Genomic DNA, 57,671 nt, shown 5'->3' on the forward strand with positions numbered 1-57,671 from the left:
GAGCGCAAGAAGATAGCGGAGCGCACGCGGGACGGCGGCGAAGATCAAAGCCACCACGGGGAAGCATATGAGCCACCGTAGCTCGTTACCATCCGCCACCGTTGAGCGTGTGCTTAGTGAAAGGGCAGCGGCGTCGTCTATGGCGCGTACTGCCGACGATTTGAATGCTGATGGTGTTGCGACGAGAGCCGATGGGAAGTGGTACGCGTCCACCATCCGTCGGGTTCTAGGCAGCACACAGGCCCGCGAACTGGCAGGCGAATCACGCACAGAGCGCCACCGCACGGGCCGGGGAGACCTGACGCCGTTCATCTTGGGCGCCGGAACCGGGTCATTGCCAAGAGAGCGACGAGGCCACCGCTGGAGCCGCCGATAACCCACCATAGGAGTGTCTGGTCCGTCCCGGGATTCGCGACCTGCGTGCTCCGGAGAGGGGAAAGCGTCGCTGGCGGTACCGTTCCGGACAGGGATGACGGCGAAGGCCCGGAGGTGCGATCGGCGGGCTCTGTCGTCGTTGCCGACGGTTCCGGTTGCGGCACGGTCGTCGCATCGGCCGGCGATGGCGGGTCATCGGCAGAGGGCGGAGCCGTTACTGGCGCGGAACGGGCGGGCCGAGGCCCGGGGACAGGCGCAAGAGGCCGCGCCGGGACAAGAGGCTGCACCGGGACCGGAACCGCAGGGGGCTGGGTGGACGAGGTCGGGGTCGGTTGTACAGGGCCAGGGCCAGGGTCGGTTGGAACAATCGTGGGGACGATAGCGGGTGGAGTGGACGGCGCAGGACGGTTCGGCTGCGTGTTGTCTGCGGCCGTCGCGGGGGAATTCGCGAATTGACACTGCTGCGGATCACCGGTCTCTTCACGGCAGGCGGGTGCAGCCTGAGCCGCGCCGATATCGGATACAACAAAGACCATCAAGGCAAATGTGAGGGAGGCGCCGCGGGTTCTCGCCCCGAAACCCCTTGAGCAACACGTTTGCCTCGGAGGCCCAGCACTGATTTCTAGGACAGACTTCATATGCAATATTCCCCACCGGGTGATCAACCTGACCGCCTGGTGCCAGCCTATTGAGAATCACACATAAGGGACAGCATGAAGGCGGCGCGTCGCTGGGACGAACGAAGCATCCCTACATATCTCGTTGGGTAGCGGTGGCCAACGGGAACAAGTGGTATCCACTCGTGACCATGGGCCTCGTCCGATCTACTGTTGCCGACAGCGCCCATGCCCGAGGAAACGGCGGGATCGCCGCCGAGGCCGCGGCCGCTGACGGGCCAGCCCGCTGCAGTATCAAGCGACCATCAAAAACTGGAGCAAACCATGAAAAAGAAAATGCCGATTTTCGGTTCCTGTTTGCTTCTGGCGGGTCTGCTGGTAGGTTCCCCCGCGGCGCGCGCCAGTACACTGCCCCCTACCTTGGCCGGGGAAATCTTCAGTGGGGAACAAGGGGGGTTCGATACTGTCCGCATCAATTGTCCCAAGTCCGTCGGACCGGGCGTATTCACTCTGCATGCAAGCGGAACCGCCGCCGGTCCCTATCCGGGCACTTTTACCGAAGACATCTCGGTCGCCTCTACCCCAAACTCTGGCTCCGAGGCGCTAGTGACCTTCCATGCAACGTTCACCATCACCAGCCCCGAGGGGACCGTTACCGGCACAAAAGACTTGGATCCGGGGTCGGCAGGTTTCGCTCGGTGCTTCATCCATTCCTCACCCCATGGCGGCCCCAGCTTTGGGGCATTCGACGCACCGTCATTGACCTATTCGACTGAAATATCTACCGGCGGGTTCACCTATCAGGACCGCGGTTCCGCGTCCGCATCGCTGCTCTATGCCCATCTCTTCACGGAAACCTTCCTCACATCGCAGGGCCTCTCGCCCACAGCTAAGGATCAATGTAAAAAAGATGGCTGGACGGACTATCCACAGTTCAAGAACCAAGGACGGTGCGTCTCTTACGTGAACCACCAAGATCAGAGCTGACGCCACACGGATCCATCCAGTAACGGGTTGGGTAAGCTCGGAGCAACAGTCCGCAGCCTCTGGAGAATTGCATCGTCGGCGCGAATTATGGTGCGCATTTCTACACCAAACAACCTCGATAAGTCAAGCTTTGTCAACAGTCAGTGGCCAAGTAGGCCCCCTGACCTGGGAAAACATTGTGCCCGAGGTGGGACTCGAACCGCATTCCGGGCCTTGGAAACACAGGGAACTCCCGAAAACATAAGCAGCAATACGAGCCAGTCCGGCCCGGCGGCGGCCGTGCCGCTGCAGGACCAGCTCAGCCCCCTGGAGCAGGAGCGCAGACTTGGAAATATGCTCCTCGGCGGCAAGCAACGCTTTTCATCGTTTCCGTGGGGGTAAACGCGTGGCGGACATAGACCTGGATCGAACGTCAAAGGAGTCTGCTGCACAGCGGCATCATGGACGTATCGAATTACAGCCTCGCCTGCACCCTCTTTGGTTCTTTCGGACCGTCGTGCCTCCGGCGCCTCGCCGCTCGCAGCGGACCTCGAGTATCCTACTTCCTTTCAACAGTTGGTCCCCGCGTTGTTCTCGGCGCCCGACAGTCAATGACGGATCACCGGCAGCGTCTCTTGACCCATCCATTGTCATCATCCCCGATCGGCAACTACGCGGTCGCACAGCCACCGTGGGCCCTCTCCTACCGGGCGGTTGTTTCGCGGCTATGGACGCAGCTAAGAGAGAAGTACATGATGAAATCAGGCGTGAGGATCCACCTGGCAACGCAAATTTAGGCGGTCCCGCGCGTTGGAGGCTTTAGAGAATGCCCGGTAATTCTGTGCCAGCGGAACACCCCGCAAAAAGTAGTCCGGCCAAGGCGGACGATCATTTCCTCGCGGATTACTACGAGCACGTGGACCCCGAAGCGCTCGTCCCCTACACCAGAGAGACGTTGAAGCGTCGAGCACAGCACCATCTTTCACTCGGCTCGATGCTGCCTCCCGGGACATCAAGGGTGGATGTCCTCAACGAACCGCATGCCAGTGTGGTGTTTGTGGTGGCCGAAGGCGGGCTGCAGGTGGTTCATGCGATCACTTCGGAGCTGGCCCGCGGAGGAGCCGCGGTCCGGCTCCTCGTCCATCCCTCGTTCCAGGTCCTTCGGGATCCGGCAACCCATGAGCTGCTTGAGATTCGGTACGCACCGCAGCTGGCGGGACAGGATTCTGGCATGCCCGAATCCGGGGCTGGCACGGAAACATGGGTTGCGGTCGAAATCGGCAGGCTGCCGGGATCGTCGGTCTCCGCGGACGTAATCGCGAATGTCCAGAGGGTTCTTGCCGATGTGCGTGCGGTTACAGAGGACTCCGCTGCCCTGAAGGAACAAGTGGCTGCCGCCGTCGAGTCCCTGGTCGCCTTTCCGCGCGGTTGCGTGCCGTCAACCGAGCATCTCGGGGAACTCCTGGCATGGCTCAATGGGGGGAACTTTGTTTTCCAGGGATACTGCGAATACAGCTTGACCGCGGGGACCGAGGGTCCGTACCTTAAACTCCGCCCGGGTACGGCATTGGGTCTTTTGCACAGGCAGAATCCACCACCCAGTTCAGGCGAGTCTGCTTTGAGGGGCTCACAGGTACTCGCGCTGTACACGTCCGCCCTTCGCTCCTCGGTACCGGAACCCTCTTACCTGGAGGAAATCCGTCTCCCGACGTTCAGTACTGCGGGAGTCGTTAAAGGAGAACGAAGGTTTGTGGGCGTTTTCGCCCCGGGAACGGCGGATCAACCAGTGAGTCTCATTCCGGTGATCCGGGACAAAGCCGCCAAGGTGCGTGACAGGCTCGGTTTCGCCCCTTCCTCAACCCAAGAGAAGAAACTCCTGGCCGCGCTGGGGTCATTCCCTCTTGAGGAGCTGTTCGACATCGAGCAAGACGAACTGATTCGGCTCGCGGCCGAGATCCTGCGGCTTCAGAAACGCGAGGAGACAAGGCTGCTCCTACGCTTCGACAACCACGGCCCCTTTATGACCGCCCTGATGTTCCTTCCGCGCCGCAGCTACAACCCCGCTGTGCGGCTCAGGATCGAGCAGGAGCTCAAGGAAGCCTCGAAGGCTTCATCGCTTGAGTCCGAGGTCCGACTCACCAACCCGCACATGGCGCACATCTTCTTCCGTGTCCTTCTGCCCTCCGCCGTAAAACCGGGATCGATCGATCCGACCGTGCTGGAGCGGACACTGATCAATGCCACCCGGACCTGGGCCGAAGGAGTTGACGAAGCCCTGCGGGAACGCATGCCTTCCGAACAGGCCACAAGGCTGTCCGCGCTCTGGGCCGATGCCTTTCCTGCCAGCTATCGGGCGGACTTCGACGTCGCAGACGCCATTGAAGACATCGAGAGGTTCGAGCAATACGATCTAGATGGCACCGGCGGCCGCCCCCTGAACGACCCCGTACTCGCTGTCCATCCCGGCGCTACGCAGACCCAAGGCGGGGACACACGGATTCGCCTATACCTCACCACGGCCCGAAGCCTCAGCCAGATCCTGCCACTCCTCCACAATCTGGGTCTCCACGTACTCAACCAGCGCCCGTTCGAGATCCTGCGGGGCAACACTCTGCCGCTGTTTCTCTATGACCTCGGTGTGAAGTTTCCGAGTGGAGTAGAACCCGACCGAACCAGCTCCCTGCTCGCGGACGCGTTCGGAGCAGCCATGCGCGGTGACACGGAGTCAGACCGCTTCGACGCACTCGTCCTGCAGGAGGGCATTGATTGGCGGCACATCGTGATCCTCCGCGGCTATGCCAAGTATCTCCAGCAACTGGGAACCACGAACTCGTACGACTTCATCGCGGATACTTTCCTGGCCAACCCCGGGGCGACACACGCGCTGCTGGGCCTGTTCCGAGCCAGGTTCCGCCCAGGGCTCGGCATCGCCGAGCGTCTTCGGGATACCAAGGCCGCCCGGGAGGAGGTGGCCGAGGCGATCGACGCCGTTACCTCCTTGGACGCGGACCGCCTGCTGCGCACGTTCCTGAACCTCATCGAGGCCACGACGAGGACCAACTTCTACCGCAACCGGCCATACCTGAGCTTCAAGCTCCAGCCCTCCCACCTTCCCGGCGCCCCGTACCCACGTCCGCAGTTCGAGATCTGGGTCTATTCGCCCCGGGTCGAGGGCGTGCACCTTCGCTTCGGGCCGGTGGCGCGCGGGGGCCTGCGATGGTCGGACCGGCGCGAGGATTTCCGCACCGAAGTCCTCGGGCTCGCCAAGGTCCAGGTCGTGAAGAATTCCGTGATCGTCCCCACCGGCGCGAAGGGCGGCTTCTTCGCGAAGGCGCTTCCAGATCCGGAGGCTGACCGCGCGGCATGGCTCGCGGAAGGCATTGAGAGCTACAAGGACTTCCTCCGTGGGCTCCTCGATGTCACGGACAACCTTGCCCCTCCCGACGTCGCTTTGTCCCACGACTACCGCGGCACCCGGAGCGCGGTAGGCCAGGTCATCCCGCCGCCGAACGTGGTGCGACATGATGACGACGACTACTACCTCGTGGTCGCGGCCGACAAAGGGACGGCAGCGTTCTCCGACATCGCCAACGAGGTCGCTCAGGAATACGGCTTCTGGCTGGGCGACGCGTTCGCGTCGGGCGGCTCCGTAGGCTACGACCACAAGCAGATGGGCATCACCGCCCGGGGCGCCTGGGAGTCCGCGAAACAGCACCTCAGCGAACTCGGGACCGATTCCCAAAACGAAGACTTCACCGTGGTCGGCATCGGCGACATGAGCGGCGACGTCTTCGGCAACGGCATGCTGGCCTCGAACCACATCCGGCTCGTAGCCGCGTTCGACCACCGGCACATCTTCCTGGACCCCACACCGGACGCGGCATCCTCCCTCGAGGAACGCCGCCGCCTGTTCAATCTGCCCCGCTCGTCCTGGGCCGACTACAACCCCGCACTGATCAGCCCCGGCGGCGGCGCGCACCCGCGCGCCGCCAAATCGATCGGCATCAGCCCGCAGGCGCGTTCGGCCTTGGGGCTGCCACCGACGACGACGGCGATGACCCCGCCCGAGCTCATCCAGGCCATCCTGCGCGCCCCGGTTGACCTCATCTACAACGGCGGGATCGGAACCTACGTCAAGGCCTCCGCCGAAACCAACACCAAGGTGGGCGACAAAGCCAACGATGCGATCCGGATCAACGGAAACGAACTCCGGGCACGGATCGTGGTCGAGGGCGGCAACCTCGGGATGACCCAACCGGGACGGGTGGAGGCAGCGCTGAACGGAGTCCTGCTGAACACCGACGCCATCGACAACTCCGCCGGTGTGGACTGCTCCGACCACGAGGTCAACATCAAGATCTTCATCGACCGCATGATCGCTGCAGGCAAGATGGCCGCCGGCGAACGCGCCGAATTCCTCCACTCGCTCACCGACGACGTGGCACGCCTGGTGCTGAAGAACAGCCGGGACCAGAACGTCCTGCTCGTCAACGACCGTGCCCTCGTCCTCAACTGGAGCCCAGGTTTCGACGTCAACTGGGGCCCGGGGTTCGAACGGACCATGGACTGGCTGGAAAGAGCCACCGACCTGGACCGGGGTCGTGAGGCATTGCCCACCACGGACGAGCTCCATGCACGGCTGCAGGCCGGCAAGGGGCTTACCTCCCCCGAGCTGTCGGTGCTTGCCGCCTATGCCAAGATCGCACTCGCCAAGGAACTGAACGACAGCGACATCGCCGACGACCCGTGGTTCGACCGGGTCCTTCGCGGCTACTTCCCGCCCGAGATCGCGGAGCGCTTCGGCAGCGAGCTCCAAACGCATCCCCTGCGCCGGCAGATCATCTGCACTGTGCTAGCGGACGACATCATCAACCTAGGAGGAATTACCTTCGCTTTCCGGGCCATTGAGGAAACCACCGGAAGCGCGGCCGCTCTCGCAAGGGCCTTCGTCGCAGTAGGCGAGGCCTTCGACCTTCACTGGATCGCGGACTGGATGGCCGGGCTTCCACCCGGTGTGCCAGCCGACCACGCGGCGGAACTCGCCCTATATGTGCGGAGGATGTTGGACCGAGCGACGCGCTGGTACATGACCCATGATCATCGTGACCAGCCAGTTGAACAGGCCCTCAGCAGGATCATCCCTGCCATGGACCTCCGGCGGAACCGCACCGTGGTTTACCTCCGCGGCGAAGACATAGACCTGGGGCAGGACCTTCTGACTCGCTGGGAGGCCATAGGGATCCCGCCGGACATTTCGCGACGCGCGTTTGAGGTAGTCCTGAGCTTTACCCTGTTGGATATCTCACTCATTGCGGAGCAGATCCATGAGCCCATCGAGCACATTGCTAAGCTCTACTCCACTGCATTCCAGCGCATCGGGGCTCTGAAGTTGCTTCTGAGAATCACTGACCTTCCTGTGCAGAACCGATGGGAGACACTTGCCAGGGCGGCCCTGCGCGACGATGTCTATTCCGCCGTGGCCGACATGACCATCTCAGTTCTCCGGACAACGCGCAGCGGCGGTCACGAGCGAGCCGACCCCACGGAACGGATCGTGGAGTGGGAACGCGGACACCAAGAGCAGCTCGCAAGGATCAAGGACACCTTCGCCGAAGTCACCCAGCCCGGTCCAGTGGACATCCATTCGATCTCCGTCGCACTCAAGCTGCTGAGGACCCTCGTCCGCAACTGACCGCCGCTAGTGGAACTGCCAAGTCCGATAACGAGGACCCGCTCGTTCCTCTGGACTCGGAGGGCGGCACACCAGCAGCTCTCCGTGACCGCTGACCGCGATCGGTCCCATGGAGTGGGGGGCTATCGCTGTACGCCCGGCAGGCATCGCCTCCCCAGCAGCGGCGAGATCCCCCTGCACTGCAACCAAGACCGCGAATCCCGGGGCGATCTCTTGCCACCCGTCTACGAGGATGCGCTCGATGCGGAAGTAAGGATCCGCCGCTCGGGGCAGCATTGATCCTGCCTTCGGGGCACGGATAAACAGTTTGTCGAGCTCCTCCTGGTCGAGATGCCGGTGGGACACTGCATTGAGTGCCAAATCGAAGCCGAGCCCCAGATGACACTTTGCCGGATCGTCGAGATCGAAGTCTCTCCATTCGAGGAGGATCGACAAGTCTTCCGGTTCCTGCACTTCGAGGAGGAATACGCCTTGCCCGATGGCGTGCAATTGGCATGGTGGGACGAATACGACGTCTCCTGGTGCGACGTCGACGGGGTTCAGAAGGCTCAGCAGGCTCTCGGAGTCTTGCCGCTCGACGAGGTTGCGCAATCCCGGGCCTTCCACGTCTCGATTGAGGCCAAGGTGGACTGTGCCTCCTCGGAGGATATACCACGCCTCGGCCTTGCCGTGGGCGTGGCCTAAGTGCGTGGCGGCGAAGCTTCCGTCGGGATGGGCGTGGACGGGCAGGCGTTGGCCGGCGTCGAGCAGCTTGACGAGCAATCGCGTATCCGGTCCGAAGGCAGCCAGATGCTCGACCCCCAGCAATCCCTGCGGATCCCTTTCAATCGCTGTGGGCATCGGGACGCCGTTCGGAAGCGTGGTGATCCCCACACCTGGCTCTCCGAACACGGATGTCGTGGAGGCAATCCAATCCTCGGGTTCATGGCTTTCTGCCGGCGGCTCACCGCGGAACTCGGTGATCTGGCGGCCACCTCGGTAGAAGCGGTTGGCCGGGCGATTGGATGGCAGGACGATCAAGTCCACACTGATGCTCCTTCCGTAGCAAGGGCGCCAAGGAATCCACCGACGAACGAGTCCCCGAGTCCGACGGTGGTAGGTGTACGGACCGAGATGGCCCGAGCCGCGACGGCACGAAGGCCTGGACCGGAGATCGCGGCAGCCAGAACCGCCCCCACTTCGTTGAGCGGCAAGTCCGTGGTTCCTGCATATTGCTCCACGGTGAAGTCGTCGCCGTAGCGGTAGCGCGTACTCGCCATGGCTATCCCTCCGGCGAGCGCAGGGGCGCATTGCTCGGCGTGTTTTCCGGCGGCCAGCGCCCAGTATTTCGTGTGGACTACGAGCGTCCGGGCCGGAATGATGACCGCGAGGTCACCCAATGATTTCCGCACCGCGACAGGGTCCAGTAGGTCGACCCCGCGGCCGAGGTGCGCTTGCATCTCGTCCTCGTTCATTCCGTAGACGTCGATTCGGTCGAGCAATGCGGTACGCACGAGGGCGCTCAAGGCAGGCCTATGGAACCCCGCATCCTCGTAGTACACGAAGGCGCCCCCGGGCAACGCATCCAGCACTGATCGCAGTTCCGTGAGCCGGGCAGCCAGCAACCCCTCGTCCTGCATGGCGTTCAGACCGGACAACAGGACGATGTGCGCCTCGGCGAGCACCTCTGGCAGGTCTGTGCTGAGGCGCATTTCGGAGTTCGGCGGGTCGTTGACATAGATGAGGCGGTTGGGGAAGGGTGCGACGAGCTCGGTGTCACCAACCCGGACTCGCGCCCCCTCCTCCCACTGCACGATCACGTGCGGCTCGATAGAGTCGTGCTCGGCGCTAGTGATCCACGAACACTCCGCAGGAAGCAGTCGCCTGAAGTGCTCGTTCACGCTTACCAGATGGAGGGTCGACGGCATGCCGAGACGCGCAAGGGCGAGTCCGGCCCTGACGCCAGTTCCTCCCAGCGTCACCTTGTGTGGAAACCGCGAGGCGAACGTCTCCAAGGCGTTGGCGGAGGCAACGTGCCGTTCCCCCGGCGCCCCGCCGGAAGTACCCGAGCACGGATAGCACCAGACTCCGTTCGTCGACGATCGGAGTAGCGTTCCCGAGTTCCTCGGTGCGGACGTCGTAGCTCGCGATGAGGTCCTCGATCAGTTGGGACGACCAGGCGATTTCGTAGTCAACACTGCCGCCGAGCCCGAGTACTAGGCGCGGTGTCATGTCAGTACAGCACAGCCTTGCCAGCCGCGTTGAAGAGATCGATCTTCTGGGCAGCAGTGGCCTTCATCGCGTCGATGCAAGGGGGCTGGATGCTGTTCGGTTCCCGCAGGCTCGTGTCCGCCAGCACCTCCCGCATCTTTGCGTGGTAGGCGACCTTGATGTCGCTTGAGATGTTGATCTTGTTGATGCCGAGCTTGACCGCCTGGGCGATTTCGTCGTCGGGGTTGTTCGATCCGCCGTGCAGCACGAGCGGGATCCCGATCTTGGCCTTGATCTCCCGCAGGAGATCAAGCTTCAGTTCGGGCTTCAGGGTTGCCGGGTAGAGGCCATGGTAGGTGCCAATCGCGATTGCAAGGCTGTCCACGCCTGTCCTCTGGACAAATGAGACAGCATCCTCCGGGACGGTGTAGATGATCGAGTCGGTGCCGTACTCCGCCTCACTGTCGGTCTTGCCGATAGTGCCGAGTTCGCCTTCAACCGAAATCCCGACTGCGTGCGCGGACTCGACAACCTTCTTTGAGATCGCAACGTTGTCCTCGAACGGAAGCATCGAGCCGTCGATCATCACCGAGGTGAAGCCCGCCTGGATAGCGGTCAGGACCTGCTCATAGGTTCCGCCGTGGTCCCAGTGGATGGCCATCGGGACGGACGAGCGGTGCGCGCGGGCGACAATCGCTCGTATGAGGTCCGTCGTGAGGTGCCGGACCTCATCAGGGTGGATTGCGACGATGAGGGGCGACTCCTTCTCCTCGCTGATCTCGGCGATGCCCTTGAACATCGCCCAGTCGCTGATGTTGAACGCGGGAACCGCGAAGTTGTGTGTGTTGGCGACGTCCAGAATGGTTTTTCCGTCGACGAGCATGGTACATATCTCCTTGTTTAGGGTTAAGGCTTTTCGAGGCGTCAGTCTTTGACCGCACCAGAGGTGAGTCCGCCGATGAAGCTCCGCTGGAACAGAAGGAAGAGCAGGAGCACCGGGATCGACCCCAGGATGCTCATCGCCATCATCTGGTTCCACTCGAAGGAATGCTGTCCCATCAGCAGTTGAATGCCGATCGGCACGGTCCGCATGGCGTCGGTGCGGGTCAAGGTCAGAGCGAAGAGGAACTCATTCCACGAGATCATGAATGTGTACACCCCGACTGCCACGATTCCCGGTATCGAGATGGGGACGAGCACCCGCCACAGGGCGCTCCAGGCGTTCGCGCCGTCCACCTTAGCTGCTTCATCGAGTTCGCGAGGCAGAGTGTTGAAGTACGCGGTCATCATGATGATCGCGTAAGGGAGCGTGAACACCATGTGGGTAAGAATCAGGCCCGGATAGGTGTTGTAGAGGCCGAGTGCGACCATCAGGCCGAAGTACGGGATCACTAGTGTGATCGGCGGAACGGCTTGCACTGAGACGATCACGACGTTGATCAGCCGCTTGCCGGGGAACTCGTAGCGGCTGAAACCGTACGCCGCAAGGATCGCGACCAGAAGGGTGAGCACAGTCACCGCAATGGCCACAATGTAGCTGTTCAGGAAGAACCGCAATCGCGCAGGGTCGGTGAGGATCGCTGTGTAGGCATCCAGCGAGAAGCCCGACGTGATCAGTTTCGGTGGGAGCGCGAAGACCTCCCCATTCGCTTTGAACGAGGTGGAAAGCATCCACAACACTGGCAGTCCCGCATACAGTGCCCCGATCACCAGGGCCGCGAAGGCTCCCACCTTGAGCAGCGGCTTCTTTCCGGCCCGCCGCTCGCGAGGGACGTCGATCTTTTGGTCCCTGCGTCCCCGAAGAGTCAAGTTGCTCATATCAATCACGCACCGTCTGATGCCGCACGTAGAAGAAGGCAAGGACCATCGTGAGCAGCAGCACGATGACCGCGGCCGCGGAGGCTGTCGAGAATTCGAAGTTGCTGAAGGCCTGCTTGTAGGTGTACGTGCTCATCACCTCCGTGGCGTTGAGTGGGCCCCCGCCCGTGGTCATCCAGATCAAAGCGAACTGCTGTGACGTCCAGATGAGGTCGAGCACTGCCATGCTGACAATCACCGGACGGATATGGGGCAGTGTCACGTACCGGAACCGTTGCCACCATCCCGCCCCGTCGACGCGTGCTGCCTCGTGCAGCACGGCCGGCACGCCCTGGAGGGCGGCCAGGAGGCTGATCATGAAGAACGGATAACCGGACCAGATGTTGATGAACGTCACGGAGCCCAGTGCCGTTTCGGGTGTAGACAGCCAGTTCGCGCCCTGGATGCCAAACGTTCCGAGAACGTAGTTCACCACACCAGAGGGGTCGAGCATGAGACGCCAGACGACGGCGATCACCGCGATGGTGAACAACCACGGAAGGATGTAGACCACCCGGAAGATTGCCTTGGTGACGTTGCCGAGCAGCGAGGTGTTGAGCAGCAAGGCAAAGACGAGACCCAGCACCAAGTGCACGACGGTGCTCACCGCGATGAAGAGGAAGGTGTTACCGAGCGCCGCAAGGAAAGCAGGATCAGTGAGCACCTTCACATAGTTGGCGAACCCAACGAACGCGGGGTTCGGTTCGACGATCACGTTGTCCATGAATGAGTAGCCGGCAACCATCAGGATCGGCACCACGGTGAGCAAGGTGATCAAGGCCAGCGTCGGCGAGACGAAGGCGAACGGGACGAGCTTGCGGCCGCGCACCCCAGAGACGCCCCGCTTCGTGGATCGCGGGCGGACGGCGTGCCGTACCCATCCGGGTCCCTCGACGTTGGTAGAGGACAGATTCATGTCTCAAACTCCCTTGTGGGGTCGTGCCGCAAGCTGGGCGGCACGACCCCGTCGAATCTTCGACGTCAGAAGATGGATTTCCATGCGGATTGAACAGTGCTGAGTGTCTGATCGACACTCTGGCTTCCGGTGAGGGTCCGCTGAAGCTGCTCGTCGAACGTGCGCTGCAGCTGGTCGGCCTTTGGCAGGCCGGTGAACTCATTCGCCGGGTAACCGGCCTGGTAGATGTCGAAGGCCGTCTTGAACAGCGGATCGCTCTTGCTAAAGTCGGGCGTCGCCGTCTTGTTGCCCGGGAAGCCGTTCGCAAGGTTGCTCAGCTGAGCGTTCGTGTCCTTGCTCATGAGGAACTCGACGAGCTTGGCCGCTTCCGCTTTGTGCTGAGACTTGTTCGAGATGCCAACACCCCACGATGCGTACGGGATGCCTCGCTTGCCGGTGTAGCCATCCTCGGAAGGCAGTGCTGCCACCGTGAAATTGAGGCTGGGGTTGTTCTTCTTGATCAGGTTGATGTGGGCGAGCGAGTCGATCACCATGCCGACCTGGCCGTTGGTGAACTTCTCCACCTTGTCCTGTTCCTTCATGGTCAGGGCGCCGGGGACTAGCACGTTCGCGTCGTAGAGGCTCTTGACGTAGTCGACTCCGCTCTTGACTTGGGCGTTGGTGACGTCAGGTTCCCCGTCCTTCAGCATGCTGCCACCAGATGCCCAGACCCAGGACATGACGTCGTTCTGGATGCCGTTGGGAACTGCGGTGTCGAGTGGCAGGGCCCAACCCTTGACGTTGCCGCCGAGGGCGCTGATCTTTTTGGCTGCGTCGAGGAACTCACTGCGAGTGGTCGGCGCCTTGTTTACCCCGGCCTGCTTGAGCAGGTCGTTGTTGACGAACAAGGGGTAGACGAAGTTGACCGCAGGGATCATGTAGGCCTTGCCATTGACCTTGACCTCGCTTGCCAGCTGGTCTTCGGAGAAGTTGTCAGCTTTCAGAAGCGGAGAGAGATCGGCGATCGCGCCCTGCTTGGCGAAATCGCTCACCCAGGCACCGTCAAGGCCGAGGACGTCGGGCAGCTGGCCCGAGGCTGCGTCGGCAACCATCTGCTGTTGGTCTGAGGAAAAGGGTGAGCTGAGGAGCTTCACCTTGACGTGTGGGTTCGCCTTCTGGAATTGGTCAATCAGGTTGGCCAGGGATCCCTGCGGGAGCTCTGGCTCCCACCACTGGGCGAACTCGAGGGTGACATCTCCGGTGGCACTGGCACCACCGGACGGCGAGCCACTGCAACCTGACATTGTGAGCGCAGCAACGGCGGTTACGCCTAACGCTGCGAGCAGCCGCGGGCGGCGGCCTCTCCTCGTGCTCATGTCCACTCCTTCGTGTAATTGCTTGATCATGCGCATTCACTGCGTGATATAGGACACACTAGTCCTGCGTATGACGCAAACGCAAGCATTAAAATGCAGATAACCTGACTAACTGGGATAAGAACAGCAACAATCTCTGTTGTATCGACATTTGCAATCCAACAAACCGGCTGCCCTCCCCGTTATGCAACACTTCTGCAGTACTTTGCAGTAATCGCTTCGAATAGCGCCGGTCCGGTGCTAGCATCGCAGCGTGAGCGAGTTAATCAGCGTGGCCGTAGACGAAGGGCGTTCGCGCCGACACCCAGCGGGCAGGAAGGCGCAGCTTGTCGCCTACGTCACTGAAGTCGGCCAGGTGACAGTGGGATCGCTGGCCGATCGTTTCGGTGTCTCGATCGACACTGTCCGCCGCGACCTCGACCAGCTGGACGGTGAGGGCCTTCTTGTGCGCACTTACGGCGGCGCGGTCAGTGTGGCCATGAGTTCTCGAGTTGAGAAGGCCGTGGATCTGCGCCTTGGCTTACAAGCCACGGAAAAGGATAAGATCGGCACCCTTGCCGCTCAACTTGTGCGCGATGACACGGGGATCATCATGAATGGTGGGACCACGATGCTTTCGGTGGCTCGTGCACTCCGCAACCACCGGGACCTAACCATCGCCACGAACAATCTACTCGTGCCGGCGGAACTGGACCCGGCCGTCTGGCGCGAACTGTACATCTTCGGCGGCTCCGTCCGCTCGACAACCCTCGCGACGACGGGACCCACGAGTCTGCGGATCGCAACAGGCGGGGCCGATCTGGATATACGCTGCGACTTGGCGCTCATTGCCATCGGTGCGGTGTCAGTACAGGGTGGCTACACCACAAGCAATGTCGGGGAAGCCGCGATGATGAGCGAGATGATGACCCGCGCCACCCGGGTTGCCGTGCTGGCAGACTCCTCGAAGTTCGACAAGCAGCTCTTCGCCCAAGTCGGCTTGCTCGACAGCGCAGACTATTTCGTCACCGACAGCCACCCTCCCAAGGAGCTTGAAGCGGCATTCCGGGACAACGGCGTGCGCATCATCACCCCGGAATCGGGTCTGGATCCTGTCTCCTGAGCCAAAGAGCCTGGACTTCGACAATGCGGTTCACCGTAAGGCTCTCCCCGGTGGCAGCTGTCCTCGCTCCGGGCGAAGGAGACGGGCGGGTTCGCGTTGGCAATGATGTCCATGGTGTTGAGGCCCGGAATCCGTCGGTCGAAAAGTGGTTCTGTGGTGATGAAACCGTTGAGCCAGCGGCCGGAGATCCCCTCCACCAAGCTGGTGAGAATCTCCACGTGACTGCGGCCTCCTCCTCGCTGCTGCTCTCCATGGCGGCCACGTTGGCCTGGGCGATCTCGCGGTTCCATACCGCCGTTGTCCGGGACAGTGGTTCTGCGAGTTCGGGTCCGAAGATGGAACAGGCGCGGAGTTCGTTCCAGGCGACCGAATTCCGCCGGACTTCTTCGTCGTCCTTGACCGGAGCCGCCGCCCTTCTGCCCGGCTGGGCTTCCGCCCTCCCGTCCTGAAACCAAACCCCGACGGTTCCATTCATCATGCACGTCACGAGCACCACAACGGCCGGGCCTTACTGGTACCTACGTCGAGGACGTCACCGTAACGGCCGTCGAAATTGCCAATCTTGTCGGCTCGAAATACACGGACAAAGGAACCGCTTAACTTCGCTCGATCCTCGGACAGCGAGATAGCGGCGCTGCGTCTGCTGAGATCTTCAGCAAGTAAGGCAAACCGACATCCTCATCGGAGCCACTATCGGAATGTCTTCATCGCCGGGTGCAACATAAAGCGACAACAGAGATTTCCCTCCGGATCTTGCCCGCTAGGGGAAGACCACAGACACCCGGGTGATCATGTAGCGGAGCAGGGACCACACCATGAACAGCCGAGAAAATAGACACAGGCAACGGTCCGGCGCAAACCACGCCCCCCAGTCCACTCTGGTTCTGTCCCCGACCCTGCCCTGAAAGAGCGACAAGCTCAGAATCGCCGCCCGCTGCCGCCGAGCGGTTTGACGTCCGGCCCCGGCCTTGCGCTATTCATCCGAAGCCTCCGTTCCCCGCCCGCGCTGTCCTTTCGGCAGGTACTCAACAAACCAATCCATGGCGAGAATCGCCGCCGCCTCCAATGTTCCCGGTTCTTCGAACAGGTGGGTGGCCCCCGGGACAAGCTCCATCCGGTTGAGGCAGCCCATCAGGTCTTGCGCCCGGCGGTTGAGTTCGAGCACCCGGTGATCCGCGCTGCCGACAATCAAGAGCGTCGGGGCGCGGACAAAGGCAAGCCTCGCGCCAGCTAGATCCGGCCGGCCTCCTCTTGAGACGACTGCGCCGATTTTCTCTCCCAGTTCGGCCGCCGCCCACAACGCCGCACCGGCGCCGGTACTTGCACCGAAGTATCCCACACTGCATGTGGCCGTGTCCGGCCTGCTGCCAAGCCAGCCCGTTGCCGCGGTCAGCCTGCGCGCAAGCAGTTCGATGTTGAACACGTTGGCGCGATCGAGTTCCTCCCGGTGGCTGAGCAGGTCAAGCAGCAAAGTGCCCAGGCCCGCCCGCTGAAGCATCGTGGCGACGAATCTATTTCGCGGACTGTGGCGGCTGCTACCGCTTCCGTGAGCGAACACCACCACTCCGGCAGTCGATCCGGGAAGGTGAAGCTGCCCTTGAAGCCACAACCCGTCGGAGGGTATTTGGACCTCCTCATCGAGGCCGCGGTCTCCCGCGGTTGAAGACGCATTTTGCAGGCGCTCGGCAGCAGCGCCGAGCAACCACACCACTTCGTCGTCGCCCGTCGGCGAGAAGTCACAGTAGTGGTAGCCGACCGCCGTGAGCCGCGGGGGCGTGGCAAGGCACACCACCTCGTCCGGCTCCGTCAATCTCGCGAGGATGTCGGCCGCGGCGACCGGAACAGCCAGAATCACTCTGGCAGCCCCCAAGTTCCGTGCAATGCGACATGCCACCCTGGCGGTTGAGCCCGTAGCGATCCCGTCATCGACGACGACGGCGATGCGGCCCTTCAGATCAACGCGGTCTCGGCCGGCACGGAATCGCGCCACCCGCTCCTCGAGGATAGCCCGCTCCCGTCGCTCAACAGACCGCAGTTCTTCCTGTTTGACCCTTGTGGCTGAGAGGACGCTTCGTTCGAGCGCATATGCGCCATCCTCCCCGATGGCTCCCATCGCGAGTTCGGGCTGGGACGGGACTCCCAGCTTCCGCACAACGATCACATCCAGCGGCACGTCAAGTGCCGCTGCAACCTCAAAGGCGACCGGAACCCCGCCGCGCGGCACCCCTAGGATGACTGCCTCCTGGCCACGCAGATGCGCCAGCCGCAGCCCCAACTGCCGCCCCGCATCAGCCCTGTCCTGAAAAATTCCCATCGCCGCGACGTTCCCATCAAGCTGCCGCACGCCACGTCCAGACCCTGAAAGCAGCAAGAAATACACGCGGGGCGGCCTCCTGATCCAACTATCCCCCACGAATACGGACCACGCGAGTCCTTCGCGCGAAGAACCGTTGAAGCGGCACTCCTTCGGGTTCGACGGCGGATATCGCGTCTGTCGGTGGACTGGCGCCAGGCGACGAAGCGGCCCATCCTGATAGCAAATACTTGCGACGTTGGAGGTGGAGAATGCGGATTGCGCTCCTCGGGGATGTCATGCTCGGTCGGCTGGTTAACCTCCAGCTCAAGGTAGCTGCTCCAGACTATCCCTGGGGCGATACCCTCCCGGTCCTCCGGCAGGCCGACATCAGATTCGCCAACCTCGAATGCGTCCTCGCGGACGACGGAACGCCTGCGGCCGGCAAGATGTATCTCTTCCGCTCGGACGCCAAGAACGTGGAGAGCCTGCGCTCCGCAGCGATCGACGTGGTCTCGCTGGCCAACAACCATGTGCTCGATTACGGAATCGATGCTCTATTGGAAATGCTGCCGACGCTCGATGAGCACGGGATCTTGCGCGCGGGAGCAGGGATGGACCTGGAATCTGCCCGCCGACCGGCGGTCCGCTGGGTGGGGCCAACCGCGGTCGGCTTTATTGCTTTCACCGATAATGAACCGGGCTGGGAGGCAACCGCCCGAGTTCCGGGAATTTACTATGTCCCTGTGGACACCGGTGACCGCCGCGTGAGGGAATTGCTGGAAATGGTCCGGCAGGCGCAAGGCCACAACCAGCTGCTGGTCGTTTCGGCACACTGGGGCGCCAATTGGGGGTCCGAGGTCCCGCCCGCGCATCAGAATTTGGCCCGGGCACTGATAGACGCGGGGGCCGACCTCGTGTTCGGGCATTCGGCCCACATTTTCCGCGGCGTCGAAATCTACAGGAACCGGCCCATCATCTACAGCGCCGGCGACTTTGTCGATGATTACGCCGTGGACCCGGATGAACGCAACGACCAGTCATTCGTCTTCCTCATGGAAACCGATGGAAGCGTACCCCGCAAGCTGCGCCTGCACCCGACGAACATCATCCGCCTGCAAACCCGACTGGCGCGCCAGAGCGCGGGGAAAATTGCCGAGCGGATGCAACGGCTGAGCAGGCAGCTCGGCACGCGAAGCAACTGGATCGAGGGCGAAAAAGTCCTGGAAATACCGATCGACTAGCTACGGCATCACAGGCACACGGGTGTGGACAATGTGCACGCCGCTTTTGGACTGGCCTGACCGCCGCCGACTCCATCCCCCGCGGCAGCGACTGCAACCCCGCTTGGCGGGACTATGCCGAAACCTTGACTCAGCTGATAGGCTCGCGGGACTTCGAGTTCGCCATCAAAATGCTCGCCGACTACGCCACCGCATCCCTCAAAGCCGGGATGCCGCTGCTTTAGCGCAGCCCCAGGCTCAAGGATCCGCATTGGGCGGCGGCCTTGGCCGGGATCACCAACTACACCGCACACCGGCTCGGGCAACCGGCACCGTCCTGGACCAGACGCGTCAAACCCCTCAGCGGGGCATGGATGCCGGCAGAGTCCTACCGGAGCGTCAGGGAACCCATGAAGAAACTCACCATCTCCGGAACACCTGCCGAACTCGCCGCCCTGAACGTCTTCATCCGCGAACGCAGTCTGGCCACCGCATGAGCGGCGGGGAACTCACCGCTGATCAAATCCGCGCCCTCCTCCACCAAAAAACTGAACTGCTCCCCGGGAGTCGGAACTGAATTTCTCAGTCCAACTTCCGGGGAGCAGTTCAATTCCGCCTGGGGCCTTTCCGTCCCGTGGTGCGTGCTTGATGCCTGTGCGAGGTAGTCCGGGGCGGTACGGAGGCTGTGCCCGAGGTCGGTCAGCGCGTCAATCAGTTCCACGACATTGGCCCGCCCGTCCAGCGTGGACGGGCGACATCCCGTGGTCACGTTGCACCATCGCTCTGGACCTTCGAGTTGTCCGATCAAGGATCCCTCAGCGTGCGGCTGTGCTGGGGGTGGCTTTTTCGTGGACGAGGGGCCTGCGAGTCCGGCGAGCAGGATGCTGGTGCCTTGGTCCAGTTGGGCCGCCCCGTCGTAGTCCGCGAGCACCGGGCCAAGGCGCGGAGGCGGGGAAATTCCTTCGCGGGCAGGCGGTGAAGGCCAAGGCGGAGCAATGCTTCATTTTCGTCCGGATCCACCGAGAGGATCTGCTCAAGCGGGCGCAGCGTGCCCAGCGGGCGCAGGCCCAAGGACGTCGACAGCGGGCGGGTCACGAGCAATGGCACGACGTTCGGGTGCCGTAGCGCCAACAGGCGCAGGTCATGGGCTATCTGCCGCAGCTGTGCCCGCCAATCCGGGCGGTCCGGGAAGACGCCGAGGCTACAAACAGCCTGGACCGTTAGCAGCGAGTCGATGCGTGAAGGACCGTTGAAACCATGAGGGAGCCGTTCCCTTTACGGGCGTTCACCCGGTCGAGTCCACATCCATCCCTGGTATCACCGGGCCACCGGTGGCAGCCCAACGCAGGGCTTGCGGGCAACCGAACCCGACCCCGGGTTGAAGCCAGACCACCGGAACCCTCGCAAGTCATTTAGCCACGTCCTCCTCAAACAACGAAGAAGCAGGAACACAGACATACCTCCCAACACAAAGGAAGGAGGCACCCGGCCACACCAACGGCCACAAACCAAAAAGGGCCCCGAAGGGCCATAAGAAGCTGATTTGTGCACAGTCAGAGGGCCAAAGGCCCCCTGACCAGCAGAAACACGTGCCCAAGCGGCTTCAAAGCCCCGGAAACATGCCGAGTACGGACCAGTCCGGCCCAACGTTTGCACATTGAGCACACTCCAAATCCGGCCCCGCAACTCCCGCCAACCTCAGATCAAAAAGACCCGGCAATCTGCGTGGGGCCTCCAACGCCGAATCAGGTGTTTCTCGATCATGACGGCGCTGCGCAGCAGACCGATGTCGCCGGCGCCCACACTCACCGCCAGGTCGAAGCCGTCGTCGGTGCTGACGTCGTGCCGGAAGCCGGATCCGGAACCTGCACCGATCGATCACTTGCAGCGCGTCCTCGATTTCGACGAACTCATGCGTCCTCAAGGCGTTTGAGCAGCTCTGCAAGCTCCGTCATCGTTGATCACGAATTCCAGACCGTAGCTGATCTCGCGGCCGTGCCGCTTCAGGACCAGCTCCCCCGTGGAGCAGCGGCGCCGACTTGGACGTGCGCCCCTCGGCGACAAAGCCATCGAGACGGCGGTGCAGGTCTTCGGGAGCTCATAGATACATGGCCATACTCAGATTCGGTCGGCGAACCAATCTGTCAAGCGGGATACTGCCACAGCGAGGTAGTCGTAGCTGCAGTGAAGCGAACCCGCGCCGTCGTAGATGTCGGCTGTGACATCGTCCGAGGTCAGGTTTTCAAGGAACTGCTTCGCACCGTCGATGTCCATGACGATATCGTGTGTGCCGTGCATGACATACACCGGAACCTTGATCTTCTCAGCGACGCCTTCCAGAGTGAACTTGGCGAGTTTCTCGCTCGCCTCGGTGTCATCCGTTGCCCCGGTGAGCCATTGCAGTTGCTCCTGCAGTGGCGGGTAGAACTCGTAGAAGTCGCGCAGAATGCTCCACGTTCCGCACCAGGCAGCCACAGCCTTTACCCGGGGTTCAAATGCCGCCGCCCGCGGCGCGTAGTAACCGCCGTAACTCACTCCCGCAAGACCGATTCGATTGGCATCGACGTCCGGGCGTGTCTCCAGGTAGTCGATGATTGCCGCGACTGGAACTTCGTAGTCGTACCGGCTGTATAGCTGCTTGAAGCGTAGTGAGCTGCCCCTGCCCGGAGTGTCTACCACCACCACGTTCATACCTCGCTCAGGGAACTGATTGCCCCCGAGGAAAATCAATTCTTCTGCCCAAGAATCCGCGCCGCCTAGAAGGATGACGGTTGGCCTCGCCTGTCCAGAATTGTCTGGGCGCATGATGTAGCCGTCCATCGTGACGCCCTCGAAAGGAACGTGAATTCGCTCCAGAATTCCCTCAGACATCTCTACGGCACGCTGAAAATTCGTCGTTCCCTTGATGTACGCCTCCTCACGGCGCGGGTCAAAAGAACGCAGGAAGAACTCGGAGTGTCGCCAATAGCTGCAGGAACGGAAGAAGGCCTTTCTCGCGGTCGCAATATGCCCCTTCTCTGCCTCAATCTCGCCCAGGTCAGCGGTCTCCTGCGCCGTACGCGCCCACTCACGCTGCCAGATCTCCTCGTCGGTTGTCTCGTTGCCAATCCGTGCGGCCGTACGGGTGCATTCGAAAAGATCTGAGCCCCCGACGGCGACCTGTCCCAGTAGGCGCATCGTCTGCAGGGACCAGTCCTCGTCCTGAGGAAAAAGCTCGATGATCGAAAGCGCGTCGCTGTTGGTGTCGGCTACAGTCTCGTTACCAGTCATGGTCTTGCTCCTTCTATGGTGATGCGTGGTTCTGACGAACGTTTCCAATGACTCGTCCGTCAGGATTTGGCAGATTACTTCAGGAAATTGATGCTGCGGTGTTCACGACGTCATCCCACAGCACCTGTTCGAGGATCGCCTGACGACATGCGGAAAGTTGGCGGGGGGCGTTGACGCAGAGCGCACCTCGAATCGCGCCGTCCCGGCCAAAAAGCGCAACCAATGAATCGTCATCGAAACGCTCGATATGGATGGAGTCATGCGCTTCGCCTCTTCCGACGAAGTCTTTTCGCAGATGATGTGCTTCCCGGCCCCGGCTGTCGCCATGGCAATGTCGGCATGGGAGGCACCGGGTACGCAAATGCACACCAAGTCGATGTCGGTTTCGCCCAGCAGGTCACGATAATTTGTAAAAGCCCTCGGGATACCGTGTCTGCTGGCAAATTCCGTTGTCCGTTGAGGATTCCGGCCAGCCACCGCAGCAAGTTGAACATCAACGCCCCAAACCCTCTTCAGCGCTTCAACATGGAAGGTAGCTGAAAATCCTGTGCCGATTATGCCCACGCGAATAGTTGTGCTTCTTGATTTCCGATCGCTTAGAGCGTGCCGAGTTGTCAGCACGGGATTCACTCTGCACCGGATGGCGGTCGCACAATCGAGATCGCGTCGTGGCTTGAGTTACCTCACCGTAATCGGGGCTCTGGATGCGGGACAAGATGCCGGAATTAGTTGCACGGGCGCCACGATAGACTTCGAAATCTCCGTGGCTCTCGGTCAAGATAGGTCTGTCCCAGCGCGACTCAAAGCTGGACCGTCGCCGTCGTTCGACGGCGGACTGGCCGTCCAACATATTCTGTCCCCCTCGAGACAAACGTTTCCAATACACAACTGGCGAATTGCTCCTCTGTGACCACCTCGAGACTCCGCAAAACCTTTGGACCGAGGATCTGAACCATTTGTCGCTCCAACTCGCCCGCCGAAGCGTTCTTTATGTAACCGAGAAAACTAAATCCGGCATCTTGTAGGCGATTTTGCACTGACCCATGCTGGAGTAACTCAGCTCACACTGCTTGGCATGCGGGCCACCCCCAAGCACCTCGAGGCCGACTCAAACCAGGAGAAATATGAAACGCATTGCGTTCGCTGCAGGGGCTGTAGCCCTTTCGCTGTCACTCGCAGCCTGCGGCGGAAGTTCAGGAGCCGCTCCGAAAAAGACAATAACCATCGCAATGTCAGTGGCCGCCGCGCCTTGGGACTTGGCGGATGCCGCCGGAGGCAACAACGAACAGCAGTACCAGCCGGTATACGACACGCTCCTCCACATTGATCCTGCCGGGAAAATGGTTCCCAACCTTGCAGAATCTTGGTCCTACAGTGCGGACCAGAAGACCCTTACACTGCAGATCCGCGGGGGTCAAAAGTTTACTGACGGGGAGCCAGTCAACGGCGAGGCGGTCAAGGCAAGCTTGCTTAGGGCAAAGAACGGAACCAACATTGCCGCAAGCGACCTACAGCAAGTCACTGAAATCGCCTCCAGCGAAAACAAAGTCGACATAAAGCTCAACGGGCCGGACCCTGCGCTCCTGACCGCTCTCGGCAAGCTCGCCGGAATGGTTGCGAGTCCGAAGGCCCTCGTCAAACCCGAAGTCCCAGTTGGTTCCGGGCCCTACAAGCTTGATACCTCGGCTACTACAGCGGGAAGCCAGTACACCTTTGTGCGTAGCCCCGACTACTGGAACGCAGGTGCGTATCCCTATGACACAGTAGTGATCAAGCCTATCCCTGACCCATCAGCAAGATTCAACGCTCTTGTGTCGGGACAAGTTGACTCTGCGATCATTCCGCCCGCGCGGGTTGACCCGGCGCAAAAGGCCGGGATGAACATCACTTCCTATATCCCGGGCGACGTTGAAGGTTTGTACATCTGGGACCGCACCGGCACTATCGTTCCCGCGTTGGCAAACGTCAAGGTGCGCCAGGCCATCAACTACGCTTTTGACCGCGTCCAGATCCTCAAGACAGCTCTCAAAGGCCAAGGCGTGATCACGACCCAGATGTTCAACCGCAACTCAACGGCCTTCGACGCAGCGCTGAACGCCCAATACGCTTATGACCCGGCGAAAGCCAAGCAGTTAATGGCAGAAGCCGGATACCCAAACGGCTTCGAGGTCACGATCCCCGATCTGTCGGCACAGTTCCCCGAACAGCAGGCCGCTATCAACCAGTCCCTTGCAGACATCGGCATCAGGGTGAAGCTGGTCCCTATTCCCTTGGACCAGCTCTTTACATCCCTAATGTCGGGCAAATATGCAATGTCCTACTTCAAACTGCAGTCAAATGCACCCTGGGACACAGTAAAAAAGGAATTCCTCAAATCCGGAGGCTGGAACCCCTTCAAGTATGTCGATCCGAAAGCCCAGGATCTAATCGATCGTGCCCAACTGGCTACGGGGCCTGACCAGGACAGGCTTTTCAAGCAGCTCAACGCGTACATCGTGGACCAGGCGTGGAATGCCCCGTGGGACGCTCTGCAAGCGACTTACGCATCCATATCATCAGTGAAAATCACCGAGCAGCCGTATTTTTCCAACCCCCCGCTCTCAAGCTACAAGCCGGCCCAGTAGTCGGGACCACCAAGTCAAGGCAACCTCTTGCTGCCCTGACTTGGTGCCCGTGAGACTCTAAGGAGAAACCATTGTTCAAGTTCATTCTGCGGCGAACGGTCGCGGGTGTGCTCCTGATTTGGGTCGTCGCCACGATCACCTTTGCGCTGCTTAGCATCACAGACACGTCCGTGGCTCGTAACATCGTCGGACCAACAGCCTCAGCGGCTCAGGAGACCGCAAAGATCGCCGAGCTGGGACTCGACAGGTCCTTCCCCGAACGTTACGGCGAATGGCTTTCACACGCGATCACGGGTGACTTTGGCCGGTCCTGGTTTACGGGCAACAACGTTGGAACGTCGATTGCCAACACCATGCCGGTAACACTGTCAGTTGTCGTCGTGGGCTTGGGGGTCTCCGCCCTGATGAGCCTGGCTATTGGTTCGCTGGCGGCAACTCGGCGCGGTGCCCTTGACCGATGGGTCCAAACTGGATCAGTCATCTCGGCAGCTTTTCCGGGTTTTCTGGTCGCCTTGGCCCTTGTCATGGCGTTCGCCATCCAGCTCCGCATCCTGCCGGCCACTGGATTCGTCCCGTTTTCCGAGTCTCCGGTGGGCTGGGTGCGGTCGATCATCCTTCCGTCGCTCGCTCTAGCCTTTGGCGCCACGGCAGCAACGACTCAGCAGGTTCGTGGCTCCCTCATCCAGATTCTCGGTCTTGACTATGTAAGGACGCTGCGAAGCCGCGGCCTTAAGGGCCGCCGGCTCATCTACAAACATGCCCTCCGCAACGCTGCTCCCGCGGCGCTGACTGTGCTTTCGCTTCAGTTCATAAGTCTGGTCGGCGGCGCCGTGATCATCGAAAAGGTATTTGGCTTGGCAGGCATAGGCTCTCTTGCAAACTCCGCTGCAAGCCAAGGCGACCTGCCTGTTGTTCTCGGTGTCGTTGTCGTGATGGTCATCATCGTCGTTGTCATCAATCTGTTCATGGACCTCGCCCAAGGCTGGGTCAACCCGAAAGTGCGAATCAAATGACCTCCCCTTCCGCGCAGAGCGCCCTTAGTCTCGGCACAACGCCCCGTCCGTCGACCAAGCATGCCGGCGCGCTGCGTCGGCTCCTTCGGGATCCTGTAAGCGTGGTCTGCCTGGCGTTTCTATTTATTGTGGTTGCCGCCAGCATCTTGGCGCCGTTTCTGACAGGTGAGGATCCGAACCGCGCGTTTCTGGATAACGCCCTTGCCCCTGCGAGTTCGGGCCATCCGCTCGGCGGCGACGGCGTCGGCCGCGACGTCCTCGCCCGGTTACTGTACGGAGGACGTCTGACCCTGCTTGGAGGGCTCATTGCTGTCACAGTCGCCCTCCTGATCGGCATTCCCGCGGGGTTGTGCGCCGGATACTTCCGCGGTTGGTTCGATACGGTCGCAGGCTGGTTCACCGGTGTGGTGATGGCCGTCCCGGCGATCATCGTCCTGCTCGTCGTCATGGCAGTCGTGTCTCAAAGCATTTACGTGGCGATGACGGTGCTTGGCCTCATTCTTTCCCCGGGAGTCTTCTGGCTGGTCCGGTCCTGTGCCACCTCGGTACGGGAAGAATTGTACGTCGATGCCGCCAAAGTGTCCGGGTTGCGGAACGCACGGATCATCCGCTGTCACATCCTTCCCACTGTTTTCGGGCCCACGCTGATCCAGGCCGTGGGGACCTTCAGCGTTTCTGTCAGTATCCAGGCAGGTCTAGCCTTTTTGGGACTGGGTTCCACGTCTGAGGCCAGTTGGGGTGCCATGCTCAACGACGCTTTTCCGAACATCTACATTGCACCCGTGCTGTTGGTTTGGCCTGGGGTGGCTATCGCGTTGACCGTCGCGGCGCTGAACCTGATCGCCAATCGTCTTCGCGACATCCTCGGCGGCGATAAGGACGTAGTACGTGGCAACGCAGCATCAAAGCGAAGAACACCTACTTCGGCCCGTGCCAGGGCCGACACGTCGACGCCCTGCCGTGAAGATACGCTCCTGAGCATAGAAAATCTCCGGGTAACCTACCCGACATCGTCCGGTGAGGCGGTCGTCGTTTCTTCGGTGTCACTCACAGTTCGGCGCGGGGAAGTTCTGGGATTGGTCGGTGAGTCGGGCTCCGGAAAGAGCCAGACTGCGTTTTCCATTCTTGGCCTCCTACCGCAGGAAGCTCAGATTTCCGCAGATGGTTTGACCTTCGACGGCACAGACCTGCTGCGCTTGGCTCCGTCTGAGCTGAATGACTTGCGGGGGGCCCGCATCGCTTACATTCCGCAGGAGCCGATGTCCAACCTGGACCCGTCGTTCAAGATCGGGAGCCAACTTGTTGAGCCGATCCGACAGCACCTTGCTGTCTCAGCCAGCGAAGCCAAGACCCGCGCCCTGGCTCTCCTCGCTCGCGTAGGAATAGCTGAACCGGATCGTGTCTTCGATTGCTACCCGCATCAGATTTCCGGTGGCATGGCACAACGTGTGCTGATCGCAGGAGCCGTGTCCTGCGATCCGGACCTCCTCATTGCAGATGAACCGACAACGGCGCTCGACGTCACGGTCCAGGCCGAGATCCTTGACCTGATGAGGTCGCTTCAGTGCGAGAGGGGCATGGGCATGCTCCTGGTCACCCACGACTTCGGCGTCGTTGCTGACATCTGCGACCGCGTTGCGGTGATGTACCAGGGCCGAATCGTGGAGGCGAACAAGTCAACTGAGCTATTCGCCCGGCCGAGGGATCCTTACACCCAGATGCTCCTGGCGTCCACACTGGAAGGCCAGCCTGCGCGCACCCCCTTGTCAACAAAAGCCCGCTTGGTCAGTCCGTAAATGCTGATTCGAATGAAAAGAGAAACCATGGGCGGCCAGGACATAACGACGGAATTGACGCCACTCCTGAAAATCAACGACCTCGCGGTCGAGTATCCGTCCAAAGGCTGGAGAAAACCGCCCTTCCGGGCGCTGCATGGGATCAGCCTGGCCGTTGATGCCGGCGAAACCGTTGGACTGGTCGGTGAATCAGGTTCCGGCAAGACGACCATGGGCCGGGCGGTCTTAGGACTAGCCCCCGTTAGCCAAGGCGAAATCAGCTTCGAGGGCCGAGTCATCTCCAAAATCGCCCCACGTGAGAGGCGGAGGCTCAGCAACGACATACAGGTGGTATTTCAAGACCCCTATACCTCGCTTAACCCTTTCATGACCATTGAGAATATTCTCACAGAACCGTTGATGGTCGGGGGGCTACACGAAGTGATGCTCTTCGTCGGGTCAATTTCCTCCTGGATGAGGTACAGCTGCCGGTCGGCTCAGCCCAACGGCTCCCCCGCGAATTCTCGGGTGGCCAACGTCAACGTGTTGCCATCGCCCGTGCACTCTCCCGGGATCCGAAGCTCATCGTTTGTGACGAGCCCGTGAGTGCCCTGGATTTGTCAACACAGGCGAAAATCCTAGACCTGTTCATTGAGATTCAAGAGCGCACCGGCGTCGCCTACCTGTTTGTCACACACGATCTGTCGGTCGTCCGACACATCAGCCACCGGGTGGCCGTCATGCATAAGGGAACCATCGTGGAAGCAGGGGACGCTGCGTTGGTGACAAGTACGCCGGCGCATCCGTACACTCAGCGGCTACTGCTCTCGGCGCCGGTACCTGATCCGGTCCGACAGGGCGAACGGCGGGCACAGCGACTGAACATGGCCATCCCGGGCTAGATGGTGCGCGCCGGTCACCTCAGGTCGAAGACGGGGTTACAAGTACCGACAGGGAAGCCATAGCCCTGCGCTAGCTAGAATGGAAACGCATGAAAACTATCTTCCCGGAGATGACACTGACCGTCACCGTCACCGACCGCGCCAACATGGACCGCCAACTCGACGAAGCCGTGACAATCACCCGGGCGCGGGCAATGCTCGAACGACGCCGAGGCATCCTCGTCAGCCGCGACGGACGAGATTCCTTCACCGTCGCCCTCAGCGATTCCGTGCCTTTCGGCCTCACCCGCGAACGCCAAAACTGGTGAGCTAAGACAGAGAAGCAACACGTTTCTGGATGTGTGAGCGCTAGTCTCCCGGCTGACCGGCCCGCAGGATGTCACGCTCCGCCTTGGGAAAGCAGCGCCAGCGAACCCACTTTTACCGCGCCAAGGAGCGCCAACTGCTTGCCCATGGGTTCCATAGAAATACTGAGGTTTCTTGTGGCAATGGGAAGCGCATCACGATATACAACACTTCTAATCCCCGCCAGGACTTCGTCAGTCAGCCGGACCATTTCTCCGCCCAGAATGATTGTGCGGGGGTTGAACATGTCGACTAGTTCTGCTGTCAGCTCTCCCAGCCGTGTCACCGCATCACGCACGGCAGCAGTAGCCGCGGGGTCACCGGACTTTATCAAACCGCGCAGGCGGTGTTCGTCATTTACCTCGTCGCTATCCCGGTCCTGAAGGCGCAGTTGAGCGAATACTGCACGCAGGCTGGCAACTGCTCCCACACACCCTGTTTTACCGCAAATACAGACGAGGTCCCGGTTTCCGCCCGCCTTTAGGTGACCGATGTCGCCAGCGGAACCGTCTGCACCACGATGGATCTTTCCGTCAGCGGTGATCAGTCCGGCTCCGATACCCATGGACAAATGTAGATGAAGCAAGGGCAGCTGTTCTGATCCGCCTTGAGTGGAAGCGCCCAGCGCCATCATGTTGGCGTTGTTATCCACCAATGCGGGCGCATCGAAATAGGCGCTCAGGGCCCGGCGAAGCTCGAAGCCCTCCCATCCGGGCATGATGTATCGGTGGGCCGTGACGCCGTTGACAAAGTCAACCGGCGCCGGGATGCTTGCGACAACTTGGTGCACATCCTCATTCGTCAGGCCGCTTCGCTCAAGCAGGTCCTTGGCACAACCGAGTACGAGATCTAGCACATCGGTCGGCGGTGACGACAGCGAAACCCGGATTTCCGCTGTATCCAGCAATGCTGCCGTCGCATCGGACAATGCCAGATGGGTGAAGGAGCGCTCAAAATCAAGGGCAATCGTGAATCCGGCACTTCGGCCCAGCCGAAGACCAAGCGAAGGGCGTCCCCGCTGACCATCGTAGGCGGTTTCCTCTGACAGCAGACCCTTTTCGATCATGTGATCGACGTGATGTCCGATTGTGGACCGTGCCATACCGGTTTGACGTGAGATGTTGGCCCGGCTCGTGGCCACCCCCGAGGCGACCATCCGCAAGATGACCTGAGGAACCAGCTCCATAGGCTCAGATTTCATTCATTAATCTTGACACACGAAACACCTTAAGTTCAGCCATCGAATTTAAAACGCCATCTATCCCCCAAAACATCTGGGGAATAGCATCTAATTCAGGACGTTCTGACCATAACCATCGCTCTTTAGAAGTCAGCCTCCTGTCCCCGAATTCAATTCACGAGAAGAGTGCTCAAATGTCGATTGCACCCAGCCAGTTTGCGCTGAATCCAATCCAGTGGCTCGCGACCCCGGACGGGTGGGTTGACCAATCGCTGAAACCGCCCTTGGAACACAGGCTCCCTGTAGTCGCATCTGCGGGCTTCACTGCCATAAAGTCTGAAGTTCCGATCGGAATGACGGCGCAGACCTATCGATCTCGGCTCGGCGAGTACGGGATCCGTCCGGGTCCCGGCTACGTTCCGATGCCCTGGTTCGAGGACGAATCCTCCAGAGCCCCCTTTTTGGAGCGGGCGCGCACGGTCGCCGCCACAAATGCCGTTCTGGGGGTCCCGCTGGTTTTCCTCGCCATGGGCATGGACAAGAATGCGGGCAGGGTACTCCATCCAGGAGTCGGATTCGGACAGAATTCAGACAGACTTGAGTCGGTCAGGGACTATCTTGCTGAGGCTGCGCAGATCATGGTGTCTGAAGGAGCCGTTCCCGCCCTCCACCCACATGTCGGGACGTGGATTGAGACGGCGGACGAAGCTCGATTTGTTCTCGACACGGTTGATGAGAGCATCCTGAAATTTGGTCCCGACGCCGGGCACCTTGCATGGACCGGAATCAACCCGGCGGAATTAATTGCTGAGTATGCCCCAAGGGTGGCCGGTATTCACATCAAGGACTACTTTGATGCCGTGTCGGCGCGCAGTCGAACCGACGACATCGACTACCGCTCCACAGTGCTTGCTGGCTTCTGGACCGAACCAGGCGATGGCGATGCAAACATCGATGAGGTCCTGGATGCCGCCGGTCCGGGCTTTGACGGTTGGGTCGTAGTTGAAGTTGACCGGGGAACGGTCGCTCCGGACGAGAGCATCCGAAGGTGCGGAGAGTGGCTCGCCAGCAGATTTACGGACCCTCTTCCCGTCTAGGGCGCATTCTCATACGTCTTGACTATTGGCCAAACATCCCATCCTGTAGCGGAGTTACCCATGAAAAGCCCAACAAAATTACGCTTCGCCCTGGTGGGGGCCGGCGTCATAGGAAACCATCACCAGAAGGTCATGAAGGAGCTCTCCTCCGAGATCGAACTCGTCGCAGTCGTCGACCTGGAACTGCCAAAAGCGGAAAAAATCGCTTTCGCCCATGATGCACTCGCATTTACTTCGCTCTCAGAGGCGCTCGCTAACTGTGACTTTGATGCTGTTGCCGTCTGCACACCCACAGGGGCTCACGCAGAGGTGGGAATCGAGGCCCTGAACTCCGGCAAGCATGTCGTGATTGAAAAGCCGGCCGAGATCAGCCTGGCAGCTACAGACGAGATAATCGCAGCGCAGCGAAGGTCTGGCAGGCAAGTCACCGTCATCTCCCAGCACCGCTTCGATCCGGCCGCGGAGATCCTGATGGAGGCGATCAGTGAGGGCGGACTTGGACGCCTGACGTCGGGGGTCGCAGCGATCAACTGGTGGCGCGGACAGAACTATTACGACTCGGGTGACTGGCGTGGCACTTGGGCCCTGGACGGCGGCGGGGCCCTCATGAACCAGGGCGTCCACACTGTCGATCTTTTAGTAGCTGCAATGGGTAAGCCAGTGGAAGTCTTTGCCTACACTGCTTGCCTCGCGCACGACCGCATTGAGGTCGAAGACGTCGCCGTCGGTGTCGTCAAATTCGAAAGCGGCGCTCTAGGAGTCCTGCACGGAACGACGGCGGCTTATCCAGGTCTGAGTGCCCGCCTTCAGGTGCACGGCGAAAGAGGCTCTGCCATCATCGACAATGACCAGCTGACATTCATCCACACCACTCCGGTTGGACATCCTCGGGCGGAGAAGCCATTTGGTGTCTCAGACTCCGCCAACCAAATTGACCGCCATAAGGTCTCCAACGGTTCAATACCCACCGCCGGCGCCAACCCGGGACAACTCTCTGACGCTCACCGCTATCAGTACAGCAATTTCCTCGCGTCAATCCGTGGTGATGAGGAACTTCGGGTTGGTCTCGCTGAAAACCGGCAATCGCTAAGCGTCATACTCGGAGCCTACGAGTCTGCGCAGACCGGGTTGCCTGTGCGTTTGACCTGACTGGGCACGATCGACGGTGGCCACGACATCGGTCCACTGTCTGAAGTGGCGGCATCGAGTGTGTCCTGGGACCTCTCCAGGCCGGACCGGGCTGACCTCCGCACCCGCACGCGCATCCAAGCGCCTACCAACAGCCTGGCCAGAGCGTTGAGCGCGGGACGGACCGGTGTCGCGGCGGTGTTGGTTCCAGACATCACGAACCCCTTCTATTTCGACCTCATTAGGGGAACCCATCTCCAGCTCAAGGCAGCCGGCTATACCCAATTGTTGGTGGACACAGAGGAATCCGATGAAGTTGAATCCGGCGCGATGAAGCAGCTGGGCAAAACGGTCGACGGAATCATCGTTGCGGCCTCCAACCTGAGTGATGATGTCCTGCGTGAAAACGCGGCAAAGATGCCCATGGTCACCGTCAATCGCGACGTTCGCGGGGTTCCTGCTGTCATTATCGATACAGCGGCGGCGACCAACCGTGCACTAGATCATCTGATCTCGCTGGGTCATACCAGCGTCGCATACGTGGGAGGCCCGCCAATGTCCCAGTCCAGCATGAGGAGGTGGACCGCACTATCGGTTGCGGCGAAGGACCACGGGTTGGAGGTTTTCGGACTCGGGCCGTTCGCTCCGAACATGCAGTCGGGCGCGGCCGCGGCGGACTCCGCCGTCCACAGCGGAGTGACCGCCTGCATAACCTTCAACGATCTGATCGCCATCGGAATGATCCAACGGCTCCGCCAACGCGGTCTCCGGGTGCCGGAAGACCTGAGCATCGTCGGTTGCGATGATGTGTTCGGGGCGGACTTCTGCAACCCCCCGCTGACGACCATGACGACTCCTATCGAACTAGTCGGACGAGTGGCCGCGTCGATGCTGCTCGACCAGCTCAACCCAGTGTCAGGCGCAGCCAAGCGCCAGCGATCCTTGATTCCCACCCACCTGACTGTACGAGGCTCGACGGGTGCCTTCAGACCGGATGATTGCCACGGATGACACGCCGGGTCTGTTTGTAACCTGGGTCTTTCAATGACGACGCTGCCCTGACTCATATGGCGACTGCCCGCTCTTGGCTGCCAGGCTTCGCTCCGCCGCTGCGGCAGAAAAAATGGATCCCGGAAGAGGATCGTACCTACTCAGCAAAATACCTGGCCTGCCCGACTTGGGGCGACATGTCGAGTAGCTCATCCGCACCAAGCCTCGCAGCACCGACCAAAGCCGCCTTATTTCCGAGACGCGACGGGCTAATCACCAAGCGGCGAGTGGCGATGGACATCGCCTCCTGATAGACCACGCCCCTGATTGTTGAGAGCACATCATCGCTGAGCTCAATCATTCCGCCACCCAGGATAATCGTCCTCGGATTAAACATGTCAACCAAAATCGCCGTCAGCTGGCCCAAGTGACCTGCCGCATCCCGTAACGCAGCCAATGCGGCCGGATCTGCCTTTCGAACCAGCTGGGTCAGCGCCTTTCGTCCGGCCCGCGGATCTGTATCACTGTCTGTTTCGATACCAAGCTGGGACATGACGGCATGAAGACTCGCGTAGGCGCCGATGCAACCGACCTTGCCGCACTGGCATCGCGCATCAGCTCGGCTATCAATGCGCAAATGGCCAATGTCGCCTGCGGAACCGTCTGCACCACGGTGGATTTTTGCGTCCGCCGTAATAAGCCCGGCACCGATCCCGGTCGAAAGCTGCAAGTGCAGCAATGGCAGCTCGTCGCGATGCACTGTTGTCGCTGCCCCCAGGGCCATAAGGTTTGCATCGTTATCCATGAGTGCCGGAGCACCGAAGTGCTCACTCAGGATTTTCGCGATCTGAATGCCCTCCCAGCCGGCCATGATGGATCGGTGTGCCGTGACTCCCTCGTGGAAGTCCACGGGTGCCGGGACACTGGCTATGACCTGACGGACGTCGGAGAGTACGAGATCATGGCCGGACAGGAGATCGGCTGCAGCATCGAGAACTCTCCCAATCACAGCCTTTGGGTCCGGATTCAACAGGATATCGATAGTGCGTGAGTCCACAACAGCGGCGCTCGCATCGGATATGGCTACGCAAGTATTCGTACGATCAAAGATCACATCCACGACATATCCGGCGCCCCTGCCGACCGTCAATTCTCTCGCCGGACGTCCCCGTGCCCCTTGGGACTCCTCCAACTCGGCGAGGACCTCATCGCGGAGCATTTGATCCACGTGTAGGCCAATCGTCGAGCGCGCCATCCCGGTCACTCGCGCCGCCTGGGCCCGGCTCGTCACTTTACCTGCAGCAACCAAACGCAGGATCGTATTGGCTGGCGATCGGTCGTTTGATAACTCGCTCATGCACTCATTATGACCCAGATCATCTCATTTAGTCTGATGATCGGACTTAAATCGGCATCTTGTGGCACAAAGATCTCCGCGGATAGCCTGCGGATAGCGGCTTTTCAACCCATCCAAAGGAACATCAATGACTCGTAACATCGGCATCGTGGGCGCCGGCAATATCTCCGCGCGCTATATGCAAGGCCTGCAAAAGTACCCCGAACTAAAGGTCAACTACATCGCAGACATCGACCATGTGCGGGCCGCCTCGCTTGCCGCAGAATTCGCCGTGCCGCGTTCCGGCAGCGCAGATGCGCTCCTTGCCGACGACAGCATCGACATCGTCATCAACCTGACACCACCGAATCTGCACGCCCGGACTGTCATCCAGGCGCTGGAAGCCGGGAAGAGCGTCTACGTGGAGAAGCCTCTGGCGACGACCCGGGAGGATGGGCTGCTCATGCTGAAGGCTGAACGGGAGAACCCCGGCATTCTCGGTTCCGCACCGGACACGTTCCTGGGCAGCGCAGGACAAACCGCCCGGCACGCCATAGACTCCGGCTACATCGGCACGCCAATCGGGGCAAGCGCATTCGTCCGCTCTTCTCGAGCAGAAACCTGGCACCCCAGCCCCGGCTTCCTCTTCCAGCAGGGAGGCGGACCGGTCATGGACATGGGACCGTACTACATCGCAGCCCTCGTGAACTGCCTCGGTCCGATCCGCCGAGTGAGCGCCGACGCACGCATCGGGTCCGAAACGAGAATTGTCACGGCACCCGACCGGACGGTGGACGAAATCCCGGTCACCGTCAATACACACGCATCCGCTGTCTTCTCATTCGCCTCCGGCGCCATCGGGACGGTTCTCATGAGCTTCGATGTCTGGGACACAACTCTGCCCAGGATCGAGATATACGGAACCGAAGGAACACTGAGCCTCAACGACCCGAATACCTTCGACGGCGATGTGCGGCTCAAGCGGCGCGAGCACGGCGAGTGGCAGGTGCTTAAGCCTGTGACACCCCTGTTCGGAGCCGTCGGCACGCCAGAGCAGCACCGCCGTGGACTCGGCGTGAATGACCTTGCTGGCGCATTGTCCGGCGGACCGCACCGGGCCAGCTCAAGCTTCGCTTTCCACGTCCTGGACGCCATGCTAGCGATCGACGAGGCAGCAGCCGCCAAGCAGACCATCTTCCTTGAGAGCCGGACAGAGCGTCCGGCACCGCTGTTCAATTCCTGAACCCAGGCTTCGGCCTCACATCATCGAAAAGAGTTTTCATTTGCCTATCTCCCCCAGCCAGTTCGCCATCAATCCGCTCCAGTGGGTCGCCACGGACGACGGATGGATCAACCCCGGGCTTGCCCCCGCGCTCCCCGATCGCCTAGCCAGGATTGCTGCCGCGGGATTCACCGCTATCCAGTCTGAGGTTCCGTCCGGCTCCAGCGTGGCCGAATATGCTCACGCCCTTGAATCCGCTGGTATTCGCCCGGGTCCGGGATATATCGGGATGCCCTGGGAAGAACAATCTGCCGACAGGGCGCAATACCTCGAACGCGCCAAGGTGCTTGCCGCCAACAACGTCGAGCTTGGCAATGAGCTGCTCTTCCTGGCAATGGGCATGCAACGTGACGCGCCGCGAGTGGCGCATCCTGCCGTCGGTCACGACCACAACCCAACACGACTGGAGCAGGTCCGGGACTACCTCGCCGAGGCCGCTGAGATCATCACCGCCGAAGGCGCAGTCGCTGCCCTGCACCCACACATCGGAACCTGGGTGGAAACCGCAGACGACGCCCGCTTCGTTCTGGACACGGTGGACGAGAAGATCCTGAAATTCGGTCCCGACGCCGGACACTTTGCTTGGACTGGCATCGATCCAGCCCTGATCATCGCCGAATACCGCACTCGAGTCGCAGGAATCCACATCAAGGACTACCGATTGGATGTAGCACTCAGGAGCCGCACCGAAGATATTGATTACCGATCCACGGTCCGTGCTGGAATCTGGACCGAGCCCGGAGCCGGCGACGCCGATATCCCTGGAATCCTGGCCGCCGCTGGTGATGACTTCACAGGCTGGGTGGTCGTCGAAGTGGACCGCGGAACCACGGAAGCCCCTGAAGACAGTGTTGATCTGTGCGGCCGCTGGTTTACCAGCCACTTCGGGCTGGAGAATGCTTCGCGCTGAATTGCCATCGACTACGGAGGCGGGAAGTCCTCGGCCGGCTGCTCATCTTTTGAGCGGCCGGCCGATTCTGTCCCCGGCCTCTAGCAAGCTGCACCACGTCACGCGCGCTTAGGCAAGCATCTCGAACTCAGTAACCATAGGAGGACACACGTTTTGACTCCTCGAATAAGGATCCGCTCCGTCTTGGCTTGGGCCGGATCGATTTGTGCCCGGTACAGCATGGTCATGGCCGGATTGGCGTGCGAATCCGAGGCGTCTCTCACCGCCGGACCCGACGATAGGCAACGCCGACCTTTGCATCAATTACGCCGATTAGAAAACTAATTTCGGCATCTTGCGAACAGGTGAACGCTAAATGATGCTTAAACAATGCAGTGACGGGGCCCACAGCGAGGACTACGGAAAGGTCGCAGGCGTGCCAACCCGAGCGCAGGAACGGTTTTCCGTGTTCACCAGGCAAGCCCCCTGGCCACGCGGAGGCCAACAATCCCGGATCTTCCAAACGCCAAAGCAAGCACTAACTTGCAGTTGAAATTCCAGTTCCTTCAAGGAGTAAGACCATGAAACGAAAGCTCATACTTGCCGGCGCCGTGTCGCTGGCGCTGGCGATGTCAGCCTGCGGGGGTAGCGGGGGCGCGGAATCAGGTGGCGCCAAGGCCGGTGGCACGCTGAATCTCGCTGTATCCCAGGCCCTGAAGTCCTGGGACCTCGCCGAAGCAGGCATGGGGAATGCCGAACAGTACTACGAACCGGTCTTCGATGCGCTGCTTCACATGGACTCCAAAGGTGCACCCACCGCGAACCTCGCCACGTCGTGGCAATACGACGCAACCCTGACGACACTCACGCTCAAACTACGGACCGACGTGAAGTTCAGCGACGGAACGCCGCTGGATGCGGAAGCGGTCAAGGCCAACCTGCTGCACACCAAAGCCGGCAAAAGTGAAGCCGCAGCCCTGATCAAAGCAATTTCCGACGTTCAAGTTACCGATCCATCAACTGTCCTGGTTAAGTTGTCCACCCCGACGCCGTCGCTTCTGAGGAGCCTGGCCAACGTTCCCGGCATGATCGCCAGCCCGAAGTCACTCACGAGTCCCCAGGTCCCCGTGGGTTCGGGACCCTACACCCTCGACCCGGCAGCCACTACTGCCGGCACCGAGTACGGGTTCGTAGCGAACCCGAACTATTGGGATAAGAGTTCCTACCCATTCGCGAAAGTGGACATCAAGACGATGTCTGACCCGACGGCGCGGACCAATGCGCTTCTGTCTGGTCAGCTTGACGGCGCCGGCATTTCCCCGGACCGTGTTGACGCTGTCAAGGCCGGAGGCCTCAAGGTTGACACGGTTACTCCCGGGGTCGTTGAAGGACTCTACATCTGGGACAAGAAGGGCGCAATCGTACCGGCTCTTGCCGATGTCCGTGTGCGTCAAGCTCTCAACTACGCGTTCGACAGCGCATCGATTGTAAAAATCGCCAAGAAGGGCCTGGGGACGCCAACAACCCAGCATTTCACGTCTGACAGCGAAGCTTTTGTGCCCGAAATGGATCAGACTTACAAATATGACCCTGCGAAAGCCAAAGCGCTGCTGGCTGAGGCCGGATACGCTAACGGTTTCGACGTTGTCATGCCCGACATTTCATCGCTCTTCCCGGAGATGCAGGCGGCCATGGTTGAGCAGTTGGGGAACATCGGCGTGAGGGTCAAACTGGATAAGATTCCGTTCGATCAATTCATGCCCTCGATTCTTGCCGGCAAGTACGCCATGTCCTACTTCAAGACAGGTGGCGTCGATCCCTGGATCGCCATCCAGCTCATCGTTTCCAAGCAGGCCACGTGGAACCCATTGCACTACGAAGACACGCATGTAACTGACTTGTTGTCCCGGATCAGTGCCTCCACCGGATCTGCGCAGGTCGCCCTGTATAAGGAACTGAACACGTACTTGGTCCAGCAGGCTTGGGATGCACCCTGGGACGTGGTGAAGGACGTCTACGCGTCCTCGAAGAACGTCCAGGTCACTATGCACCCGTTCTACCAGACCCCGCCCCTGTTCAACTTCAAGCCGGCCAGCTAGCAACCCCGGCACTAGACCACCAGTAACTAGAAGGAGGACGGGATGGCCGTGTTTCTGATTCGGCGCCTGTTGGCAGGGATCCTGCTCGTGATCCTCGTCGCCAGCGCGACCTACATCTTGCTGAATTACACAGGATCTGACGTGGCTCGCAACATTGTGGGGGAAACGGCGACGCCGGAGCAGGCCTTGGCCAAGGCCGCGGAACTAGGGCTCAACCGACCGCTCGGAGTCCGCTACTTTGACTGGCTTGGTACGACCTTCAGCGGCGACCTAGGCAAGTCCTGGTTCAACAATGTGCCCGTGTCGACCACGCTGCTGAATGGCCTGCCGGTAACCCTGTCGATCATTTTCGGTGCTTTGGTCCTGTCAGCCTTGGTCAGTGTCATCCTGGGCTCGCTGGCGGCTGTCCGTGCTGGCTGGTTTGATAAGACCGTTCAGGCTTCGGCGGTACTGGCTGATTCGATCCCCGGCTTCCTCGTGGCGCTCGTTCTGGCCATGGTGATCGCGGTAAACCTCGGTTGGCTCCCGGCGACAGGTTTCGTCCCGTTCCAGCGCTCTGCGGTTGAATGGCTGCGATCCATTACTTTGCCGTCGGTTGCACTGGCATTCGGGGCCACCGCGGCGACCACCCTGCAACTTCGCGGCTCCATGCTTGACGTTCTCAAACTGGACTACGTTCGCACACTTCGCAGCCGCGGCTTGAGCGACCGGCGGGTTGTGTTCAAGCACGTCCTCCGCAACGCTGCACCTCCGGCTGTTACCGTGCTCTCCCTTCAATTCATTGGACTGGTCGGAGGAGCGGTTATCGTCGAAAAAGTCTTCGGGCTTCGCGGCATCGGCAGCATCGCCACTTCGGCGGCGGTCCAGGGGGATGCGCCGGTGGTGCTGGGCGTCGTGATCGTGATGGTCCTGATCGTTGTCGTTGTAAATCTCATTGCTGACCTGGCTTACGGCTGGCTCAACCCCAAGGTGCGTGCAGAATGACCATCCCTCCCATTGACGGCACAGTGGCCGCCGCTGCTGCGAGCGGGGAGACAGCAAAGCGACGTCACATAGTTGTCAGGCTGCTTCAGGACCCCGTTGCCATCTGCTGCATCGTCGTTTTGTTACTGCTGACGGCTGCGAGCGTTCTGGCTCCTTTCCTCACGGTCCAGGACCCGATCAAGTCATCGCTTGCCGAGACCCTTGCGCCAATGAGTCAGCAACACCCCCTCGGTGCCGATGGCGTGGGGCGCGACGTTGTGGCTCGATTGCTGTACGGAGGCCAGACCAGTCTGGCCGCGGCTTGCGTGGCGGTTTTGGTCGCGTTTGCCGTGGGCGTACCTGCCGGTCTCTTTGGCGGCTACTATCGCGGGCGTGCCGACGCCATCCTTGCGTGGGCCAGCAACTTCATCATGGCGGTCCCGGCCATCATCATCCTCCTTGTGGTCATGGCCGCGGTTTCCCAAAGTACCTATGTCGCCATGGCGGTCCTGGGACTCATCGTTTCACCGTCCGTCTACCGCCTGGTTCGGGCATCCGTAGTATCAGTGCGCGAGGAACTGTTCGTTGACGCGGCGAAAGTTTCCGGTCTGTCTGATGCACGGATCATGCGCCGGCACATCCTTCCTGTTGTCCAAGCACCTTCCATCATCCAGGCTGCCCAGATCTTCGGCGTTTCCATCGGCATTCAGGCCGGCATCGCCTTCCTGGGCCTGGGTTCGCCTACCGAAGCCAGCTGGGGGGCAATGTTGAACGACGCGTTCGCCAACATCTACTCCGCGCCGCTGTTGCTCCTATGGCCTGCACTGATCATCTGCATGACCACGGCCTCGCTCGCCCTGCTGGCCAACTCCCTGCGCGACAACCTCTCTGGCTCCAGGAGGCGGCCCACACGACACTCAGATCGCGTCCGTGATGGGGCATCGTCGAGCGAAGGATCGGGGTCGGGGAATTTCGCTGAAGTTGCGGACGATGTCTTGCTCGCAGTGGACAATCTGAAGGTGGACTACCCGGTCGACGGCGGTAGGCGAACCGTGGTGGACGGGGTATCACTGACCGTCTGCCGCGGTCAGGTCCTGGGCCTGGTGGGAGAATCCGGTTCGGGCAAGAGCCAGACAGCCTTTTCCCTTCTCGGCCTGTTGCCTCCAGAGGCGAGGGTCTCGGCTGGCCGGCTGCTGTTTGACGGCATGGAGCTGAAAGGGCTGGGGCGTGGCGCCATGAATCGACTTCGTGGAAAGCGCATCGCTTACGTGCCACAGGAACCTATGTCCAACCTGGACCCATCGTTCACCATTGGTTCCCAATTGGCAGAGCCGGTACGCCAGCACATGAAGGTCTCAGACAAGGAGGCAAAGGCACTCCTGCTCGGTCTCCTTGAACGGGTGGGCATCAACGACCCCGCCCGGGTGTACTCCTCGTATCCGCATCAAATATCAGGAGGCATGGCACAGCGGGTACTCATCGCCGGCGCGATTTCCTGTGATCCGGATCTGTTGATCGCTGACGAGCCGACTACCGCTTTGGACGTCACGGTCCAAGCCGAAATACTCGACCTGATCCGGTCCCTGCAGGCGGAACGCAACATGGGCGTCATCCTCGTGACCCACGATTTCGGCGTGGTTGCCGACATCTGTGATCGCGTGGCCGTCATGCATACCGGAAAAATCGTTGAAACTGCCTCCGTCCAGGACCTTTTCTCGGCCCCGCAGGATGCGTACACCCGGATGCTGCTGTCATCCACTTTGGAGGACGCCAAGCCGAGGTCCCCTTTGAAGAGCACGCCGAAGTTGCCTAAAAAGGCACAAACCGCCTGATGGGAAGCCACATGATCGCCTCTGTTGAAGCCCCCGCAGAATCACACAATGGATCCGACGGTCCGTTGCTGAGCATTGAGAACGTAACAGTCGAATACCCTTCCAAAAAATGGCGCAGCCCCGATTTCCTGGCCCTCAAGGGGGTCTCCCTGGACATACAGGCGGGCGAAACCGTGGGATTGGTGGGCGAATCAGGCTCGGGAAAGACCACCCTCGGACGGGCAGTCCTCGGACTTGCACCGGTTACCACTGGACTCATCCGCTACGACGGCCAAGTCATCTCGGCCATGAACCGCAAGCAGCGGCGGACCCTCAGCGACGAAATCCAGGTTGTGTTCCAAGACCCTTACACGTCGCTTAATCCAGCCCTGACCGTGCTTGACATCCTTACGGAGCCCTTGCTCACCGCAGGCACCAAGCGGGCTGAGGCCGAACAGCGGGTGAAAGACCTGCTCGAACAGGTCCATCTTCCACGGGACGCATCAAACCGGCTGCCCCGGGAATTCTCCGGCGGACAACGTCAGCGTATCGCCATCGCCCGCGCGCTGTGCCGGGATCCGCGCCTGATCGTCTGCGACGAGCCTGTCAGCGCACTCGACCTCTCGAACCAGTCACGTGTCCTTGACCTATTTATCGAAATCCAGGAGCGCACGGGGGTTTCGTATCTCTTTGTGACCCACGACCTCTCGGTGGTGCGATACATCAGCCATCGTGTTGCGGTCATGTACAGGGGAGAAATCATCGAAACCGGAGACGCCGCCAAGGTCACCACTGAGCCGAAAGAGGCCTACACGCAGAAGCTTCTGCTGGCCGCGCCCGTTCCCGACCCTGCCCGCCAAGCAAGCCGCCGTGCTGCCCGCCAAAAGTTCAGTGCCAAGCTGCACCTGGCGGGTCCATTCGAAAGCCCCGCCTCATGAGTGGCATAGAACATGGATCCAACCGTCAGTCGCCCTCCCCGTTGCGGGTAGCCGCGATCGGATACGCCTTCATGGGAAAGGCACACTCGAATGCGTGGCGAAACGCGGCCAGCTTCTTCGACGTTCCGGCGTTCGAACAAAAAGTACTCGTTGGCAGGGACGCCCGGCAGGTCGCCGAAGCCGCCGCAAAATACGGCTGGGCCGAGACTGCAACAGACTGGCGCGAAGTGATCGCCCGGGACGACATCGACATCGTCGACATCTGCACGCCCGGCTGGATGCACGCCGAAATCGCCATTGCCGCCCTCGAAGCCGGCAAGCACGTCCTCGTCGAAAAACCCCTTGCAAACACCCTGGCCGAAGCCGAAGCCATGGCCGCTGCCGCGCGCACGGCCCGCGAACGCGGCGTGCACTCCATGATCGGCTTCAACTACCGCCGCGTCCCGGCCCTCGCCCTCGCAAAGGAGCTGATCGCCGAAGGCAGGCTCGGCACCGTCCGACATGTTCGCGCTGCCTACCTGCAGGACTGGCTCGCGGACCCGGACTCCCCCATGACCTGGCGCCTCAGCAAGGAAACCGCCGGATCCGGTGCGCTGGGCGACATAGCCTCCCACGCTATCGATCAAGTACTGTTCCTGCTCGGCGATTCCGTCACCGAAGTGTCCGGGCGACTGCACACTTTCGTAACCAGCCGCCCGGGCGCAGACGGTCCGGAACACGTCACGGTCGACGACGCCGCCTGGGCCACCCTGACTCTCGGGTCCGGGGCAATCGCGTCCGTGGAAGCATCGCGCATGGCGACCGGGCAGAAGAATTCCCTCAAGCTCGAAGTCTATGGGGACAAGGGCGCCTTGCTTTTCGACCTGGAAAAGCTCAACGAACTCGCTTTCCTCGATTCCACCATTCCGGTCAGGGAACAAGGCTTCAGCCGCATCCTCGTCACCGAACCCGAACACCCCTATATGAACGCCTGGTGGCCGCAAGGTCACATCATCGGCTGGGAACACACCTTTACCCACGAAATCCGCGACTTTCTCATTGCGATTGGAAACGGCACCGAGCCCTCGCCGTCATTCGACGACGGCCTGTCCGTCCAACGCATCCTGGCCGCGATCGAGGAAAGTTCTGCCGCCAAAAGCTCCCTCATCCAGGTAGCGGGCTCCTAAGCCAAAAGTCGGCCGTCTGGTCGTCACCTCATGCGTTAGAGTCTCCGGCCAAAGGCAATTCGAACGTGAACGAGGCACCCCTGGACTCATTTTCAACGGCGTAGATTCGGCCGTGTTGGCGCGTGATAATACGGTGGCTGAGAGCTAGGCCAATGCCGCTTCCCGTGGACTTCGAGGTGAAAGCTCCGTCGAAAATGCGGCCATCTGGGATGTGGGACAGGCCTTTGCCGCGATCAGCCACCCGGAAAACACCGGCATTCTCGGTAGCGTAAGTCGTGATGACGACGTGCCGCTCGCGCTGCGGCCAGCCAGACATCTCGTCGATGGCATTGTGGCAAAGGTTTAGGATCACCTGCCCCGTGAGGACCTTCTCGCAGCGGATCCAGATCGGGTTCTCGCTCATGACCAGCTGCAATTCCGTCTCGTGTTGATCGGCCCGCAGCCGAATGAAGTACAGGCAATCCCTGACAATTTCATTCAGGTCCACCACTTGTTCGGAATGCTCCAGCTGCACGACGAAATCCCGCAGGCTCTTCACAATCTGGTTTGCCCGGTCGATTTGCAGCCGGGCATTATCCAGCCCATAAATAAGATCATTGATGCTGCTCTCGGGATCCCTTACTCGACGGGATACTCCCTCCACGAAGTTCGTTGCTGCCGCAAGTGGTTGGCCGAGCTCGTGGGCGATCGCCATGGCCATATCGCCCATCGCGTTGTACCGTCCCAGGTAATTCAGGTGCTCAAGGTCCCGCCGATGCTCTTCTTCGGCAGCAACCTGCTCCGTGATGTCCTGGAGCAGCAGCATGGCACCAGTGAGATCCTTTTCAAGTGCTAGATACTGGCAGCTGACGCCGAACCATTTGTTGGCGCCGTCGGGATGCGCAACTTCGACGCGCAGACTCGAGGAGGAGCCGTCAGCGGGATCCCTGGCCAGAGCCTTCTCCAGGGCAGGCCTGGAGGAGACGGCGCAGAGCTCAACGAAGTTCTCCCCCAGCAGTTCGTCCACTGCGTGCCCCAGCTGGCCCGCTGCCGCTCCACTGGCGAAAGTGATCCGGCCATCCCGGTCCAGCACGAGGATACCCTCAGCCATGCGCCGCAGGAATGCCTGCAAACGCCCCTCTGTCCTCTGTAGGTCCGATTTCAGGGACTCTTCCTTTTCGATGTCCCGGAACTGAACCATGATGGCCTCGCCGGCTGTCAATTCGACCCGGACTGCAATGGCCTCCGTCAGGAATTCCCGCCCCGTCTTGGACCGGTACATCCACTCGGTTCTGCTGATTCCGTGGTCGGCCGCATCCTGAAGCCATCGCACACCCACCGAGCGGCGGAATCGGGAATCCGCGCTGCTCATGTCCGGCGCCTTGAGTGGTTTCAATTCCTCCAAGGTGAAGCCCAGCATGTCGCAGGCAGCCCGGTTGGCCCAGAGGATGTCCTTGGTGACGGCGTCATGGATCAGGATGCAGTAACTCAGCGACTGGACAAGGCGTTCATAATCCTCGGTGGCGGGGCCCGGCCCGGGGACGAACCCGGCTGCGCGGACAGAGAAGGGCCCGCGTCTTCAGGCTCGGCAGTCCGGCCCTGGGGTTCGCCTGGCAAGGAAATAGGCACACACGATTTTAGCGCGCGGACGCCATTTCCCGCATAGGTATTTCCCTTAGTCTTCCCTGGCATTTCCTCGGTCCACGGGTACGAATCACCGATTGAAGGCAACCGCCCCCACAAATAGCTTTAATCCCAGAAACAATTTGTCAGCAGTATCGATTGGAGAAATTCGATGACCGACGTCTTGGCTAGGGCTCCGCAATCCACGCTCGACAACGTGCTCAAGCTTATTGCCCAGCGCCGGGAAGAATTCGGAGAAAATAGATTTGTCCCCCGGGACATCATCTCGGAATTCAAGAAGTTGGGCATCTACCGGGCCGCAACTCCCCAACGCTTCGGCGGCGACGCCCTCCCGCCGAGCCAGTTCCTTCGGATCATCGAGCAAATCTCGGCCGTGGATGCCTCAGCAGGCTGGGTGGCCAGCTTCGGCTCCTCCGTCTACCTGGCTGCCCTCCCCCTGGACACCCAGGCCGAGCTGTACGCCGACGGTCCCGATGTAGCGTTTGCCGGGGGCTTGTTTCCTGTCCAGAAAGCCGAACGCGTCGACGGTGGCTGGAATGTAGCGGGTGAATGGAAGTTCTCCAGTGGCTGCAAAGGCGCCGACATCCTCGGTGTTGGACTCGTGGGCAACGAGCACACTGACGGCAAGCCGCTGACTGCGCTGTTGCGTCCCGAGCAAGTCGAGATCGTTGAGAACTGGGATGTCATCGGCCTGAATGGCACTGGCAGCCATGACCTGCGGGTCCACGGCCAGGTGGTGAGGGACGAATGGACCTTTGTCCGTGGCGGCGAGCCCACCGTAGACGAGCCGTTGTACCGCTACCCGGCGATTGCCTATGCGGCCCAGGTACTCGCCGTCGTCAATCTCGGCGCAGGCCGCGCAGCCCTGAACTACGCAATCAGCACCGGGAGCGGGCGCACCGGCATTACCGGTGCCCCCAAGCTTGCCGACAGGGCCTACTACCGCATGGACGTTGCCAAGGCCGAAGCCGAGCTTCGCTCTGCCCGCGCGTTCTTCTACGAGATTTCGGACGAGGTGTACGCCACGGTCGAGGCCGGCGACCCGGCGACAGACAAGCAAAAAGCGCTATTGCGCCTGGCGTCCACCCACGTGGCCCGGGTCGGTGCCAAGGCGGTGCACACTGCGTACACGCTCTCGGGAACGGCGGCCATCTACGACACCAACCCAATGCAGCGCTACCTGCGCGACGCCTCGGTGGTCACCCAGCATGCGTTCCTCGGAGACGGGATCTACGACGGCGCCGGCGCCGTCCTGATGGACGTCCCCCCGTCAATTCCCGCCTTCATCTGACACAGGACTCAAGGAGCTGATATGAGCCAAACCGCCACCACGCCGCCACTGCGCGTACTGTTCTGCATCGGTATCAACCAGAACTTCTTCGATCTGCCCAAGAGCGAAATCGGCATTGTCTGGACTGCCTTCTCAGGGATGATGGCCGACATGGCGCGTATGCCCGGCGTCGACGTCATCGGCAACATGGATGACGATTCCCACTTGGTGGGACCGTCGGACAGCTGGCCCTGGACGTGCTACGTCCTGGCCGACGTCGATACCCAGGAGACTGTCAAGGCTGCGTGCAACCTCTTCCGCACGACGATGGTTGGCGAGTACGCCCTCTGGCGGTACGCCAAGATCGAGGCGCGCATCGGCCGGGCCCTGACCATCCGCGACGACGTCGAAACGGCTGGCTAGCCACATGGAACACGACACCGCAGCTACCTTGGCCGAACGCTTGACCGTGCTGGAGCTCCGGGAAGCGGCACGGGCCACGCTCTCCCGCTACATGGACTTGTGCGACGTCCCGCGGGAATTTTTCCTGTGGGAGGACATGGCTTCGCTGTTTACCGAGCATGCGGTCTGGGAAGGCGTCGGCTCCGAGTACACGGGGAAGTTCGGACGTCTGGAGGGCCGTCCCGCGATCCTCGCGATGCTCGCTGACTTTCTTCCGCCGTCGTCGCACTTCAAGCGCAATGTCCATTTGCTCGGCAACGGCCGCGTCGTTGCCGCCGGCGGCACCGCCAGCGGTGAGTGGATCATGCAGCAGCTTTCGGAGTACGACGGCGGCGGGACGGAACTGATCTCGGCCCGCCTCACGGTCGACTTCGAACTCAGCGACGGAATGGTACGGATACGCCATTTCCGCACCGAAAAGCTGTTTACCGCCGCTCTCGTCAACCCCGTCCATGCATAGCACCGAGAAAGAAACCAAGGAGCACCCCATGACTTCACCAACATCCGAAAGGGCCGGCGGATTCGCGGGCCTTGCCGAGGGCGACCGTGTCGCCGCGCAGCTCTACACCGATCCGGAGATCTTCGACTGGGAGATGGAAAAGATCTTCTACAGCACCTGGGTCTGGGTAGCCCACGAAAGTGAGATCCCGGAGGCCGGCAGCTTCAAGATGTCGCACATCGGCCTTCAGCCGGTCATCGTCAACCGTGACCGCAAGGGCAACTTCAACGTGCTGCTTAACCGCTGCCGCCACCGCGGCGCGAGTGTCTGCGAGGTACCGAAGGGCAAGGCAAACGGCTTCACCTGCCCCTATCACTCGTGGTCCTACTCGTTGGAGGGCAGCCTTCGCGGCATCCCTTACCCGGACGGTTACGAGGGCGTCACCGAGAAGCGCGACCTGCCCCTGCAGCGCCTGCGCGTGGAGAGCTATAACGGTCTCATTTTCGCCAGTTTCAAGCCCGACATCGAGCCGCTTGAGGACTTCCTTGGCGATGCGAAAATCTGGATCGACCGCTTCATGAAGCAGGGCGCAGGCTTCCCCGTCAAGGTCCAGGGCGAGCACAAATTCCGTTTCAACGGCAACTGGAAGATCCAGCTCGAAAACACTACCGACGGCTACCACTTCCCCATCGTCCACCGCTCCTGGATGGCCTCCGTGGACGCCGAGACGGCGGACATGCTGTCCTTCATGACGGACGAAGCGGCTGTCACCCACGCCTTGGGCAACGGGCACAGCGTCGCCATCATGGTCCCTGAACACGTGGACCTCGAGGATGACGACGGCACAGAGGAATTGCAGGAACGCTTCCGCCACATCATCGACGAGCTCTCCGAGACCATGCCGACGGACCAGGTCCGCCGTATTGTCCGGTCCATGCACGGCGCTGGCTACAACCTGAACCTGTTTCCCAACCTCTCGCTCTCCATGTCCTTCTTCCGGGTCCTGCGCCCGATCTCCGTCAACGAAACGGAAATCCAGCACATGGCGCTCGGTCTCGAGGGCGGCCCGGAGAGCGTGAACCGCGAGCGCCTGCGGATCCACGAGCACTTCCAGGGGCCGTTCGGCTTCGGCACATCGGATGACTCCGAGGCTTGGGACCGGGTGCAGCGCGGCGCCGTGGCGAACCCCGACATGCCGATCCTGGTCAACCGTGGCTTGGGACGTGAGGTGACCGTGGATGAAGGCTGGAAGACCTCGCACGTGACCGACGAAACCGGCATGCGCGAATCCTACGCAATGTGGAAAAGGATGATGAGCGATGAAAACTGACACCGTTGAAGAAGTGGCCGCGATCGACAACCGCCCGGCGCCCCAGCGCTACGAGTTGGGTCTCGGTCGGCTCGCCGATCCCCTCGTGGGCCGTGCCATCGAGCTGATCTGGCGCGAGGCCCAACTGCTGGACGCCAAGGACTACGAATCCTGGCAGACGCTCTACACGGAGGACGCCAAGTACGTCATCCCCGTCGACCCTGAGACTGAGGACTTCGAATCGTCACTGAACATGGTGTACGACGACGCGCGGATGCGCCACATGCGCGTCACCCGCCTCGTGCAGGGGTACTCGATGTCCGCCGTCGCTGCCGCCCGCACCTCACGAACAATCTCCCGCTTCACCGTGGAAGAGATCACCGAGGACACCGTCACCCTGCGCTCTGCGCAGGTTCTGGTGGGCTTCAAACGCGACAAGTTCCAGATGCTCGGGGCCGACCTCACACACCGCATCCGCTTCACCGGCGACGATGCCCGGATTGAGCTCAAACTCATCCGACTGGTCAACTCCGACTCCGCCGTCAACGCCTCCGGCTTCCTCCTCTAGGACCACCATGAACGCAGGATCCACAGTGAACCATGTCGCACTCATTACCGGCGCCGCTCGCGGTCTCGGTGAAGTCATCGCCCGCAAGCTGCACAAGGAAGGCTTCAGAGTGGCCATCACCGGTACCAGCGCTGCCTCCGTGCAACCCATCGCGGACAGCCTGGACCCCTCCGGGGAAACCGTTTGGGCCGGCGCCCTGGATGTCCGCAGGAAAGCCGACTTCGAGGCCGTTCGGGACGTCTTGGCCGGCAAGTGGGGTGGGACGGATGTGCTGGTGAACAATGCCGGACGTTCCCAAGTCGCGCCTTTGCTGGAGATCACTCCGGAGGAGTTCTCCGCGAATGTTGAGATCAACCTCAACGGCACTTTCCTGGGCTGCCAGGTGTTCGGTCCGCATTTCCGGGACCGCGGATACGGCCGGATCATCAACATCCACTCTCTGGCAGGCCACAATGGCGGCACGGCCACGGGAGCTCACTATGCGGCCTCCAAAGGCGGTGTCTCCACCCTGACCAAAGTGTTCGCCCGTGAGTTCGCATCCTCGGGCGTCACCGTCAACGCTGTGTCCCCCGGGCCGCTAGACCTCCCGGTGGTCTACGAAACCGTCGATCCGGACAAGTTGGACACCATCAAGGCCAACATTCCGGTAGGCCGCTTCGGAGATGCCGAGTTCATCGCAGACACCGTGGCCCTCTTGGCCTCCCCCGGCGCATCCTCCGTCACGGGAGCCTGCTGGGACATCAACGGCGGCCTCTACATGCGCTAGCACCGGCTGGCCCATTTACAAGCTGACAGAAGAAAGGAGCGTTGCCCCATGGGCATGTTCAAGGTACGCGTAGCTGAAGTACTGGAGGAGACAAGCAACATCAAGTCCTTCCGCCTCCAACGTGCGGACGGGGCACCGTTCGACCCCTATCCAGCGGGCGCCCATATCGACGTCGTCGGCCCGACCGCCGTCGTAAGGCAGTACTCGCTGTGCAGTCCACCGGACGATCTTGACGACTACGTGGTGGCAGTCAAGCTGGAACCGGAGTCACGCGGTGGTTCACTGGCCCTCCACGACCACGTCGAGGTCGGTCACGAGCTGGAGATCAGCGCACCGCGCAACCTCCTCTCCGTCGCCGAGGACGCCGACCGGCACATCCTGGTGGCGGCCGGCATCGGCGTCACCCCGATGATCAGCATCGCCTACCACCTGCACCGGAGAGGAGAAGAGTTCGATCTGCACTACTTTGCGCGGTCCCGCGAAGAAGCCGCATTCTGCGAACTGCTTGAGAAGCGAAGCGGTTTCGGCGAGCGCGTACATTTCCACTTCGGGCTGCAGCGTGACCAGCAGCCGGCCGTGCTGGACGGCGCATTCGCGAGCCTCAGCGCCGCCTCGCACGTGTATACCTGTGGGCCCCAGGGCTTCATGGAGCGTGTACGGGACAACGCCACTGCGGTGATTCCCGAGGACAATGTGCACATCGAGCACTTCCAGGCCGGCGAGCCCGTGGACACCGACGGCGACACCCCCTTTGAGGTGGAACTCGACGACGAGGTCTACGAGGTCCCCGTTGGCCAGTCCATCGTCCAGGTCCTCGCCGACAACGGCGTCGAAGTGGACACATCCTGCCAGGAAGGGATCTGCGGGACATGCATCATGGGGGTACTCAAGGGCGAACCGGACCACCGGGACCAGTGCATGTCCAACAGCGAAAAGAAGGCCAACGATCAGATCGCGGCCTGCGTTTCCCGGTCAAAATCCTCCAGGCTGGTTCTGGAGCTGTTCTGACAGCCGCTTGCCTTACACACTGAAGAAGCGGAGGCAACGACCGGTCCGGTCCCGAGCTCTCCGGCCGTGAACATTCCGGTTCGAATTCAAGATTGAAGAAGAGGTCGACTAAGAACCATGGCTCGATTGACAAATCTGCGCATCAACAGGCTAACTCGGCCTTTGGCCATTGATACGGACACTCCGCGTTTCGGCTGGGCACTCGAATCTGAGGATTTCAATCATTGCCAGGAATACTTCCAAATAGAAGTAACCACCGCGGCCGGAGATCCCGTATGGGACTCCGGCCGCGTCAGTTCCGCTTGCTCCCAGGAGATTGCTTTCGGCAATTGCGGCAAAGTGCACTGTCAGCTGGCCCCCGAAGGCAAATACACGTGGACTGTAACGGTCTGGGATAACAAAGGCCGTGAACTGTCCGCGGTGTCCACGTTCGAGACAGCGATGTTCGCTAAGAACATGTACGCCTGGGACGGGGCACAATGGATCGGCGCAAGCCGCCCCCACCTTGATTCGCACAGCCTGGTTGTGTATCGGGTCAGGTGTCTGTTCAGAATCCCGCAGGGCAGCACGACGGCCTCATTCATTCTGGGGGCCAATGACTTCCGGCTTCGCCACGAAATGTTGAACGAGTATCGCCTAGCAGGCGAGAACCATGTTCGTTTTTCAGTGGACGTCCGAGATCCATCAAATCCGGCATTCCGCATATTTCGGTTAGGATATGCAATCGGCGACCGGCCAGACCTACCGCTGATCGATATAAACGCAGGTGCTTGCGCCACAAACCTGCCCGAACTCTTGCCGGCGCCACAGGCCCATCAGGAGAACGAGATTGAACTCATCTGCGAGTCGTCCACATTCAAGGTGCGAATCAACGGAAAGTACCTGTTGTGGAATGGGAGCGAAATTCTCCAAGTAAACCCTCGAGGCTTGGACGACGTCGCCGCCTATCCCGTCCTTGGCGAAGTCGGCTTTCAAGTTCTTCCCGCCGAGCAACTCGACATCAGGAACTATGAGATCAGGAACTACCGGGACCCCCAGGAAGCCCTGTTCGATTCCAGGGACTACAATGTCTTCGCCCAGGCCGGAGGAATCGGGATTGATGGCAATTGCCTGGCGGTGCACGGCGGCGAAGACGGACGGACCATCGTCCGTGATCCTAGTCGAGGCTCTTTGCCCGTTCTCCGCCGAAAGTTCCGGGCCCAGCGGGAAGTCACCGGGGCCAAGATCTACATCACTGCGCGCGGAATTTACGAGTTGCACGTCAATGGCGAGAAGATCGGCAGCGATTGGTTCAATCCCGGCAGCTCGGACTATCGGTACACCATTGAATACTCTGCCTATGACATCAGCGAACAAATTCGCACGGGAGACAACACCCTCACCGTCACTCTCGCCCCAGGGTGGTGGGCGGACATGATGAGTTTCATGAAAACCAACACCAACTTCTATGGGGACCGGCCCTCCCTCTTGTGCAAAATGGTTCTCGACTATTCCGACGGAAGCAGTCAAACACTTGTGTCCTCGCCGGGCAGTTGGGAAGTGCACACTGGCGGCCCCAGGAAGAACGGCAGCTTCTTCCAGGGTGAACGCTACGACGCTCGTGACGAATTGTCTCTCACTGACGAAAGCCGTTGGGGACCGGCCACAGTGGTTATGCCTTTGGAGCGAAATGCGCAGCCGCAGCTTGTTTCGAAACCCGATGAACCCGTGCGTGTATTTGAAGTGCTCGAATCGACCCTCATTGGCGAGGCCCGGCCCGGTTCGGACTCCTGGATATACGACATGGGCGTAAACATGGTTGGAGTACCCGAACTGACGTTTGACGGTCGCGAAGACCAAGAAATCGTCATTCGTACTGCTGAGGTCCTGTATCCTCCCCGGGAGGAGTATCTTGAACGGGATATCGATGGACTCCTGATGACAGAGAACCTACGCGAGGCCATGTCCACAGACGTCTACACCTGCCGTGAAGGGCTACAGAAGTTCACCCCGCGCTTTACCTTCCATGGTTACCGATACATCCAGATTTCCGGGACCCACGGCCCGATCCCCGCAGCGAACGTCAAGGGCATCGTGCTCAGTTCCATCGCAGGGCTCACTGGAACAGTAAGCACTTCCAACCCCCTTTTGAACCAGCTCGCTGACAACATCCACCGCTCACAGATCGGAAACTTTCTTTCGATTCCAACTGATTGCCCTCAGAGAAATGAGCGCATGGGATGGCTCGAGTCTGTCACCGAGTTTGCCCGGACTTCCTGCTTCAGCAGCGATGTCCAGAAATTCTACGAACACTATCTGCGCATTGTCCGGGACTCACAGGTTACCGAGGAGATCCTCTCTTCAAAGACCGATGCCATAGGTTTCTATGGACCTGGATCCCGGCTGTTCAAGGGAGACGTTGTCACCGGAATGTACCCCAGCTACGCTCCGGCCTACGACGCCTATCGGTCGTGGGGAACGCCTTGGAGTTCCGCCGGTGTCCTTCTGCCCTTCGAGGTTTATTCCCACTACGGCACGACGTCAGTCATCGAGCAGTCGTTTGAATCAATGCTGACTTATCTGGAGGCTATGGAGGGCCTCAGGATGCGCGGTGCAAAATCCATTTCCATCGACGGAGGGGTGTGCGGGGACTGGCTGTCGCTGGACAAGCCGCCGCACAGCTACACTGATGCCAGCATTTACGTCTACATGCTCGGCTGCTTCGCAAAGATGGCCGCGGCTATTGGTGAGGACGAAGTTGCCAGCATCTACCAGTCTCGCCACGCTGTAGCCAAGGAAGAGTGGAACGAGTTGTACATAGACCCGGGAACGGGCAGTTTCCGGGATGATTTGACGCTCGTAAACGTCTCACAATCGTCGTGCTCGCTGGCACTACACTTCGACCTTCCTCTGGAAAAGTACAGCGCTTCCATTTTCGAAGCTCTCTGCGAAAAGGTCGCGGAAGGCTATGCGGGACGGCCGTACTGCATCACGACAGGACTCTTCACGACGCCGATGATAAGTCTCGTGCTCTCGGACCATGGTCGGTCAGATCTGGCCTACAGGATGATTGAGAACACGGCCTTCCCGTCATGGCTTTATCCCGTCACGCAAGGAGCCACATCCAGTTGGGAGCGATGGGATTCGTACACTGCAGAAGATGGTTTCGGCGGGAACAATGCCATGAATTCGTTTAATCACTTCTCGCTTGGCGCAGTAGGAGCCTGGCTTTTCAACCGCGTTGCGGGAATCGACCGCGATGCGGGGTCGGCCGGAATGCAGCACTTCGTCCTGCACCCGGTGCCGGGGGGTTCGTTGACCCATGCCTCAGCCGCCGTGATGACCGACTACGGCCGCATTCAGGTCCAATGGACAAGGGATGACGAAGGCCGCGCGTGGCATTGCCGCTTACGGATTCCGGCCAACATGTCTGCGAGGATCGAACTTCCCTGGGCACCGCACAGTGCGCATACTTCCGTGCCGGCCGACGTCAGTGTGGTGGACGATAAGAACCGCCAATTTCAGGTTCCCTCGGGCAGTTGGCACTTGAGCGTTGATCAAGAACTCTTGGTCATCGAGAAAAGCCCCGAGAAATTCACTGCGTGAGTTGAGTCAGGTGCCTGGCATCTCCCAACGCAGTAGCTGGAGGTGCTGCTGCCTCAGGCCACAGTGATGTCGTTTTGCAGGATGTCCCGCACCAGGGTGGCGATGCTGTCTGCCCCAGTCTTCGCCTTAATCCTGGTGCGGTGGACGTCGATGGTTTTCACACTTGTCCCCAGCTTCCTGGCAATGTTCTGGCTCGGCAGGCCGTCGATGACCAGCGCCAGGATCTCGCGTTCGCGCGGTGTCAGGCCAGCGATCCGCTGTTCGATTTCCCGCCGTCCGCGGCTGGATTCGAAGCGTGTCCGGGCGAGCTCGAGTGTTTCCTGCACCACATCGAGCATCTGCTGGGGATCGTATGGTTTCTCCAGGAAATTGACGGCCCCCTGGCGCAGCGCCTTCACTGACATGCGGATGTCTCCGTGAGCGGACACAAAAATGATGGGGATGGGCGAAGCGATCTGGTTCAAGGTCTCTTGCAATTGAAACCCGCCGGTCCTGGGCATCCGGACATCCAGGACCAGGCACGACGGGATATCGGGGTCATACTGAGCCAGGAATGACGCTACGTCATAGAAGCTGCGGGACTGGATGCTGACGGATTCAAGCAGCCAGGCCAAAGAGGCACACAGCTCCTGGTCGTCATCGACGATGTAAACGAGGGCTTCTGGTGAATCCATGTGGGGGACCTTGCACTGCCTGGGGTGTAGTAGGGGGAACCTCGACGGTATCGAGTCCACGGCATGGCCGTCAATCAATAACACGCTAAAGAAACTACCTACAACGCTGAAGCGAGTTCTGAAATTGTGTGGAACAAATCGCAATATCCATTAAGTCCGCTCCGCCATAGATTTTTGTTACGAGGATTCATGGAATGACCAGAAGCACGGGTCACGACAGTTGGAGAAGAGAAATGACTGGGCTCACGCAAATCCAGAAAGATTTTCGCTCTGCGATGGCGCACCTGCCTGCGGCAGTGAACGTTGTGACCACAGCCGGTCCACACGGGCGCGTGGGAATCACAGTCAGCGCTGTCTGCTCCGTTACCGACTCCCCACCCACTGTCTTGGTTTGCGTCAACCAGAACAGTGCCACCCACGATATCTTCAACAGCAATGGCGAGGTGTGCATCAACGTCCTCAGCGGCGAACACGAGGAACTCGCCCGCCACTTCTCCGGGGCGACGCGCGTTCCCATGGAGGAACGCTTCGGCTGGGATATCTGGGAAGAGGGCGCTGACTCCGTTCCCGTACTGCGTGACGCACTGGTCAAGATCGTGGGCCGGATCAGCGGCCGCTCTGTCCAGGGATCGCACTCCGTAATCTTCGTCCAGGTGGACCGTGTTGAGGTCCAGGAGGAGCGTGACAGCCTCATCTACTTCAAGAGGCAGTTTCATCGCCTTTCCGTAACACCGGAGCTTGTCGCTTGAGCTCCGGCGGTTCGCTCCGCGAGCTCTCCGATGCCCTGGCTTCTGGCGCAGTAACGCCAAGCGCCGCCGTCGAGCAGGCCTGGCAGCGCACGCAAGCCGCGGAACCCGAGATCCTGGCTTGGGTCGAGACCGACCCGGCCGGTGCGCGCAACGCTGCCCGAGACCTGGAACGCACGCCAGGCGCGCGGGGGCCGCTTTGGGGAATACCCGTCGGCATCAAGGACCTCATCGACGTCCAGGGGCTGGCGACACGCTGCGGCAGCGCGCTGCGCGCCGGCGAACCGGCCGTCACGGACGCCGACTGTGTGAAACTTCTCCGGCAGGCAGGCGCCGTGGTCATGGGCAAGACCGTCACAACCGAGTTCGGCTACTTCGCCCCCGGCCCCACACGCAACCCTGCCAATCCGGCCCACACGCCCGGAGGCTCATCCAGCGGATCAGCGGCCGCCGTCGCATCCGGAATGGTCCCGCTGGCCATTGGAACGCAGACGGCCGGATCACTGACGCGACCCGCCTCTTTCTGCGGGGTCGCAGGGTTCGTCGCTGCCAAGGGGCAGTTCTCCATGAGCGGCGTCACCGGACTGAGTCCCTCTCTGGACTCCCTCGGGTTCCTGGCACGGACAGTGGCTGATCTTCATCTAGTCTGGAGCGCCCTGACCCCCATGGCACCGCCCTCGGCGAACACAATCGCCGGCGATTCCCCGCGCCTCTTGCTGTGGAACGGTAGCGCCCTGGGCGAGATCTCCACAGACATGGCAGCCGCCGTCGAACTGGCCGCCGTCGCGATGAACCGCGAAGGCGGCCAATGCAGACAATGGACCGATCATGATCTTGTCCGTCAACTGGCCAGCGACCACGCCACCGTCATGGCGTTCGAAGCTGCTCGCGAGCGCGCCTGGGAGCTGCAACAGTCAAACCTGCTGAGCGTCCCGCTGGCCGAATTATTGGCCAGTGGCGCCGACACATCGGAGGCGGACTATTCGGCAGCGCTTTTCCGGATTGCCGGTGCCCGCAGCACAGTAGAGTCCGCCCTTGATCAGTTCGATGCGATCCTTGGCCCCGCCGCGTTGGGCGCAGCTCCCGTCGGCATCGAAGCTACCGGCACTCCAGTGCTCAGCCGGCCCTGGCAGGCATTGGGCCTACCGGTCATCACCGTCCCCGGCCTCCGGGACCCCGCGGGAATGCCCCTCGGCATTCAGCTCATCGGAGCCCCTGGCCGCGAACACCGCCTTTTCTCCATCGCGGAGCGGCTTGAAGCTTCCCTGGCTCACGTATAGCCAGGGAGGTCCGATGCACGAAGGAAGGTCCCGTTTGGATTTCCAAACGGGACCTTCCTTTACATGCGTCAAAACCGCTTCCGCGGTTCATGGTCTTACATCTGCTGGACTTGTTCCGGCGTGATGCCGGACTTATTGAAGGCATCGACCGCAACCCAATAGTCGGTCTCCGCATTGAGCGCTTTCAGTTCCAACTCCGTTTGGTCATAGACGAGCCAACTCTGATAAAGCTTTTCGGGAGCGGTGCCGTATCGGATGTTGTACCCATCGGCTCCCGCATCCGCCTGCCAGGCGATCCTTACGCTTCGATCGCCCGTCCTGGTTACGGTCGGGGCTGTCCCCTTGGGACGGGCTCCATCAGTGATCCCGAAGACTCGAATGCCACTCACGGCGAAGGGCGCGTCGAATGGCATCCGGTAGCCGGTTACTTTGACGAAGCGCACCATCTGCGCTTGTTCAAGAACAACGAATGAGTGCGGTGTGTCCGCACCAGTCCCCTGTGTGTCATGGATGAGAGTCCACTCTGTCCCGTCCAAAGACACCTCGA

Annotated in this window: 47 protein-coding genes and 4 pseudogenes (2 of these 51 cut by a window edge); 36 read left to right on the top strand and 15 right to left on the bottom strand. The window is 60.8% G+C overall.

Translation table 11 applies throughout. The annotated features are described in order from the left end of the window. The 4 genes from OW521_RS23565 to OW521_RS23575 form a co-directional block, all read left to right on the top strand. On the top strand, positions 1–81 hold the 3' end of the coding sequence (locus tag OW521_RS23565) for a recombinase family protein (RefSeq protein WP_268021867.1). It extends 135 nt beyond the left edge of the window; the window shows 81 of its 216 coding nt (coding positions 136–216); its start codon lies off the left edge, out of view; the stop codon is at positions 79–81. A 58-nt stretch (positions 82–139) separates the two neighbouring features. Continuing rightward, positions 140–376, top strand: a complete 237-nt coding sequence (locus tag OW521_RS24490) for a hypothetical protein (RefSeq protein WP_442781196.1) — start codon at positions 140–142, stop codon at positions 374–376. A 940-nt stretch (positions 377–1,316) separates the two neighbouring features. Then, the gene (locus tag OW521_RS23570) at positions 1,317–1,979 is read left to right on the top strand and encodes a hypothetical protein (protein WP_268021868.1); all 663 of its coding nucleotides are present in this window, start codon (positions 1,317–1,319) and stop codon (positions 1,977–1,979) included. Positions 1,980–2,784: 805 nt separating this feature from the next. Continuing rightward, on the top strand, positions 2,785–7,650 hold the full coding sequence (locus OW521_RS23575) for an NAD-glutamate dehydrogenase (RefSeq protein WP_268021869.1): 4,866 nt from the start codon (positions 2,785–2,787) through the stop codon (positions 7,648–7,650). A 6-nt stretch (positions 7,651–7,656) separates the two neighbouring features. Here OW521_RS23575 and OW521_RS23580 read toward each other — a convergent pair whose 3' ends face one another. From OW521_RS23580 to OW521_RS23605, 6 genes are all read right to left on the bottom strand, one after another. After that, positions 7,657–8,676 (bottom strand): class I mannose-6-phosphate isomerase, encoded by a 1,020-nt coding sequence (locus OW521_RS23580; protein WP_268021870.1) that lies wholly within the window; start codon positions 8,674–8,676, stop codon positions 7,657–7,659. Next, positions 8,667–9,644, bottom strand: coding sequence for an ADP-dependent glucokinase/phosphofructokinase (locus OW521_RS23585; protein ID WP_268021871.1), 978 nt, complete (start codon positions 9,642–9,644; stop codon positions 8,667–8,669). The genes OW521_RS23580 and OW521_RS23585 overlap by 10 nt, the downstream gene beginning before the upstream one ends. Before the next feature lie 218 nt (positions 9,645–9,862). Continuing rightward, a complete protein-coding gene (locus OW521_RS23590) occupies positions 9,863–10,723 on the bottom strand; it encodes a ketose-bisphosphate aldolase (protein ID WP_268021872.1) in 861 nt (286 codons plus the stop codon). 41 nt (positions 10,724–10,764) lie between these two features. Then, positions 10,765–11,658 (bottom strand): carbohydrate ABC transporter permease, encoded by an 894-nt coding sequence (locus OW521_RS23595; RefSeq protein ID WP_268021873.1) that lies wholly within the window; start codon positions 11,656–11,658, stop codon positions 10,765–10,767. Position 11,659: 1 nt separating this feature from the next. Continuing rightward, on the bottom strand, positions 11,660–12,613 hold the full coding sequence (locus OW521_RS23600; protein WP_268021874.1) for a carbohydrate ABC transporter permease: 954 nt from the start codon (positions 12,611–12,613) through the stop codon (positions 11,660–11,662). A gap of 65 nt (positions 12,614–12,678) precedes the next feature. After that, positions 12,679–13,968, bottom strand: coding sequence for an ABC transporter substrate-binding protein (locus OW521_RS23605; RefSeq protein ID WP_268021875.1), 1,290 nt, complete (start codon positions 13,966–13,968; stop codon positions 12,679–12,681). 253 nt (positions 13,969–14,221) lie between these two features. Here OW521_RS23605 and OW521_RS23610 point away from each other — a divergent pair, with 253 nt between their 5' ends. Both OW521_RS23610 and OW521_RS23615 read left to right on the top strand, forming a co-directional pair. After that, a complete protein-coding gene (locus OW521_RS23610) occupies positions 14,222–15,070 on the top strand; it encodes a DeoR/GlpR family DNA-binding transcription regulator (RefSeq protein ID WP_268021876.1) in 849 nt (282 codons plus the stop codon). Positions 15,071–15,093: 23 nt separating this feature from the next. After that, entirely contained in the window at positions 15,094–15,519 is a 426-nt protein-coding gene (locus tag OW521_RS23615) for a hypothetical protein (protein ID WP_268021877.1), read from the top strand. Positions 15,520–16,043: 524 nt separating this feature from the next. On the opposite strand, the gene OW521_RS23620 is transcribed toward OW521_RS23615, so the two are convergent. Next, positions 16,044–17,384, bottom strand: a complete 1,341-nt coding sequence (locus OW521_RS23620; protein WP_268021878.1) for a phosphoribosyltransferase family protein — start codon at positions 17,382–17,384, stop codon at positions 16,044–16,046. Between the two features lie 251 nt (positions 17,385–17,635). Here OW521_RS23620 and OW521_RS23625 point away from each other — a divergent pair, with 251 nt between their 5' ends. Together OW521_RS23625 and OW521_RS23630 are read left to right on the top strand one after the other, a co-directional pair. Further along, positions 17,636–18,607 (top strand): CapA family protein, encoded by a 972-nt coding sequence (locus OW521_RS23625; protein ID WP_268021879.1) that lies wholly within the window; start codon positions 17,636–17,638, stop codon positions 18,605–18,607. Between the two features lie 263 nt (positions 18,608–18,870). Continuing rightward, the gene (locus OW521_RS23630; protein ID WP_268026128.1) at positions 18,871–19,083 is read left to right on the top strand and encodes a hypothetical protein; all 213 of its coding nucleotides are present in this window, start codon (positions 18,871–18,873) and stop codon (positions 19,081–19,083) included. Positions 19,084–19,451: 368 nt separating this feature from the next. Here the strand turns inward: OW521_RS23630 and OW521_RS23635 are convergent. The 3 genes and pseudogenes from OW521_RS23635 to OW521_RS24495 all read right to left on the bottom strand — a co-directional run. Further along, positions 19,452–19,786: pseudogene (locus OW521_RS23635) on the bottom strand (TetR/AcrR family transcriptional regulator); the annotation flags it as partial. A 918-nt stretch (positions 19,787–20,704) separates the two neighbouring features. Then, complete coding sequence (locus OW521_RS23640; protein WP_268021880.1) at positions 20,705–21,856, bottom strand: alpha/beta hydrolase family protein; 1,152 nt, start codon at positions 21,854–21,856, stop codon at positions 20,705–20,707. A gap of 102 nt (positions 21,857–21,958) precedes the next feature. Further along, positions 21,959–22,486 (bottom strand): Gfo/Idh/MocA family protein, encoded by a 528-nt coding sequence (locus OW521_RS24495; protein WP_442781197.1) that lies wholly within the window; start codon positions 22,484–22,486, stop codon positions 21,959–21,961. Positions 22,487–23,091: 605 nt separating this feature from the next. Between OW521_RS24495 and OW521_RS23645 the strand changes: the two genes are divergently transcribed. The 7 genes and pseudogenes from OW521_RS23645 (at position 23,092) to OW521_RS23665 (ending at position 28,478) form a co-directional block, all read left to right on the top strand. Continuing rightward, positions 23,092–24,480 (top strand): ABC transporter substrate-binding protein, encoded by a 1,389-nt coding sequence (locus OW521_RS23645; protein WP_268021881.1) that lies wholly within the window; start codon positions 23,092–23,094, stop codon positions 24,478–24,480. A 71-nt stretch (positions 24,481–24,551) separates the two neighbouring features. Then, entirely contained in the window at positions 24,552–25,493 is a 942-nt protein-coding gene (locus OW521_RS23650) for an ABC transporter permease (protein ID WP_268021882.1), read from the top strand. Continuing rightward, positions 25,490–27,289 (top strand): dipeptide/oligopeptide/nickel ABC transporter permease/ATP-binding protein, encoded by a 1,800-nt coding sequence (locus OW521_RS23655; protein ID WP_268021883.1) that lies wholly within the window; start codon positions 25,490–25,492, stop codon positions 27,287–27,289. The genes OW521_RS23650 and OW521_RS23655 overlap by 4 nt, the downstream gene beginning before the upstream one ends. 27 nt (positions 27,290–27,316) lie before the next feature. Next, positions 27,317–27,613: pseudogene (locus OW521_RS24500) on the top strand (ATP-binding cassette domain-containing protein); the annotation flags it as partial. Positions 27,614–27,753: 140 nt separating this feature from the next. Next, positions 27,754–27,813: pseudogene (locus OW521_RS24505) on the top strand (hypothetical protein); the annotation flags it as partial. Positions 27,814–27,870: 57 nt separating this feature from the next. Beyond that, on the top strand, positions 27,871–28,170 hold the full coding sequence (locus tag OW521_RS24510) for an ABC transporter ATP-binding protein (protein WP_442781198.1): 300 nt from the start codon (positions 27,871–27,873) through the stop codon (positions 28,168–28,170). An 89-nt stretch (positions 28,171–28,259) separates the two neighbouring features. After that, positions 28,260–28,478, top strand: a complete 219-nt coding sequence (locus tag OW521_RS23665; RefSeq protein ID WP_268021884.1) for a hypothetical protein — start codon at positions 28,260–28,262, stop codon at positions 28,476–28,478. A 71-nt stretch (positions 28,479–28,549) separates the two neighbouring features. Here OW521_RS23665 and OW521_RS23670 read toward each other — a convergent pair whose 3' ends face one another. Next, a complete protein-coding gene (locus OW521_RS23670; RefSeq protein WP_268021885.1) occupies positions 28,550–29,581 on the bottom strand; it encodes an ROK family protein in 1,032 nt (343 codons plus the stop codon). Between the two features lie 308 nt (positions 29,582–29,889). On the opposite strand from OW521_RS23670, the gene OW521_RS23675 reads away from it, so the two are divergent. Genes OW521_RS23675 through OW521_RS23685 form a run of 3 tightly spaced genes read left to right on the top strand, consistent with a single transcriptional unit; the run spans position 29,890 to position 32,931 of the window. Continuing rightward, on the top strand, positions 29,890–30,792 hold the full coding sequence (locus OW521_RS23675) for a sugar phosphate isomerase/epimerase family protein (protein ID WP_268021886.1): 903 nt from the start codon (positions 29,890–29,892) through the stop codon (positions 30,790–30,792). A 60-nt stretch (positions 30,793–30,852) separates the two neighbouring features. Continuing rightward, the gene (locus tag OW521_RS23680; protein ID WP_268021887.1) at positions 30,853–31,941 is read left to right on the top strand and encodes a Gfo/Idh/MocA family protein; all 1,089 of its coding nucleotides are present in this window, start codon (positions 30,853–30,855) and stop codon (positions 31,939–31,941) included. 45 nt (positions 31,942–31,986) lie between these two features. After that, positions 31,987–32,931: a LacI family DNA-binding transcriptional regulator gene (locus OW521_RS23685; protein WP_268021888.1), complete on the top strand. Its 945-nt coding sequence runs from the start codon at positions 31,987–31,989 to the stop codon at positions 32,929–32,931. A gap of 136 nt (positions 32,932–33,067) precedes the next feature. Here the strand turns inward: OW521_RS23685 and OW521_RS23690 are convergent, their stop codons facing one another. After that, positions 33,068–34,267, bottom strand: a complete 1,200-nt coding sequence (locus OW521_RS23690) for an ROK family protein (protein ID WP_268021889.1) — start codon at positions 34,265–34,267, stop codon at positions 33,068–33,070. Positions 34,268–34,394: 127 nt separating this feature from the next. Between OW521_RS23690 and OW521_RS23695 the strand changes: the two genes are divergently transcribed. From OW521_RS23695 to OW521_RS23725, 7 genes are all read left to right on the top strand, one after another. Further along, on the top strand, positions 34,395–35,489 hold the full coding sequence (locus OW521_RS23695) for a Gfo/Idh/MocA family protein (protein ID WP_268021890.1): 1,095 nt from the start codon (positions 34,395–34,397) through the stop codon (positions 35,487–35,489). A gap of 40 nt (positions 35,490–35,529) precedes the next feature. Further along, positions 35,530–36,438: a sugar phosphate isomerase/epimerase family protein gene (locus tag OW521_RS23700; RefSeq protein ID WP_268021891.1), complete on the top strand. Its 909-nt coding sequence runs from the start codon at positions 35,530–35,532 to the stop codon at positions 36,436–36,438. Positions 36,439–36,998: 560 nt separating this feature from the next. Further along, positions 36,999–38,516 carry an ABC transporter substrate-binding protein gene (locus tag OW521_RS23705; protein ID WP_268021892.1) on the top strand — a complete coding sequence of 506 codons (1,518 nt, stop codon included), beginning with the start codon at positions 36,999–37,001 and terminating at the stop codon, positions 38,514–38,516. Positions 38,517–38,558: 42 nt separating this feature from the next. After that, positions 38,559–39,500, top strand: coding sequence for an ABC transporter permease (locus tag OW521_RS23710; protein ID WP_268021893.1), 942 nt, complete (start codon positions 38,559–38,561; stop codon positions 39,498–39,500). After that, a complete protein-coding gene (locus tag OW521_RS23715; RefSeq protein WP_268021894.1) occupies positions 39,497–41,311 on the top strand; it encodes a dipeptide/oligopeptide/nickel ABC transporter permease/ATP-binding protein in 1,815 nt (604 codons plus the stop codon). The genes OW521_RS23710 and OW521_RS23715 overlap by 4 nt, the downstream gene beginning before the upstream one ends. An 11-nt stretch (positions 41,312–41,322) precedes the next feature. After that, a complete protein-coding gene (locus OW521_RS23720; protein ID WP_268021895.1) occupies positions 41,323–42,228 on the top strand; it encodes an ABC transporter ATP-binding protein in 906 nt (301 codons plus the stop codon). After that, complete coding sequence (locus tag OW521_RS23725; protein WP_268021896.1) at positions 42,225–43,394, top strand: Gfo/Idh/MocA family protein; 1,170 nt, start codon at positions 42,225–42,227, stop codon at positions 43,392–43,394. Before OW521_RS23720 ends, OW521_RS23725 begins: the two co-directional genes overlap by 4 nt. Before the next feature lie 28 nt (positions 43,395–43,422). On the opposite strand, the gene OW521_RS23730 is transcribed toward OW521_RS23725, so the two are convergent. Beyond that, complete coding sequence (locus OW521_RS23730) at positions 43,423–44,865, bottom strand: two-component system sensor histidine kinase NtrB (RefSeq protein ID WP_326494045.1); 1,443 nt, start codon at positions 44,863–44,865, stop codon at positions 43,423–43,425. Positions 44,866–45,168: 303 nt separating this feature from the next. Between OW521_RS23730 and OW521_RS23735 the strand changes: the two genes are divergently transcribed. The 9 genes and pseudogenes from OW521_RS23735 to OW521_RS23770 all read left to right on the top strand — a co-directional run bounded on the left by OW521_RS23735 (position 45,169) and on the right by OW521_RS23770 (position 54,424). Then, positions 45,169–46,308: an acyl-CoA dehydrogenase family protein gene (locus OW521_RS23735; RefSeq protein ID WP_268021897.1), complete on the top strand. Its 1,140-nt coding sequence runs from the start codon at positions 45,169–45,171 to the stop codon at positions 46,306–46,308. Between the two features lie 21 nt (positions 46,309–46,329). Continuing rightward, positions 46,330–46,710, top strand: coding sequence for a hypothetical protein (locus OW521_RS23740; RefSeq protein WP_268021898.1), 381 nt, complete (start codon positions 46,330–46,332; stop codon positions 46,708–46,710). Positions 46,711–46,714: 4 nt separating this feature from the next. After that, positions 46,715–47,209 carry a nuclear transport factor 2 family protein gene (locus tag OW521_RS23745; RefSeq protein ID WP_268021899.1) on the top strand — a complete coding sequence of 165 codons (495 nt, stop codon included), beginning with the start codon at positions 46,715–46,717 and terminating at the stop codon, positions 47,207–47,209. Between the two features lie 28 nt (positions 47,210–47,237). Continuing rightward, complete coding sequence (locus OW521_RS23750) at positions 47,238–48,518, top strand: aromatic ring-hydroxylating oxygenase subunit alpha (protein WP_268021900.1); 1,281 nt, start codon at positions 47,238–47,240, stop codon at positions 48,516–48,518. Further along, positions 48,508–49,065: an aromatic-ring-hydroxylating dioxygenase subunit beta gene (locus tag OW521_RS23755; protein ID WP_268021901.1), complete on the top strand. Its 558-nt coding sequence runs from the start codon at positions 48,508–48,510 to the stop codon at positions 49,063–49,065. The genes OW521_RS23750 and OW521_RS23755 overlap by 11 nt, the downstream gene beginning before the upstream one ends. A 7-nt stretch (positions 49,066–49,072) precedes the next feature. Then, the gene (locus OW521_RS23760) at positions 49,073–49,831 is read left to right on the top strand and encodes an SDR family NAD(P)-dependent oxidoreductase (RefSeq protein WP_268021902.1); all 759 of its coding nucleotides are present in this window, start codon (positions 49,073–49,075) and stop codon (positions 49,829–49,831) included. 48 nt (positions 49,832–49,879) lie between these two features. Further along, positions 49,880–50,839, top strand: coding sequence for a PDR/VanB family oxidoreductase (locus OW521_RS23765; protein WP_268021903.1), 960 nt, complete (start codon positions 49,880–49,882; stop codon positions 50,837–50,839). 117 nt (positions 50,840–50,956) lie between these two features. After that, positions 50,957–51,226 (top strand): annotated as a pseudogene (locus tag OW521_RS24515) (glycoside hydrolase family 78 protein); the annotation flags it as partial. A gap of 231 nt (positions 51,227–51,457) precedes the next feature. Further along, entirely contained in the window at positions 51,458–54,424 is a 2,967-nt protein-coding gene (locus OW521_RS23770; protein ID WP_268021904.1) for an alpha-L-rhamnosidase, read from the top strand. Positions 54,425–54,477: 53 nt separating this feature from the next. Here OW521_RS23770 and OW521_RS23775 read toward each other — a convergent pair whose 3' ends face one another. Beyond that, the gene (locus OW521_RS23775) at positions 54,478–55,098 is read right to left on the bottom strand and encodes a response regulator transcription factor (protein WP_268021905.1); all 621 of its coding nucleotides are present in this window, start codon (positions 55,096–55,098) and stop codon (positions 54,478–54,480) included. A 233-nt stretch (positions 55,099–55,331) separates the two neighbouring features. Between OW521_RS23775 and hpaC the strand changes: the two genes are divergently transcribed. Both hpaC and OW521_RS23785 read left to right on the top strand, forming a co-directional pair. After that, positions 55,332–55,847 (top strand): 4-hydroxyphenylacetate 3-monooxygenase, reductase component, encoded by a 516-nt coding sequence (hpaC, locus tag OW521_RS23780; protein WP_268021906.1) that lies wholly within the window; start codon positions 55,332–55,334, stop codon positions 55,845–55,847. Then, complete coding sequence (locus OW521_RS23785) at positions 55,844–57,124, top strand: amidase (protein WP_268021907.1); 1,281 nt, start codon at positions 55,844–55,846, stop codon at positions 57,122–57,124. Before hpaC ends, OW521_RS23785 begins: the two co-directional genes overlap by 4 nt. A 95-nt stretch (positions 57,125–57,219) precedes the next feature. On the opposite strand, the gene OW521_RS23790 is transcribed toward OW521_RS23785, so the two are convergent. Continuing rightward, a protein-coding gene (locus OW521_RS23790) for a fibronectin type III domain-containing protein (protein ID WP_268021908.1) crosses the window boundary here: on the bottom strand, positions 57,220–57,671 show its 3' portion. The gene runs 217 nt beyond the window's last position; the window shows 452 of its 669 coding nt (coding positions 218–669); the start codon falls outside the window, past its right edge; its stop codon occupies positions 57,220–57,222.

This window comes from Arthrobacter sp. MMS18-M83, assembly GCF_026683955.1.
Classification (GTDB): domain Bacteria; phylum Actinomycetota; class Actinomycetes; order Actinomycetales; family Micrococcaceae; genus Arthrobacter.

Bases quoted from the DNA above. Each gene is read 5' to 3' on its own strand.
- OW521_RS24490 (WP_442781196.1), top strand. From the start codon at position 140: ATGGCGCGTACTGCCGACGATTTGAATGCTGATGGTGTTGCGACGAGA.
- OW521_RS23570 (WP_268021868.1), top strand. From the start codon at position 1,317: ATGAAAAAGAAAATGCCGATTTTCGGTTCCTGTTTGCTTCTGGCGGGT.
- OW521_RS23575 (WP_268021869.1), top strand. From the start codon at position 2,785: ATGCCCGGTAATTCTGTGCCAGCGGAACACCCCGCAAAAAGTAGTCCG.
- OW521_RS23590 (WP_268021872.1), bottom strand. From the start codon at position 10,723: ATGCTCGTCGACGGAAAAACCATTCTGGACGTCGCCAACACACACAAC.
- OW521_RS23595 (WP_268021873.1), bottom strand. From the start codon at position 11,658: ATGAGCAACTTGACTCTTCGGGGACGCAGGGACCAAAAGATCGACGTC.
- OW521_RS23600 (WP_268021874.1), bottom strand. From the start codon at position 12,613: ATGAATCTGTCCTCTACCAACGTCGAGGGACCCGGATGGGTACGGCAC.
- OW521_RS23605 (WP_268021875.1), bottom strand. From the start codon at position 13,968: ATGAGCACGAGGAGAGGCCGCCGCCCGCGGCTGCTCGCAGCGTTAGGC.
- OW521_RS23615 (WP_268021877.1), top strand. From the start codon at position 15,094: ATGCGGTTCACCGTAAGGCTCTCCCCGGTGGCAGCTGTCCTCGCTCCG.
- OW521_RS23620 (WP_268021878.1), bottom strand. From the start codon at position 17,384: ATGGGAATTTTTCAGGACAGGGCTGATGCGGGGCGGCAGTTGGGGCTG.
- OW521_RS23625 (WP_268021879.1), top strand. From the start codon at position 17,636: ATGCGGATTGCGCTCCTCGGGGATGTCATGCTCGGTCGGCTGGTTAAC.
- OW521_RS23640 (WP_268021880.1), bottom strand. From the start codon at position 21,856: ATGACTGGTAACGAGACTGTAGCCGACACCAACAGCGACGCGCTTTCG.
- OW521_RS23655 (WP_268021883.1), top strand. From the start codon at position 25,490: ATGACCTCCCCTTCCGCGCAGAGCGCCCTTAGTCTCGGCACAACGCCC.
- OW521_RS23665 (WP_268021884.1), top strand. From the start codon at position 28,260: ATGAAAACTATCTTCCCGGAGATGACACTGACCGTCACCGTCACCGAC.
- OW521_RS23670 (WP_268021885.1), bottom strand. From the start codon at position 29,581: ATGATCGAAAAGGGTCTGCTGTCAGAGGAAACCGCCTACGATGGTCAG.
- OW521_RS23675 (WP_268021886.1), top strand. From the start codon at position 29,890: ATGTCGATTGCACCCAGCCAGTTTGCGCTGAATCCAATCCAGTGGCTC.
- OW521_RS23680 (WP_268021887.1), top strand. From the start codon at position 30,853: ATGAAAAGCCCAACAAAATTACGCTTCGCCCTGGTGGGGGCCGGCGTC.
- OW521_RS23690 (WP_268021889.1), bottom strand. From the start codon at position 34,267: ATGAGCGAGTTATCAAACGACCGATCGCCAGCCAATACGATCCTGCGT.
- OW521_RS23695 (WP_268021890.1), top strand. From the start codon at position 34,395: ATGACTCGTAACATCGGCATCGTGGGCGCCGGCAATATCTCCGCGCGC.
- OW521_RS23705 (WP_268021892.1), top strand. From the start codon at position 36,999: ATGAAACGAAAGCTCATACTTGCCGGCGCCGTGTCGCTGGCGCTGGCG.
- OW521_RS23710 (WP_268021893.1), top strand. From the start codon at position 38,559: ATGGCCGTGTTTCTGATTCGGCGCCTGTTGGCAGGGATCCTGCTCGTG.
- OW521_RS23715 (WP_268021894.1), top strand. From the start codon at position 39,497: ATGACCATCCCTCCCATTGACGGCACAGTGGCCGCCGCTGCTGCGAGC.
- OW521_RS23720 (WP_268021895.1), top strand. From the start codon at position 41,323: ATGATCGCCTCTGTTGAAGCCCCCGCAGAATCACACAATGGATCCGAC.
- OW521_RS23725 (WP_268021896.1), top strand. From the start codon at position 42,225: ATGAGTGGCATAGAACATGGATCCAACCGTCAGTCGCCCTCCCCGTTG.
- OW521_RS23735 (WP_268021897.1), top strand. From the start codon at position 45,169: ATGACCGACGTCTTGGCTAGGGCTCCGCAATCCACGCTCGACAACGTG.
- OW521_RS23740 (WP_268021898.1), top strand. From the start codon at position 46,330: ATGAGCCAAACCGCCACCACGCCGCCACTGCGCGTACTGTTCTGCATC.
- OW521_RS23745 (WP_268021899.1), top strand. From the start codon at position 46,715: ATGGAACACGACACCGCAGCTACCTTGGCCGAACGCTTGACCGTGCTG.
- OW521_RS23750 (WP_268021900.1), top strand. From the start codon at position 47,238: ATGACTTCACCAACATCCGAAAGGGCCGGCGGATTCGCGGGCCTTGCC.
- OW521_RS23755 (WP_268021901.1), top strand. From the start codon at position 48,508: ATGAAAACTGACACCGTTGAAGAAGTGGCCGCGATCGACAACCGCCCG.
- OW521_RS23760 (WP_268021902.1), top strand. From the start codon at position 49,073: ATGAACGCAGGATCCACAGTGAACCATGTCGCACTCATTACCGGCGCC.
- OW521_RS23765 (WP_268021903.1), top strand. From the start codon at position 49,880: ATGGGCATGTTCAAGGTACGCGTAGCTGAAGTACTGGAGGAGACAAGC.
- OW521_RS23770 (WP_268021904.1), top strand. From the start codon at position 51,458: ATGTTGAACGAGTATCGCCTAGCAGGCGAGAACCATGTTCGTTTTTCA.
- OW521_RS23775 (WP_268021905.1), bottom strand. From the start codon at position 55,098: ATGGATTCACCAGAAGCCCTCGTTTACATCGTCGATGACGACCAGGAG.
- hpaC (WP_268021906.1), top strand. From the start codon at position 55,332: ATGACTGGGCTCACGCAAATCCAGAAAGATTTTCGCTCTGCGATGGCG.